Below are 57671 nucleotides of genomic sequence, written 5' to 3' on the forward strand. Positions count from 1 at the left end.
ACTTTGTAAGATGTCTTTAGCAATTACCCCTTTTGCATAGAGGTTAATTTCATCTGTGGAAGCGATCGCCTCGCCAACCTGTAAAGCTAGCGCTGCATTCAAAGCCACAACATCTTGCTGCGCCTGAGTGCCTTTTCCTTGAAGTACAGCTTTGAGAATTTCAGCATTTTCCTTGGCATTTCCACCTGCTAACTGAGCAGTTGCAGCAGGTTGTAATCCCAAATCTTCAGGATTCAAAGTTACCTGATGTAGTTGTTTGTCTGCCAACACAACCATGTCAGTCAAGTCTGCTAATCCTGCCTCATCCAGTTTTTCACGTCCATGAAGAACGATCGCTTGGCGAGTGCCTAGTTGATTTAACGCCTGAGCGATTGTGTTCATTAAGTTAGGATTATAAACTCCGATAACTTGCCCTGTAAGTGGTAAAGGATTGAGTAACGGGCCTAATAGGTTAAAGACAGTACGGATTTTCAACGTTTTACGCAGAGGTGACACCACCTTAAAAGCAGGATGCCATTTTGGTGCAAATAAAAACGTGATCCCAACTTCGTCAAGGGCTGCGATTACGCGATCGCTGCTGCTATAGAGATTCAAACCCAGCGTTTCTAGGACATCCGCCGATCCAGCTTGACTAGATGCTGAACGATTGCCATGCTTGGCAACTTTGATTCCTGCGGCTGCAACCACAAAAGCTACAGCTGTAGAAATATTGAAAGTTGAGGCTCCATCTCCACCAGTCCCACAAGTGTCAATCAAAGGATAGGATTTGACAGCATCACTAGTTCCTAATTGTAATGACTGCTGTCGCAAAACTTGTGATAGACCAACCAACTCTTCAGGAGCTACTCCCTTGGCTTGAATTGCTGCCAAAATTGCTCCTGATTGTACTACAGGGATGGCTTCTGTTAACCAACCTTGCATCAGATTTTTGGCTTGGAGTACAGAAAGGGACTGACGGTCTAGCAGTTGTTGCAGTAAGGTAGACCAATCTTCAAAATCAGAAGTTAATGCATTGTCTGCATTTACTGTGGGAATTGCAGCTATCATCTCAAATTTTCCCAAATTTTTACAACAGAGTTAATTTGAACGATTCAAAAACTGAATAACGGTATGCACATCTTTGTCTCCCCGTCCAGAGCAACTGAGGATAATTCGTGGACTTCCTTCTATTTCAGGGCAAAGAGTTTCGAGATATGCGATCGCATGGGCAGTTTCTAGAGCCGGAATTATTCCCTCTAACCGCGAAAGACGCTGGAATGCCTGTAAAGCCTCTTGATCGGTGACGCTGTGGTATTCAACCCGACCAATATCCTTCAAATAACTATGCTCAGGCCCCACACCAGGATAATCTAGCCCAGCACTAATCGAATGTGCCTCGATTATCTGACCATCGTCATCTTGTAGCAAATAGCTCATTGCACCATGCAAAACGCCAACTCGTCCGCGAGTGAGAGTAGCAGCATGTTTTTGGGAGTTAACGCCTTCACCTGCTGCTTCTACTCCAATTAGTCGCACACTTGGTTCATCAACAAACTCGTGGAAAAGTCCGATCGCATTGGAACCACCTCCTACACAAGCTAAGAGAATATCTGGTAGTCCTCCCCATTTATCCTGACACTGAGTGCGAGTTTCCTGTCCAATCACAGCCTGAAAATCACGCACCATCATCGGATAAGGATGAGGCCCAGCAACAGAACCGAGAATGTAATGAGTAGTTTCGACATTAGTTACCCAATCTCGAATTGCTTCGGAAGTAGCATCTTTTAAAGTTCCTGTTCCTGCTTCCACAGGACGAACTTCTGCCCCCATCAACTTCATCCGAAACACATTTAGAGCTTGCCGCTCCATATCATGGATACCCATATAGATTACGCAGTCTAAACCAAAGCGAGCGCAAACTGTGGCTGTAGCAACCCCGTGTTGACCTGCTCCTGTCTCTGCAATAATCCGTTTTTTGCCCATTCGTTTTGCTAATAACACCTGAGCTAGAGCATTATTAATTTTGTGAGCGCCTGTATGGTTTAAATCTTCACGTTTGAGGTAGATTTGTGGCCCTGTGCCATCAGGTTTGGCATAATGAGCAGTCAAACGTTCAGCAAAGTAAAGAGGGCTGGGTCGTCCTACATAGTCCTGCATGAGGTTTTGCAACTCACATTGGAAAGTAGGAACTGCACGATAGTGCTGGTAAGCTCTCTCTAGCTCACTGAGTGCTGACATTAAAGTTTCAGGAACGTACTGGCCTCCAAAGCGTCCAAATCGACCCAATATATCAGGTTGTTTGTTTGCTCTGGGAGCGAGAGCATAAATATCTTTTGTGATTACCACGATGAAATCCCCCTGATTAGTTATTTGATGCAGTAATTGCTGCTTTTAGACTTCGACAAAGTTTTTCAACTGCCAACAGTTTTTGAGTTGTTGTCCCATCAGCCAAACATTTCACAAAGGCACTACCCACGATCGCAGCATTTGCGCCCCACTCCATCACCTGACGAGCTTGTTCAGGTCTAGAAATGCCAAAGCCAACAGCAATAGGTTTGTCAGTGACACTATGCAAATCTGTGAGTAAATCTTTAACATTTAGTTGGAGTTCGGAGCGTATACCAGTGACACCAGTGACACTGACTAAATAAACGAAGCCCTGAGACTGACGAGCGATCGCTTCAATACGTTCAAATGAACTAGTAGGAGCTACCAACAAAATCACTTCAATACCATATTTGGTGGCTAGCTGTAATAAATTTTCTGCTTCCTCCAATGGTAAATCAGGTACTACTAAACCAGCGATGCCTGCTTGAGCTATTTGTTGCAAGAACTGCTCAACACCTCGGTTCAAAATAGGGTTGTAGTAAGTAAATAAAATTAGAGGTGTTTTGAGGCTAGGACTAACAGTCCGAACCATTTCCAGAACTTGATCTAAACGAATGCCCCGTTGCAGAGCGCGGGTTGCTGCTGCTTGAATTACAGGCCCATCTGCCAAAGGATCTGAGTAGGGAACACCCAACTCAATCAGATCAGCACCGTGACGATCCAAAACCCGTAAAGCTTCTGCTGTTATTTCTAAATCTGGATCGCCAGCCGTAATAAAGGGAATTAAGGCACACTGATTGCGATTCCGTAAAGTCTCGAAGCAATGAGAAATAGAGGTTGTTCTCATAGTTTGTCTAACAAAGTAAGTGAATGGCTAAGAATTTGTCCGAAGATCGAGTACAGCTTGGACTAAATCAGTTTGTTTGACTAAAGACTCTCCGACTAAAACAGCACTAGCACCAGCACCAGCCACAAGAGCTAAATCAGCTTTTGTGTGTATACCAGACTCACTAACAACAGTGATGTTTAAACTGTTTAACTTTTCTCGTCGTTGTGCCAATAAATGCTGTGTAGTTCCTAAATCAACCGTGAAATCTTCGAGATTACGGTTATTGATACCTACTAAACGCAAGTCTTTGAGCGTTAGTACTCGGTCTAGTTCTGCTAGAGTATGTACCTCTATCAGAGCATTCATGCCTAAACTGTGGGCAATTTGCAAAAATTCTTTGAGGTTTTGGTCTGACAGAATGGCTGCAATCAAAAGTACAGCATCAGCGCCAGCTACTCGTGCTAGATATATTTGATAAGGATCAATGATGAATTCTTTGCACAGCAGTGGTAGTGAAACATTTTGTCGAATCGCCTGCAAATAGTCAAAACTGCCTTGAAAGAATTTTTCATCAGTTAGCACTGATATACAAGTTGCGCCACCTTGTGAATAAGCCTGTGCAATTTTGACTGGTTCAAAGTTAGCTCGAATTACTCCTTTACTAGGTGAGGCTTTTTTGACTTCTGCAATTAAGCTGGGTTTGGTTGGGCTTTGTTGCAGCGCACTTAAAAAATCTCGCGTAGCGGGGGCAGTACTTACCTGATTTTGTAAATCTTCTAAACACAATTGCTGACTTCTAAGTGCAACTTCTTGCTTTTTTTGCCACACAATCTCTTCAAGGATATGGCGCGGCTTGGCATTAGTAGTAAATGAAGTTAAAGGATGCTGAGTCTGCATAGTCATCACTTGAATTTAAGAGAGAGACAATACGGCGCGATGGATGACATCTTTGTTGCCAGTAGTTTCTTCTAGCTGTGGATGTGAGAAACTGCACTCTCGTGTGTACATACGCACGATATTCTTAATAATTGATAGACCGACTTCGCCAGAAAGAGTCATTATCGATTCTGGGTGAAACTGAAGTGCAGCAATTGGAAGGGTTTTATGCTCAATGCCCATAATCACACCATCTTCTGAAATAGCTGTAACTTGCAATTCTTGAGGAAGGCGATCGGGTAGAGCAAATAACGAATGATATCTACCAACTTCAAAGGATTGGGGTAAGCCTTGAAACATCCCAGATTCCGGGGCTGTAACAACAACACGAGCCGATTTTCCATGTTGCGGATACTCAAGAATTCCTAATTCACCCCCAAAAGCTTCAACAATTCCTTGTAACCCCAAACAAACCCCAAAAATTGGGATTTTTCGACGGATGCAGCTTGCAACTGTTTTGGACACATTAAAGTCACTAGGTCTACCAGGGCCAGGAGATAGTACAACAATGTCTGGAGATTCAATATCTAGAATTTGTTCACAGAAGCCATGACGTAGTGTTTTAACTGTGGCACCAGAAGAGCGGATATAGTTAGCAAGTGTATGTACAAATGAGTCTTCATGGTCAATTAGTAAGACACGCTTGTTTGTTTCAGTTTTAGCTCGATTGTTAAGGTTTAAACTGCATGACAAGTTGGACTTTTGCTGAGTCTGGTAAAGCGTTTGAAACAAAGCTGCTGCTTTAGTTATAGTTTCTTGGGCTTCGGCTTCTGGAATTGAGTCATAAAGAACTGTCGCACCCGCACGCACTTCTGCAATTGAGTCTTTAAGCTGGATTGTTCGCAGAATCAGACCGGTGTTCAAGTCGCCTTTGAAGGTGAAGTAACCAACTGCTCCACCATACCAACGTCGAGGGCTACGCTCATGCTGTTCAATAAATTGCATTGCTGCTCTTTTGGGCGCTCCTGTGACTGTGACTGCCCATAGATGGGTGAGAAATGCATCCAAGGCATCAAATTCAGGTCTGATTAAACCTTCGACGTGATCCACTGTATGAATCAAATGACTATACAACTCTATTTGGCGGCGGCCAATGACTCGTACTGACCCAGGTTCGCAGATTCGGGACTTGTCGTTGCGGTCAACGTCAGTACACATCGTCAGTTCAGCTTCATCTTTGCGTGAGTTGAGCAGCTGAAGAATTTGTGTCGCATCCTCAATGGCATTTTTTCCCCGCTTGATAGTGCCACTGATTGGGCAAGTTTCAACCCGCTTACCTTCGACGCGTACAAACATTTCTGGAGATGCACCAATCAAATATTCTCCACCCAGATTGCAGATAAATCCATAGGGGCTAGGATTTATTTGCTGTAACTTTCGGAAAAGTTCTGCTGGGGATTTTTGGCAGCCTTGAAAGAAGTTTTGACTAGGAACTACTTCAAAGAAATCACCCCGACGGAAATAATCAAGTGCTTTCTCAACTTGAAGAGTATACTCGTCAGGTTCATGATCGCATGGTTGAGTGGGGGTATGGGATTTCCCTTTGTAATCAATGATTTCACCACTCTTTGGCAAACCTCTAGTACTACCATGCTTAGTCTCAAATTCATACTGCACCCTGAATGCACGTTGCTGGTAGTAGTCAACAATTAACAGTTCATCAGGTAGATATAACAACATATCTCGCTGATCAACAGAACGTTCAAGCTGCTTTGGCATTGGTTCAAATTGGAAAACCAAATCGTAGCCAAATGCACCATATAGTCCTAAATGTTGATCTTCTGGACTCTCAAAAGCAGATAAGATTTCCCGAACGATATTGAAGACAGATGGTTGTTTGCTGCGTTCTTCTTCGGAAAATAAATGTTCTGTTGGTCGAATTAATCCAGATAAATGCTTCGTTTCCCAGTTAACTATCTGGAGTTGCGATCGCCCAAACAAACGCTCTGCTAAATACTGCAATAGTACTACACCGCGATCGTTATGGGCTGTGAGTGTAAAAAAGTTGTCAGTAGTAACCAGTTCTAAGGGTGGATTAACAAAACCGATTGCCCATCTTTTATATCTTCCAGGATATTCGTAACTACTGGAAAATAAACCTCCACGTTGAGAATCAATACGTGATAAGACTTCATCAATCGCAGTTTCGATCAGTGTCTCAGTGATGGAGCGAGATATGCACACTCCACCTTTAGTTGTGTAGCAATGAGTATCAAACATTGGGGAATTCTCTCAACCTATTTAAAGAACACCATTCCAGAAATGCTTTGACTACAAACTTGTTTGTCTAGTTGGTTCATCGCATAAATGCACTGTAAAATAACGAACCACAAAGTACCCAAAATTTGCAAATAACGAGGAAAAAGAAAGAAGTTGAAAAGCTAATTTTCCTTGCAAAACTAATGTGATAAACTATTAGTCATCTATCCACGACTAAATAGCTTTTCTATTCGCTCTCTAATTGCTAACATACTTACTGGTATATCGTGGCTCAGAACGTGTTCTACTAATGCTCCTGGTAAGATTGGCTTTGGCCAAATCAAGAAGTTATATGAAAGCTCCACTCCATCTTGTTCTAGCGATAGATTCCAAGGTTTTAACTGCCAGTAACCAGAGAAGTTTTTAAAGTCTCCCTCAACTTGTTGATAATGAATTTTAGAGGGAAAGTTTTCTTCGATATCTACAACTAATTTGGTCGATACCTTCATCCCCATGAAACTTTTAGTGCGGACTTGTTCTAGACGAATGCCTCCAGTTGGATGAGCCAAGCGTCTACTTTCTGTAAAATTGGGCATGAACTCAGTAAAAGCTTCATAGTCTGTGAGAACCTGCCAAACTTGCTCTAATGAATAGGGAATTTGAATTTTGGCAAAAACACGCCGTTGTCGGTTCTCTAGCTTTTCAATTTTGATGTCTACAGCTTGTGGAAGAATCAAGTCAGTATTAGTGATCGGTTCTAAGTTTGTTAATTCTAGTTTTGCAGGGTTATATTCCTGGCTCATTTGTACCTCTTGTGCGTGGAAGTTGAACAGGGTTTTAAAATTAGTTGTGAGAAGTCATGAGAGTGATGGTACTATTACAAAGTTGTTTTGCAGATTGATAGTTTGGTGAAAGGGAAGATACTGTCGATGTGGTAAAATTTGGCTCCCAACGATTAACAGCTTGACCAATCACAGCCATCTCTTGCATTAACTTCTCATATTGATCTGGTGTTAGAGATTGAGGCCCATCAGAAAGAGCTTTTGATGGGTTAGGGTGAACCTCAATCATTAAAGCATCTGCGCCGGCGGCGATCGCAGCTAATGCCATTGCTGGTACATATTCTGATCTACCAGTACCGTGGCTAGGGTCAATCATAATCGGTAAGTGAGTTAGCGATCGCAACACAGGTATAGCACTCAAATCAAGCGTATTCCTGGCATACTGCCGATCAAAGCTCCGAATTCCTCGTTCGCACAAAATCACATTCGGATTGCCTGCTGCCAAAATGTATTCAGCTGCCATTAACCACTCTTCAATCGTGGCAGACATGCCTCGCTTGAGCAAAATAGGTTTGTCTATATTACCTACTTTCTTTAACAACGAGAAATTATGCATATTGCGAGCGCCGATTTGGACAATATCAGCAATCTGAGCCACTTTCTCAAGATCGGCTGTATCCATGACTTCTGTCACGATTCCCAAACCTGTTTCTTGGCGAGCGGTTGCTAACAAATTTAAAGCACTCTCACCATATCCTTGAAAAGCATAGGGAGATGTACGCGGTTTATATGCTCCTCCCCGCAAAAATTTAGCTCCACCAGCTTTAACTTGCCTAGCTGTTTGGACAATCATTTCTTCGTTCTCTACTGAGCAAGGCCCAGCTATTGTAACTATGGAATGATTTTCGCTAAAACTAACTGCTCCATTCGGTGTAGATACTAATACTTCAGTAGGTTCTCCATAGCGAAATTCTCGACTAACCCGTTTAAAAGGCTGTTTCACCCGCAATACTTCCTCAATAAAAGGACTGAGTTGTTGAATGTATTGAGGATTAATATCTGCCGTATCACCGATTAACGCAATTATAACTTTCTGGCTGCCTACAGTTTTTTCTGGTTTAATCTTCCATCTTTGTAATTCTTGACTAATTTGTTGAACTTCTAGCTCAGGAGTTCCTGTTTTCATGACTATAATCATTGGCTTAAACCCTCATTTTAGTTGAGTGAATATTTACTTGAGAGTAATTATTCTAGACCGACATTTCTAAAATCATATTTGCTTCGACAATCTTCTCAATTATTTCTTGGTGTTTGCGCTCCACTTTTAAAGCTTCTAAATATGGCATACAAGTGAAAGAAACATTGTAGTAAAGGGATGCATGTTCTGGATTATTTTCCTGTATTTTCCTCTCAATTTTATTGAGTTCCAAAAATTTGGGATCTCCTACCATTTTTCTTAAAACAGTAAAGTGTTCTACGCAAAGATCAGCGAGGGCATCCATATTTGGTTTACGCATAATCTCATATTCTCGAAAAATTGATTGCCAGTCTCCTAAGTGTTGCTGAATGCAATTAGTAAGTAACTGACAATCTTCAAATCCGGCGTTAGCTCCTTGACCGTATGAAGGGAAAATAGCATGGCAAGAATCACCAACTAGCATTACTTTATCCTGATAGCTCCAAGGAAAGCATTTAATAGTAATCATTGCTTCCACTGGCTTATCAATGTAATTTACTAAGTTGGGTTCTACTAGCGACCATATATCAGGAAAGTACTTTTTGAAAAGATGGCGCAGAGAATCGGGAGATGCAGAAGACTTATGAGAAATTTCACCTTCATAAGGCAAGTGTAATGATAAGGTAAAACTTTTATCTAGATTGGGAAACCCGATCAGCATGTAATCATCTCGTGGCCAAATATGTATGGCGTTTTTATCTAATGCCCAATCGCCATCACTGGAGGGAGGAATGATAATTTCTTTATATCCCTGCTCAAAATATTCTTGGGAATAATTGAAACGTTTCAATCGCTGCATCTTTTGCCTAACAGGAGAATAAGCTCCATCAGCAGCAAAAATTCTATCCGCATGAACTTGATTGACTTCTCCTGTTTTTGAGTTTTGGAATTTCAAGGTAGCGGTTGGTAAATCAATGTCACTACATTTTTGATTGAAATGAAATTCAACGTTTTTATGCTGTTGGGCAAACCAGACAAGCGCCTTACTTAAGTCTTCGCGTCCGATGGAATAAATAGCTTCTTTATTGTTACCGTAAGGCTGATAATTTAGCTCACCATTTTGGGCATGAATAATTCTGCCATAGACAGGAATGCAAAGACTGCGTACCATATCGCCTGCACCAACAGCATCTAGTGCGTGGAAACCCCGTTCAGACAAGGTTATATTGATAGATCGATCTGATTGCAGATTAACTTGGCGTGGATCTGAATTTCGTTCATATACACTAACTTTAAAGCCAGCGCGTGCTAGGTACACAGAGAGCAGAGAACCTACAAGCCCTGCTCCAACGATAATAATTTTTTCTTCCATTTCTACCTCTTCTATTCAAACCAGTCCTTGTTCAGCTTTATGTTTTGTACTAGGAAGAATCTTTTTCAAGAAAGTTCACAAGTTGCGTTTAAACCGAGAGTATTGATAACTCTGGCAATGTTTTTGATAAGTGATTATCTGGTTTAATAGGTTCAAGCTGGGCTGTGAACTGACGCAACAATTTAGGCGCGTAGTTCAGTTGATACCCAGGAATTTGATCGCGCCGTGCAGCAGTTTTACCAAATATTTCAGCCACATAGTCTAAATGACTTTGCGTATATACCCTTCTAGGAAGTGCCAAACGAACTAATTCCAATTTTGGATACACCGTTTTGTTGGTATCTGGATCAAGATGGCCAAAAGTCAATGAGCCTATTTCTACTGTCCGTATTCCACCTTCTAAATAGAGTTCTACTGTTAAGGCTTGAGCAGGAAATTGTTCTTGAGGAATATGAGACAATAACAATCCAGCATCCACATATACTGCATGTGCGCCTGGCGGCTCAATGATCGGAATCCCTAATTCTCGTAGACGCGCTGCTAGATAAGCTGTTTGCCCCAAACGATAGGCCAGATAGTCTTCTTGAAGTACTTCACGCAAGCCAATGGCCATAGCATCTAAATCTCGGCCAGCTAACCCGCCATAAGTGGGGAATCCCTCACGCATAATTAATTCATTACGTGCTTGTTCAAATAGGGCTTCATCTCTCATGGTTATAAAGCCACCAATATTGACCATGCCATCCTTTTTCGCACTCATGGTAATGCCATCGGCTAGAGCAAACATTTCTTGGCTAATTTCCAGAGGAGTTTTATCTGCATAACCAGGCTCTCGTAGCTTAATAAAATAAGCATTTTCTGCAAAGCGACAAGCATCAATGAAAAACGGTATACCAAACTCTTTATAAGTTTGGGAAACTCTTCGTAGATTTTCTAGAGAAACGGGTTGACCACCTCCAGCGTTATTCGTGACTGTGATCATACCAAAGGGAATTTTGTCTGCTCCTACTCTATTGATAAATTCACGCAGCTTTTCAATATCCATATTCCCTTTGAAGGGGTGATATGAACCAGTATGATGAGCCTCTTCAATAACTAGGTTAGTAGGAAGTCCTCCACGAGCGCGGATATTGGCATAGGTAGTATCAAAGTGCATGTTAGAAGGAACATACTGACCTGGTTTAACCAAACAAGCGCTCAAAATGTTTTCTGCTGCTCGACCTTGGTGAGTAGGTAAAAAGTAGGGAAAGCCGAATATGTCTTGAATGACTTCTGCTAATCGATAATACGAACGAGCGCCAGCATAAGCTTCATCACCTTCAAGCATTGCTGCCCACTGTGCTTGACTCATTGCACTAGTGCCAGAGTCTGTAAACAAATCAATGAATATTTCCTCTGAACGCAGACCAAATAGATTGTAATTAGCTCGGCGTATGGCTGCCTCACGGGTATCACGATCAAGTAGTTTGATCGGCTCAACCATCTTGATCCGAAATGGTTCTGGGGGATGAAGGGTCATAACTTACCTCTAAATATTGTTTGTTGTTTTTTGATTGTGATTTGCGAGTGCGATCGCTCTTAAGCTCTTAATTGAATGGCACAGGGTTGAGGAATATCGCATATTTGTTGTATTTATTACCTTCAACCTTTAAATTAGACTTAGTTTGTTGAACTCAAATCTAGAATCGCGGCTTGATGATAACTTGAAAACCCTCCGGCATTAAAATAGCTCCTGCTGTACCTTCAAAATTCAATTTTTCTCCTGGAACTTTTTCAAAGGTGCATTTCTGCATTAGACTAGCGATGAAAGTGAATAGCTCAAGCCGTCCTAAATACTCTCCGAAACAGCGACGTTTGCCAATTCCAAATGGGTAATATTTATCTAGCAAATCTTCTCTAACTTCTCCTGTGTCAGTGAGAAATCGGTATGGGTTGAATTTTTCCGGCTCATGCCAAAAACGTTCATCACGGGTCAAGCTATAAAGATTAACGAACACAGGCGTATCTTTGGGAATGAAGTGACCATTGATAGTGGTATCAATTGTAGTAGCGCTTGGGAGAGCCAGAGGAAAGGAATGAGCATGTCGTAGCATCTCATGAATGCAGGCTTCTGTAAATGGCAATTTTTTGCGATCGGCCATGCATACTTGTCGCTCTCTACCCACGACTGTATCTAGTTCTTGGTGGATTTTGGTCTGAATATCTGGGTCAGCAATCACATATAACATCGCCCAACGAATTAGCGGTGCAATGGGCAGTAATCCTGTACCCATCATTTCTTGCGGTGTTCCTTCCACAATCACCTTTTCGGTAAGTCCCAAGGTTTGCTTATCGAACTCGTTTAACTCATTAGTGCCTTTAATGAGCGCATCTACCATACCTCTGAGGTTTTCGGGATCGTATGAGTCCCGATATTCTTTTAACTTCTTTAAAATCAATTTTTCTAGATGAATCAGGGCGTTATACCACTTCGATAACCCTTGTCCAAAATTTTCAAAAAATATACGGGTCTGTGGTACAAAATCAGCTAATAAAGTCCCTGCCGTATTTTGCGGAAAATCCTTAGCAAATTTGACAAAGCCAATAAAATCTTGATCGTCACGGCTACATCTTTCTCCAAACAAAATCTGGAGCATAACATTTGCAACAGACAGATTTACCTCTATCTCCGGATCGAAAGGTTGACCTTGATAGCTCAGGAGAATATTTACTAATTCGGCTGCTTCCTCCATTACTTGCTGTTCAATGGAGCTTATTTTACTGGTAACGAATTTATGCAGAGCATTAGTAGTAATTTCCCGATGCCTTTTCCATAGCAAACCATAATCCCTACCACCAATAGCCCTACCTCTAACTGCATTTTTGAGAGTGTAAAAGTTTGGTCTACCAGCAAAATCGCCTTGTTGTTTTAGTAAAGCCTCTTTAATTGTCTCAAGTCCATTGAGTACAACAATAGTTTGAGAAAAAATACGTATTTGAAAGACGTTACCGTACTGTTTCGCTAGGTTAGTGAATGTTTGATATGGGTATTTACCCATGATTGGCAGGTTCCCAATGATGGGTAAACCACGCGGCCCTGGAAGTGGAGTATTTCTTGTTGGGGTAGAAGGTTTTGATTGCAATAGCATAGTAATCTCTTTTATTTATGTTGCTGTTGTCTCAATTCTCTAAAACACATTGCACATTATTTGTCCTCTTTGTAGTCTCTCCAATATCGGAGAGACTTTTCTAGCCCGTCTATACAGGTTGTGGTACTTTAATATCAAAAAACTCTTTAAGTAAAGCTAATGGAATATCGTCTGCACCCGAAGAAACCAATGGCTTGATTGGTTCTGGATATGCACGGAAATCAACGTGTCGTGCTTGAGGATTTCCCCAAGGGTAAACTGATTGCGGTAACATATCAGATTGCTTGAGAAGAGAGAGCATCTGATTAGCAGCTTCTTCTACAGGTATTTCTCCTGCATCAACTTTATCTAATAACACTTCGTAACTATCCAAGACAGTTTGGAAAGTCTCAGCGAAGGGAGCTTTAGCCATAGGATAAGGCTCTTCTTGATCAAGCTCTATAAAAGGTGATGAACTACTACTAGCTATAGATTTTAAGCAACTACGGAACAGATAGACATCACTAAGAATTAAGTAAGCTAACCAAAGTTGAGTCATTGCATTCCATAGTGGAAAGTGCGACATTGATCGGAAAGTGTTATAGAGTATCTGGTCGTTGTGATCAATTTTTGTTGCTAGCAATTTTTCTACATGGGTAAATCGCTCAACGCTGAAGTCATCATCTTTCAAAGCCTCTAATAATCGACCGGCTAGAGAATGAACAGTTTCAAAGGTGCTGATAAAACCTCTTGAGTATAGAGGATCAATAAAACCATAAGAATGACTCAACAGAGCATAACGATGTCCTACTGCATGTGTAGATGAGTATTGAATCCTATCGGTACTGACCCATTTACGTACTGGTTTCAGGTCTTTAAGATGTTTAGCAATACTTGGGAACTGCTCGATAATACTGTAGAATTCTTGTTCTGGATCGATGTCTTTTTTCGGATACTTATATCCATTGAGCATTAACCCAACACTGCACAAAGAGCTTTCTGAAAGACTGTGGTTGTCAAAGGGAATGACCCATATCCAGCCCCCATCAAATACATGATGTAATGTTCCTTCTTGCCATTTACAACTTTGTCCTGGCAAGTCTTCTTGCGGTATACAATCATCGTAGGCTGGTAAATTAGCTACATGGGTAAAGATACCGCGAGTGTTGGTTCTTAAACGAGTTGGTTTTTCGCGGAGATTGAATTTTTCAGCAACTAGAGAACGGAAACCGGAGCCATCGACTAAAAAGCGAGCAGAATATTCTTCTCCATCTTTGATACGTACTTGTACGCCATCTTCTTGAAAATCAATGTCCTGTACTTCAGTTAAGTCATGATATTCAACGCCATAATTGATGGCTACTTTCAACATATAATGGTCAACATCTGGGCGGAAGAGGTGGCTTTCAGATATCAAAGAGGAAGATGGCGAAATCAGTTGATGTGCTTCATCTGGATTTTGTTTCTCGCCTTCTTTATGGTAAACAAACCCAAGTAAACGTTTTACGCCGCAACCAGATGATACGTATTGCTGAATTGTTTCAACTTGAGTTAAATTCTTAAGTTCTGGTATACCAAAACGTTCTGCAACAATCCACATCCACAATGCACTTTCAGGCAACATGGCTTCACCAATTGCAAAGCGAGGATGAGTACCTTTTTCGAGTAGCAATACGCTAAAACCATTTTTAGCTAAAATACTAGCCAAGGTTGTTCCGGCAATTCCTGCTCCGAGAATGATAGTGTCAAAATGTTTGTTTTTTTGCATGATCTCTTGAGTTTTGAATTGATTAGATTGGTTGCGGATTGATATATTTTAATAAGAGCGTAAATTCCATTTTGGTGATGGCGATCGCTTGCAATTAAAAAGCAAAGCATCAAAAGTTATGCAGCAACTGCTTACGTCTTCAAGTGTGTTGTTCTAGAAGAAATTCAAGTGTTTTCTTTTCACAATTCAAGTTTATATTGTCTTAAAGGATAGTTGCAATCATCATTTTTTTGATTAACTGAACAATTATTTTGATTTTATTAAAAAAAATATTTTAAAATTTAAAGAATGTAAGTTCATATCTATGCTTTAAAAGCAATACGGTTCAGTTAGTTCCAAAAGCCTTGAAATGCGTAGGTTGGGTTGAGGAATGAAACCCAACATTTTCGGGGCTTTGTTGGGTTGCGCTTTGCTTAACCCAACCTACAATTTTCCTTAACTGAACCGTATTGGCTTTAAAAGCAAAAAATGGCTCAAACTAAACATTGCAGCCATTGTAAAAACTTAATTTTATACATTGCAATTCATAAAATATGGCTTATGCTTCTAAGCCTCTCTTGCTTAGATTGCCTGAAAGTTATAATGCAATAACCATTCTTTTGATTGAGATATTAATTGTTTAGCACTAATCGCTTTTGGACTAAGATAACGGCGGCATATCGTTCTCCAAACATGAGGAGTTTTGCCATTTATCTGGCGAAATTGACGACAGAAACTAGCTGTATTTTGATAACCCAAGCTTAGAGAGATTTGATTTAAGTTTTGGTCTGTTTCTAATAGCAAAAGATATGCTTCTGCCATCCGTCGATGAGTAATCCATCGGTAAAGACTTTTACCAGTTTGTAGTCGTACCAAGTTAGTCAAATAAGCTGGAGAGTAACCAACTACCTGTGCTACATCGTCAAGGGTAATTGGTTGATTATAATTTGCTTCAATAAAGTCAAAGACTTCTTTGAGCAAGAGAACAGACTGATAATTTGACTGCTGAGTTGTGGTGTTGACAGTATTAATAGGTAATGGCTCTAGAATTTGTTGAGCGTAAGCCTCAAAATTCTGTTTCAGGAGAGTCTGTTTTTCAAGTTTGGTAGCAATTAATGCCAATAATTTTCTTGAAGTACATGACTGAGATTGAGAATCATTTATTTCTAGATCAATACCTTTGCGAGTTTCAACATGAGCTACCTTAGTAGTGAAAAAAATGAAGGGGATAGTTGCTTTGAGAATATCTTGATAAAGCGTAGTCAAGACATGGAAATCATCAAGTTGTGCGATCATGATTTTAGAAGTTATTTAAAGTTACTTTTTTGTGAATGCTCTTCAACGGTGAGACATTTCAATATTTGACATCTGCGTTGAGTTATTTACCAGTTTGCCGTCTTCCATTTGGACAATGCGATCTGCAACATCCAAAATTCGGTTGTCGTGGGTAACAATGAGGATAGTACAGCTTTGTTCCTTTGCTAGCTGCTGCATCAGGTTAACGACATCTCGACCAGATTTACTATCGAGAGCAGCAGTTGGTTCGTCAGCCAGAACAATTTTAGGATGGCTTACCAAAGCACGGGCGATCGCAACTCGCTGCTTTTGTCCACCTGAAAGATCATCAGGATAGTAATTTATCCGATGCTCTAATCCCACCTGCTCCAGCATTTGTGCTGCTCGCCGTTGCATTCGTTTTGAAGAAATATTTTTGTGCAATTCTAAGCCCATTTTGACGTTCTGGAGTGCAGTTAGACTACCATGCAGATTGTGAGCTTGGAAAATATAGCCGTTGTTGCGTCGCACCTGTACCAATTCTGCTGGACTGGCATGACACAATTCTTTTCCTAAAACCTGTAGACTTCCTGACTGAGCAGAGCGCAATCCACCAGCTAAGGTGAGCAGTGTAGTTTTACCAGAACCGGAAGGCCCGGTCATAATCACAATTTCACCCGCATGAATTTCTAAATTGATGTCGAATAAGACTTGTTTGCGGAGTTGACCTTGACCAAAGAAGTGATCGAGATTGTGGATGGAAATGACTGGCTTATGAAACATGGTGTATACCTAAAACATATCAGCAGGGTCAGCAGATTGAAGTTTACGGGTGGCGATCGCTCCTGAAATAGTACACATAACTAATGTTAGTAACAGCACAAATACTCCTCTTAACAACGGCATAGATAATGGCAAGTTAGTAGCATTACGAACCAAATGATAAAGTCCTATGGCAATTGACGCACCAGGTAAAAATCCCAATACTGCCAGAATCAACGCCTCTTCAAATACGACTCCCAACAAGTAAAAAGTACGATAACCCATTGCTTTAAATGTTGCATATTCCTTGATGTGGGCATTTACATCAGTGGAAAGAACCTGATAAACAATCACAATACCAACTACAAACCCGACTACAGTACCAAGTCCAAAGATAAAACCAATCGGTCTATTTTTGGCTTCGTAATCCTTTGCAGAGTCAATAAATTCTTTAAGTGTTAGCACTTGAACATCTTCAGGCAAGTAAGCTTTTAATGCAGATGTAACTTGTACTGGATCATCACCTGGTTTGAACTGAATCAATCCCAAACTAACCGCCCCAGCCTGCCGTTGAGGAAAGAACCGCAAAAAGTTCTGATCGCTGGTAATTAAAGTGCCATCGGTAGAGAAGGAAGCGCCAATTTGAAACAGTCCACTAATAGTAACAGTACGTCGCTGAATTTCAGTCTTGATAGTTTTACCCTGTTCAATTTCGGCAATAATCTCTTTGTAGTCTCCTCTAGATGCTCGGTCAAATAAAACCGTATCTGACAACTTGATACTTTTTAAATTCTGGTTAACCTCTGGCAAATCAACAGTAATACGCTCTGGATTCATACCTACTACCAGCATAGAGGTCTTGCGCTGGGTTTGGGGATTCTTCCAATCTATAGAGTTGATATACAAAGGCTGGGTTGATTTCACCCCAGGCACATCCATTGCTTGATAGAGCCGCCGCCGGGGAATAGTTCCTATATTTGCTAAGTCACGGGCTTGGGGACTGATTAGTACAGCGTCAGCCTTTAATTGGCGGTGGAGCAAAACGCTAGTATCAAACAGCGCATTCATAAAACCGAGCTGCATGAACATCAGTATATCTGCAAAAGCAATGCCGGATAGTGCCACCAACAGACGGCTTTTTTCATGACTGAGTTGTAACCATCCTAGAGGTGTTCGCTGCCGTAATTGTTGGATTAAACCTTTCATATTTCAATTACCACCGTCACTTGAAGGTTTGTTAGCTGTGCTACTTTCTGACTTGATGCTGGATCGAGACGCACCCAAACCTCAATCACCCGAGCATCAGTGTTAGCAGCTGGGTCGGCATGAATCACGTTTTGGCGAACTACGCTTAAGCCAATCCGCTCTACCGTCCCTTGCAGTTGTTCTGGTAGAGAATCACTCATTGCTTTGGCTCGTTGACCTGCATGAACTTTGCTGATATCACTTTGGTAAACCTCAGCAACCGCATACATCTGTCCTGTTTTGCCGAACTCTATAATTCCTTTATCAGAAACCCGTTCACTTGGATAAGTGTGAATTTTAAGCACTCTTCCTGTCTGTAGCGCTTTTACGTAAGCCTGTTCTAAATCTGCCTGGGCTTTTTGAACTGCAACCTTAGCACTACTGACTTTTGCGGCTGCAACCTCGACATCTACTGGACGTACTTCAGCAATTTGTTTCAGCGTGGCTTTGGCTTCATTGAGTTGTTGTTTTTGTCCTGATTGGATGCGCTTTAAATTTGCTCTGGCTTCTTGCAATTGCTCTTGAGCAGTTTCAAAATTAAGACGTTTGCTATCCTTAAGTGATGCAGAGATAGCTCCTTCCTGGTTGAGCATCTGATAGCGCTGGTTTTCGACCTGAGCATTCCTGAATTCAGCTTCCAGTCGAGCCACTGTAGCAGTTTGGGCTTCTATGTTATTGCGGCGCTCGACTTCCAGGCGAGCGATTTGTGCGCGTTGTGCCTCAATTTCTCCAACTTTTGCCCCTGCTTTAATGCTAGCAAGTTCGGCTTGCGCTATTCGTACCTGCTGTTGGGCTTCTGCTAAAGCAGCTTGAAGGCGAGCGCGACTATCCAAAATGGCAATCACTTGACCTGTTTTTACCAAATCACCTTCTTTGACAAGTAATTGTTCAACTCGGCTACCTTCGGATGAAGTAGGAGCAGAAACTTGAATTACCTCACCGCCAGGATCTAAACGCCCCAAAGCAGTTACCGTCTTGACTTCGGGTATATTGTTGACTTCTACTGTTTGGGTAACACCAGCTTGAGATGACTGAAACCGCCAGAGCATATAAGTTGTAACTCCGCCAACTAAAAAAGTTGCAGCGATCGCCAGAATGGTCAATTGGTGAACCGGAGGTTTTGTAACAGAGGATTTTTTGACTATTGTATCTTTCACCATAAAGCATTATTTAATTTGAGTTGGGAGTAATCTCAAGTCTGTTTCAATATGGAGTAACAGGCTTTTAGGAGTTAAGTTTTGTTAATTTAGCTTGTTACTACTGGCAGCTTCAAGTATTGCCTAAATTAATTAACTGCACTCGATATGGCTAATAATGCGATCGCCGTAAGATAAAACTTGAGTGTGTTGTAGAAAACTGTCTTGATCACGGTTTTAATGAATTGAGGTCTGTAATATAGCAATCCTAAATGAGTCGTGAAAAATATAGATAAGGAAACGAACCGCCAAGAACGCCAAGGACACAAAGGGAAGAAAGAAGAAAGAGGTATAGAATTTTCACAAATGATTTAGGACTGCTATATTGAGTTTTCCAATTCTGAATAATTTTGTCCAATTAAAATCAGAAAGTTAAGGCTAAACTTAATTAGTCGCTGCTTTCGATAACAAAGGGTTAGGGAGTAATGGTAAGGCGAAACCCGGTCAGGGCAGGGCGTAGGGTGTAGAGTGTAGTGCTAACAGTACATTAATGTTGAGTGCGTACTAGAGGATTTTATTTTGTTTAATTCCCCATACCCTACTCCCAAAGCCAGTAATATCATGGATTTACGCTTATCTTAATGCCGTTCAGGACTAGGAGGAAGAAAGCGCGTGTTTTAAGCCACCTCTGCTACATCCGACAACTCAAAAGCAACCGCAGAGCAAACGCATCTAAATATTGACGAGCCGGAATCAAAGTAGAATTTAGCAAAACCCTAATCAAATAAGGCTTTACGAGAAGATGATTGTCGGATTAGGAAAGATAATGCCTCTCAGAATTGCAGTCAATCTTTTAACTCAAAAGAAGCGTGTTAAACGTAGAATAAAAAATAAACAGTTTCTTGCCGCGATGGATAATAACTCTTTAACAATAGTTTTAGCGTTAGCTAAAATTAATATATTAAAAAATGAATCGAATATTTTACGTGAAAGTTTGCGTTTATCTCCAGATAAACACACTTTTATTTACCAAATAAATTTTTAGAACTTACGCATTGACAAGAAATACCAAATATGGATCAAGCTTAAAAACCACATATTTCGTAAGGGCACAGCAATGCTCATTGGTGTCAACTTAAGCTCAAATGCTTATTCCACAGGCGTTTTACCCCCCTTAATCCCCCCTTGTCAAGGGGGGAAAAAAGAAATCTAGTTCCCTCCCCTTTATAAGGGGAGGGTTAGGGTGGGGTGACGCGGATAGTGATGGGAAGCCAGAGGACTGAACATCACGTTTTGACAAGGGTTTCACGTTAAGTTGACACGTATGAGCAATGCTGTGCCCCTACAGCATTTACGTAGTTTACCGCCGTAGGCATCGCAGGATAATTAAGAAAAGCCTGAAAACTCCCTATTTTAGGTAATGCATATCACGATGCATTTGTACAGTGCGTAAGATGTAACTCAACTTTACTAACTACGATGATTGGGTTGGGCTTAAATGTGTTGTCATCGTGGTTCGGGTAAGACATCTTTGGAATAAAATGACCCGTTAGCGATCGCCTAATTCATATTTTCACTCAGCAACGCCCAGTGATTCTTGGTGGGAGCGGGTTAAATATTACGCTCGGCTGGCGATTAAACGTGTAGAGGATCGGGTTGATGCGGTGTTATCGTTGCGATCGCTCTGTTAAAACTTGATAAAATAAGTATTTTTTGGTAGGATTTGGGCAGTTCCAGAATTTGTAGACAAATCATTAACATTACCTGTTTTAACTACTGCAAACTTATTATTAAATAGCAATATTTCACCATTTCCAGGTGTAAACCAAGCTTTGCGAGCCTTGAGATTATTCGGAAAAATTAAAAAACTTGCATCGCCACGGTAAGGTGAAATCGGTTTCCCTAAGAATGTTTGGCTATCTCTATTGGGAATTGCGTAACCAGCAACAGATCCAACAAAAATATCAGTGCCATCTGAGTAAATAGTTTTAGGGAAATTGCTATTGCCGTCTCCTAATCCTGCTGTTGAGGGAAGTCTTGTAAAACTAAGCTGTCCGCGTTCAACAGTGAATGACGTTAAATCAACAATTCCTGTGTAAACTTTTGTCTCATCACGAGTTTGGGCAGCATTAGTATATTTATCTGTGGTGATCAAAGTTTGCGTTAAGAGGTCTTTACCATTCCACCTATAGATTGAATTACCCCCATAGACCGAACCAAGTACGTAGAGTTTATTCCCAGAAATGTATAATCTGTTGAGTCGGGTATCTGCCATGTCGTGAGCAAGACTGGCAGCATTGTAACCCCAAAGCTTACCTTGATTATCCCCTGGCAAATTTGGCAGTTTAAATATACTTGTGCCATTAAAACCGTTTCGGTAAAGAAAAGCTATTTGGACTGGAACGCCTAACCGCTTTTGTTGTTGAAAGCCACTAATGTAGAGATAATTATCTTTGTATTCAAAATCTGTTACTTCAGTTACCTTGTAATCCTGTTTGTCTTTGAAGTTAAGATTTGAATCGTAAATTGATAGAGTATTTACAGATTGATGAATAATCCATTTACCCTCTAAAAATTTAACTCTTGTTATTGATTTAGCAACACTGTTAACTATTGTTTGAGAGGTTCCATCAGTTTTTATTTTTACTAATCCTGTTGGAACAGCTAGCACATAGGTTTTACCATCAATAGCTGCACAGTCACGAGCATCATGGTAAGAATTTGGAATTAGTTTTTTCTTGCCATTAGCTTCTACTTCCCATATACCCTCAGCATTAATAACCGCGACTTTGCTGCCGTTGACACAAGCCGCTCTTGGAGAAGCAATATTAAGATACGTAGCGATTGCGGGGCTAGAATAAGTGAACATTGTTATACCTCTATATTTCTATTGTTTTTTTGATTTAACCTCACATCACTAGACATCTTGCAAAAGTTTCTTTTGTGAGATGATGGGGTGCATATTTGCATGTTAAAGGGTGAGAAGAAATTACATTCTTCTCTACAATCTTTACAACTCCATTCCTCACTTTTGTAAGAAGTCTAATTATTTCACGAAGATGTTTGCAATCCTAAGTGAGCAGCTAAATCAACTGCTTACTTAGGTAATTAAATGCCATCGGAATTTTTGCCCTTTCAATAGCCGAGATAGTTTTGGTCGGTTTGTCTCTCTCCAAAATCGGGGTGTTGATCTTACTTTTAAACTTGCAAGTCCTTAATCTATCTAATATTGACTATGTTTCATTGCCAGAATAGCTTCATAAAATCCGAACGACTTGAGTAGAAATACGGTTAAATTTAGATTTTTTAGATGGAATTACCGAGTGTGCGCGATCGCCGAACCGTTGGCAAGTTATTCTGGCACGAAATGTAAGCCTATGATCTCTGCTATATACTTATCTCAACACATTAAGTAGTGGCAAACTGTACATTATCAAGTAGGAGGCTATAATACCATAGGGCGTAATCCGTAATTAGTAATTACCATTGCGTAAGGGTTTTAAACATTTCAAATGAGTAGTTTATTTCCTGCCGTGCTGTACTAGTATGATCGGGGGAACACTTCATGCTTGGGCTTGACTCTACAAAAAGTGTTTCCTTATTAATAAGTAACCACGCAAAATTAATTACAGTCATTGCGAGCGAAGCAAAGCAATCCCAGCCCTTGCGATTGCTATCTCTACGAGACGCTACGCGAACATTTCGCTTCACTGCATTCGCAATGACATTGTGTAATTAACTTTGTTTATCTACTTATCAGGTTCGGTTAAACACTTCTAATATCTGTAGGTTGGGTTGAGGAACGAAACCCAACATAGATAGATTTTATTAATAAGTAATTACCCGAACTTGATATAATATCTCTAAGTTCCTAAATTATGGCGATCGCATTCTCCTAATCATTTAGGATTTGTTGTTGCACTTACAATACATATCACAAGTCATTTTTCGAGCATGATATAACCCATAGAACAAATCTAATGAGCGACAGCACTACCAGTTGCTTTCACCTTTTTGAAGAATAAAATAGCAAGACCACTTAGTAATAAAGCAATGCCAATAAAGTAGAAACAATCGTTAAAAGCCATCACGAATGCTTCTTGGCGGACTATGTTAGATATGGATGCGATCGCTTGATTTTGTGCTGTACTTAAATCTGCTCCCCGACTGACAAAATACTGTGTCATTTGGTCAATTCGCTGTTGAGTTTCTGGGTTATATAAAGATACTGCATCACCCAATCTATTCGAGTGAAATTGCTCTCTATTAGTTAATAAAGTTGCTAATGATGCAATTCCTATAGAACCGCCCAGATTCCGCATCATATTAAATAAACCACTCGCCGATCCTGCTTCTTGTGGACTCAATCCAGCAGTGGCGATAGAAGTCAGTGGAACCATAATTAGGGGTTGTCCCATTGCACGCACAAATTGCGACCATCGTAACTGATCTAATCCAGTTTGATTAGTCATTCCTGAGTTCATGAATGCACTGATAGAAAACAAAGCCACACCAACAGCCACCATTAAACGCACATCAATGCGTTGCATCAATTTGGGGATGAGGGGAATAATAAACAGTTGGGGAATACCAGCCCAAATCAACACTTCACCAATTTGCAGCGCATTGTATTTTTGAATTTGGGCAAGATACAACGGTAAAATATAAATTGAACCATATAACCCTATCCCTAGTGACACATTGACAATACTCGCTAAACCAAAGTTACGTTTAAACACAAGTCGTAAATTAATAAATGGTTGCTTACGAGTTAATTCAATATAGAAAAATATTGCCAAAAAAATCACCGCGACCACACTTAAGCGGACAATCAAAGCTGAACTAAACCAATCTTTACGGCTACCTTCTTCTAAAACAACTTGTAGTGAAGCTAATCCAATAGCCATTGCAATAATTCCCCACCAATCACCTTGTTTCAGTAAATTAATTTGGGGTCGTTCTTGCTTAATTCCATACCAAACACCAGCGAGCATTAATGCCCCTGGAATTACATTTATATAAAAGTTGTATTCCCAACCAAAATTTTCTGTTAACCAACCTCCCAATGTTGGGCCAATTGAAGGCGCAAAAACTGCACTAAAACCAAATGCAGCCAGTCCAACTGATTGTTTAGATTGGGGTAAAGTCGTTAATACAACTGTCATGGCGGTGGGAATTAATACTCCTCCGCTAAAACCTTGTAAGGCGCGAAATAAAATCATGGAATTTAGATCCCACGACCAAGCACAGCATATAGAAAAGCAAATAAATAGTGCAGTATTTACTATCAAATAACGTCGGAGAGAAAACACCCGTGATAACCATCCGGTTAAAGGAATTACCACAATTTCTGCGACTAGATACGCTGTAGAAATCCAAGAACCTTCTTCTAAGGTTGCTCCTAAACTTGCTTGAATATCTTGCAGTGAAGCATTAGTTATTTGAATATCTAATACCGCCATAAATGCACCAAGCATACTAGCTAATACACCAATCCAGGTTTTTAGCGGTACACGTTCTGGTGGTGATTGCTGACGAATTACACTTGTATTAGCCATAGTGTTGTTCCAGTTTTAAGGTTAAGCAACAGAATTTAGAATTATTTTTGTACAAATAATTATTCTATGATGATTTTTATACTAACTATTTATTTGCGTTTTGCCTAAGCTTTATTACTCATTAAAATGCCCTTTTCCTCATAAATGGGACGCATTATTTTCCTTAAAGCAGGCAACTGTCTGCTAAAAAAGATAGAGCCTAAAATACAAGCTATACCATCAATAATTAAAGTGTTAGGTGCGCCAATACGACTGGCTAAGATACCTCCCAACAAATTACCAATGGGAATCATCCCTAAAAATGACATTGTGTATAAGCTCATCAATCGACCGCGTTTGTCATCTTCAACAATTGTTTGTAAAAACGTGTTACTAGCAGCAATTTGCAGAATTGTACCTAAGCCAACAAATAACATCGTAAATAAAGAAAGTGGTAAAAATCGAGATAAAGAAAAGCCTATTAAACCCATTCCTAAAATTGCTGGAGCTAAAGCAATCAATTTACCAATTCCTAAGATTGTTTGGCGTGTAGCTAGATAAATACCACCAGTTAAAGCTCCAACTCCAGAAGCCGCCATCAAAAAACCCAAACTTTCTGCACCACCTTTAAGAACTTGTTCTGCAATAACTGGTACTAAAATAGTATTTTGCAGCCCCATAAGGCTGACTAAAGCTGATAGCAATAAGATGGCTCGGATGGGCGGAAAACTAAAGGCATATACAAATCCTTCTTTGACTTTTTGTAAAGGATTACCGTCAGTCACGACATTTTTCCAAGGCTTGACTTTCATTGCCAATAAAGCGGCGAGTACAGCAATGTAGCTTAAACCATCTATTAAGAAACAATAGCCAGTTCCAATTCTGGCAATTAGTAAACCTCCGATCGCAGGGCCAATTAATCTAGCACCGTTGAACATTGTAGAGTTAATGGCGATCGCATTGGCTAAATCTTCTCTGCGTTCAACCAGTTCTGGCACAAATGCTTGACGGGCTGGCGCATCTAAGGCGTTAATAAATCCTTGAAACAAGCTCAAGGCGATGATGTGCCATACCTGAATCACACCAGTCAGCGCCAGCGCTGCTAATGTTAATGATTGAATCATCGCCAAAACTTGTGTAGCAATTAAGGTATGATACCGAGAAAACCGATCTACAAATACTCCGCCAAAAGGAGCTAAAAAAAAGCTAGGAATTTGACTTGAAAATCCCACAATTCCCAGCATTAATGGGGAATTTGTCAAGTCATAAACTAGCCAAATTGTTGCAAGTTGTGTCATCCACGTCCCAATTAGGGAAATACCTTGTCCAGCAAAAAATAGCTGGTAGTTTTTTGACCTTAAAGCAGGTAGTAATAACGGTTTTTTCATGTCAGCTTTGTTTTATACCAATCTGCTCTCACAAATATCATTTCGCCTCATCTTTATACGCCTCTCTAGAGATGTAGGAGAATCTGATAACAAGAAAGAGGTTTGCAGGCAATTTGGCATTACTTAACTTCCACAGCTACTTCCGCAGACATCCCCGGAGTAATCCGCGATTCGTACCCTTGAATGCTCTTTTGCTCAAAAACTACTTTGACTGGAATGCGTTGGACAACTTTGGTAAAGTTACCTGTAGCGTTATCCGGTGGTAGTAAGGCAAACTGAGCGCCGGAAGCTGGCGAAAGACTTTCAACACGACCAACAAAGGTATGATGAGGGAAGGCATCGAGCTTGATTTCTGCTGTCTCACCTGGGCGCATCTTTTCTAATTGGGTTTCCTTGAAGTTCGCAATTACCCAATACTGATTATCCACGATCGCCATTAATGGTGTTCCTACTGCAACTCGGTTGCCAACTTGCACGCTTTTTCTACCGACTCGTCCGGCACTGGGGGCGGTAACATTGGCGTAGGATAGTTGCAATTGCGCGTCTTTGAGTGCTGCTTCCGATTGCGCGATCGCAGCTTTTGCCGCTTCGTATTGACTACGTTTTACTGCTGTATCTTGTCCGCCTGCGGTAGCTTGTTGCAATCCTCCCCTGGATGCTGCCAATTTAGCTTGGGCGTTAGTGACATTTTCTTGCGCCTGTGCTAACTGAGACTGGGCTTTGGCAACACCAACTCTCGCAGAGGCTAACTTGGCTTGGGCTTGTTCTACTCCTTGAATAGCGGCGTTTCTTTGTGCCGTCGCTACATTAAAAGCGGCCTTGGCTGCGTCTAATTGCTGGCGAGCGATCGCACCGTTTTTATACAATTCGTTGTAACGATTGTAATCTGCTTGGGCATTTTCCAAATTCGCATTTGTTTGCGCTACCTGCGCTTGGGCGGCGGGAATCCCTGCTTCGGCTAGTCTGACTTCAGCTTGGGCGGCTGGTATCCCTGCTTGGGCTTCTTGTACTGCTGCTTGGGCTGTGGAAATTGCTGCTACCGCGCCGCTAACATCCCCCTGCGCTTGAGTTGTCTTACCAGTGGTGGTTTGTGAAGTTAAGGCAATATTTGCTTGGGCGGCTTGGGCTTGTCCACGTGCATTTTCTAAGGCTGCTTGTGCCTGTTGCACCTTACTTTCATAGTCCCGTGGATCTAATTTCACTAACAACTGTCCCGGTTGCACCAGTTGGTTATCATTCACTAGCACTTGACTTACAGTTCCCGGAATCCGGCTACTAACTTGGTGAATGTTTCCTGCAACGGTGGCGTTGTCTGTTTCTTGATGAGTGGAGGCATATTGCCAGTAGTTATAACCAAAACCACCTGCGGCGATCGCACCCACACCCAAGGCTGCCAAAATCAAACCAGTCGGTTTTTTCCGTTTCGGTGGAACTTCTTTCTCGATCTCAGGTGCTTCTGGGGTTACAGCTTCTAAAATCTCTGAATCACTAATCAATTCTTTTTCTATAACTGGGGTTTTGTTTTGGTTGCGTCCGTTAAAAGTATTCGCTTTCATGATTCTTAACTCGCTTGGTCGATGATTTGATTAATAGTCGTTTATTTAGAACGCGTAATATTTTCTGAAAAAAATCTTATTTCCTTAGTATGCGTAGTATTATCTCAAAATAAATTTTTACGGCACTTCCCCCGGTCGGGTGATTGTGGGACTATCTTTAGGAGAGGTTAGCGATCGCCCGATTCAAGATTTGGGAAAACAGTTCGCGATCGGCAAAAGAAACACCATCCATCGCTTCATCCCGAACTGCGGCGGCGATTGGCGGTAAGATAGTTTCTAGTTCCTTACCTGCATCCGTGAGCCAAATTCGCCAGATGCGGCGATCGTGAGTGTCGCGTTCTCGACGCACTAAACCGCGTTCTTCCATGCGATCTAATACGCCTGTTAAAGTCCCTCCCACTTGTTTGAGTTTGTCTCCAATACTAGAAGTAGGTAAACCATCTTCTTGCCACAAACAGCACAACACCAGCCAGTGAAATGGTGTAAGTCCAAAAGGTTCTAACCTCTCAGTAAACTTGCGTCCGAGCAGTTGCGAGACTAATTTGATTCTGTAGCCCAAATTGTATGGTGCGAGATTTTGCTGCCACGAATCTAAAGCTGGGGAATGATTAGATGTAGAAACCATTTAGCACAATACTTAGTGTACGTACTATTATCATAACGAAATTAGTCTTTTTTAGCAATAGTTTTTTTGCATCTGTCTTAGGGAATAAATTGAATAAAGAATTTTTGATAGTGCCAAGAATGTGGTAATAGTAAGCACTAGTACTCAATCAACTATAGCAATTCGCTTTGATTTACGAATTTATTTGCGTAATACCAATTTAATGTGAAGCTGCACTAAATGAGTAACTCTCTATTCTTGGCGTACTTGGTGAACCAGCGCTGTAGGCGGGTTTCCCACCGTAGGCGACTGGTTTTCCCGTTGGGCGGTTCGTTTAATCGTTATGGTGTATATGATAAATTGCTGTCTTAAATTTTCTTATTAGTTTATTCAGAGATAGATGTGCCCAATGCTAATTCCACAATTACAAAAACTTTTAACAACACCTATTACTCAAACAAACAGACAAAATAAATCTAGATTTAGTGTTATCTTTTGGTACAGTTTAAGTCTAACTTTTGCTGTTGGTTATATTCTTATGGGGCTGCGAAAAGCTTTCATCAGCCAATATATCGTTAGCGACGATGCACGGGAATATATTTCTTGGATGTATCGTTACATTAACCCAGATTTATTTCCTGGGGATTTAATTGCTGATTATTTCCAGTCGGTAACACCAATTGGATATGGGATTTTTTATAAAATAATTGCGGCTTTAAATATTGATTTAATTTTATTCAGCAAAATTTTTCCAATAGTACTGGGAATAATTACAACTAGCTATTGCTTTGCAGTCTGTATGGAGATATTGCCAGTACCAATGATGGGGTTTATTGCCTCCTTACTTTTAAATCAAAGTCTTTGCCTCCAGGATGATTTATTTTCTGCTACCCCTAGAGATTTTATTTATCCTCTATTCTTGGCTTTTTTATATTATTTAATACGGTCTTCGAGGTTTGGTATATTAATTGTAATTTTACTCCAAGCCTCAATATATCCTTTAATAGCTTTTATTGAGTTATTAATTTTATTTATAAGATTATTTAGTTGGCAAAATAGGCAGATAAATATTTCTCGAAACCGAAAAGATTTTATTTTATTTGCAGCCAGCACAATAATTGCTGGGATTGTGATTTTAACTTTTGCTATTCAATCATCACAATTTGGCCCTACAATTACTGCTGCTGTTGCGAGAACGATGCCAGAGTACTGGGATGGAGGAAGGTTTAGATATTTTAGCCATAATATTATTAGTTATTGGTTTGATGGTAGAGATAGCGGTTTTTTTGCTTTAATTTCGCCTCCGCAATTATTGTTGGGCTTATTCTTGCCAGTTATCCTGAAATTTCAATCTCGCTTTTTCCTCGCAAAGCAATTAAATGATGAAGTCAAATTATTACTACAGGTAGTAATAGCTAGTTTGATAATGTTTTTTACTGCCCATCTATTAGCTTTTAAACTGCACTGGCCTAGCCGTTACACCCATCATACTTTTAAGATGGTACTTGCTATTGCAGCAGCAATTTCTATTACCTTGATTTTAGATGCTATATTGCGATGGTCAAGACAAAATGAGAGACAAATTTTTATATTGGGTACTATTGTTATCCTTGGTGCAGGACTAGTTTTTTACCCTAGCAGCTTAAAAACTTTTCCCAAAACCCCTTATGTAGAGGGTCAAGTCCCAGCATTATATGAGTTTTTGCAAAAGCAACCACAAAATATTGTCATAGCCTCTACCTCAGAAGAAGCAGATAACATACCTATCTTTGCTAAAAGAACAATTTTGGTAGGTAAAGAATATGCTTTACCAATCCATACAAAATATTATGCTCAGTTTAGCAGGCGGATGCTTGATCTTATCAATGCCCAATATAGTGAAGATATTAATCAGATTAAAGACTTTATCCAAAAATACCAGGTAACTTTTTGGTTATTAGAACGTTCTGCATTCACTCCAGAATATATAACTAAAAATACTTGGCTACAACAATATCAGCCAGTAGCGCAACAAGCCAGCGCTAAGTTACAGAATAATTCTCTACCTGTTTTAGCGACGTTAATTAACTCTTGTCGAGTTGTTGAGACCGATAATTTAGTGCTTCTCAAAACAGAATGTATTAAAGCAATTAAGAGTTAAAATAATACGCTTGGGTTAAGTGCTAAATGTACAAAAACGTGAGTTTTGGAGATGCGATAAATCGCCGTCTCTACAAGTTTTTTAGTCTTATATTTAGCGACAGTGGCTTTTCATGTCTCTTCGGAAAGGATTTGAATAAACAAATACTTTTCGCCTGTACCGAGAATGCGGTAAGGTCGAGATAATGTAGAGGACTGGCCAGCATAGATTAAAGCATAGCTCAAAGCTGGTAATTGGGAGATAGAAGCTACCTGTTGGGGACGACTAGAAAGATAGAAATTAAGCAGTACCTTGGTTTTAGCGTCTATTTCTACAAAGTAAACAGGATTAGTTTGGATAATTGAAGCGATCGCAGGTTGTTGTAAAAAAGTTCTCAAAGCAGGATTATAATCACTCAACAGACCGATACTACCTATCGCCGCCAAAGCTAGCCAACAGGGAATTAACCAACCTGCAATCCAGTAACGAGTTGTGAGAAACTTTTGGCCAAAGTGGTAACGACCAATCCACACCACAGGCAAAATTAACCAACCCAAACCCATAGCCAAGCCAATAGTTGCATACTTGCGGATGTCTGAACCATCCCAACTCAAAACCACAATACTAGCTATTATAAGTAAAACGCCTAATCCACCAAAGCTATAGCTGAGACTCCGGGGAAGATTCTTCTTTGCAAAAATATTTAATAGATTTATTCTATCCTTTTTAAGAGGTAATTGTGAGTGCATTTCTGTTTGGTAAATATTGCCCAACCAGTTCAAACCCACAGATGCAAATAAAGCTATAAATGGGTAAAGACAAAGACTATAGTGAGATAAACGAGTAGTAAAAAAACTAAGTTCTATAAATAAGACAAGTGGAAAGCCAACTAATATCAAATGGTAACGAGGAATAGGACGGTGAACAGTTAACAAGAAACCTAAAATTCCGAAAAAAGCCCAAGGAAATGCTTTTAAAAGAATATTCCATACATAGAAAAATGGCCCATTATCATAATGATCGTTAGAACCTTGCTGCACAACAAACTTTAATAATTCCTCAAAACTCTGATTTCCGTAGTGCAGCCAGCTTAACCACAGCCAAATACAGGTAGGTATTAAACCTACAAAAAAACCTAAATACAAAATTGGGTTAGTAAGATGACGATGACGGCGATGTTCCCAAATTAAATAAGGCAATAAAGCTATAATTGGCAAAAAAATCATAAAGCTTCTGATTAAAAAGCCTAAACCTAAACTTAAACCAGCGATAAAACTCCAAAAATACTGATATCTAGGATGTAGTTCCGTTTTTATTAAAGACCAAATAGCTAAAAGAACTAAAAAAACCATTGGGATATCAGGTGTACTTAGGCGGCAGTATTGCAGCCAGAGAAATTCCAGGCTTAAAATTACAGTAGCTAGCCAAGCTAATTTTTTGCCTAGCATAATTTTGCCAATTTCATACACAAGCAATAAGCTAAAAATCCCAGCAATCATACTAGGAAGACGCGCAGTAGTATCACTGATACCAAAAAGTTTGTAGAAACTGGCAATTAACCAATAAGGGCCAGGAGTTTTATGATGTGCTTTATCCCAAGGAGCTATCCAATTGCCAGAATCAAACATCAGCCGTGCGCGTGATGCGTAAAGTCCTTCATCATGTGCTATCAGACTATTGTGCCCAGAAGTAAATAATAATAAGGGCAGTATTAAAACTAACAAACTAAAATAGGGTAACGATCCCACTAGGCGGATTTGTCGCCAAATATGCTGAAAGAAGTGTAGTTTATAAAACATTTACTAATTCGTAATTCGTAATGACGTGGTGTTGACTTATTTATCTACACGAGTACACGGAATCGCTAATGGGATGAAAAAATTAGTAAAAACAAAAGCCCTCTCTCTATAATTCGCTCCATTATGGATGGTGATTTAGACCCAGATGCATAACGTAATTACGAATTACAAATTGTTATGTGTCCTGTTGTTATTAAAATATCTTACATAGGGATTGTTGAAAAGTACCTACAATTGCCGTATTTTTCCGAAGAAGTTCTCCAAAACAGAGATTTATGCAGTTAAAACCCAATCAACGCCTGAAGTTAGATGATACAGACGATAAGCTATTTTATGCCTATCCCCGCTTCGTCACCCATGTCGATGAAGGATTTATTCAACAGCTAACAGATTTATATAGCGATCGCCTGAAACCCAACACCCGCATTTTTGATATGATGAGCAGTTGGGTGTCCCATCTGCCACAAGAGATGCAGTTTGAGCATGTGGAAGGACACGGGCTTAACGCTGAGGAATTGGCGCGAAATCCCCGCTTAAATCATTACTTTGTCCAAAACCTTAACGAAAATCCGCAGCTACCTTTCCCAGATGAAGATTTCGATGCTGTTCTCAATTGCGTATCTGTGCAGTATATGCAATATCCAGAAGCAATATTTTCCGAAATTTACCGCATATTGAAACCTGGTGGTGTTGCAATTTTCAGCTTTTCTAATCGGATGTTTTTTGAAAAAGCAATTCAAGCTTGGCGGGAGGCTTCTGAAGCACAGCGAGTCGAATTAGTCAAAGCCTATTTCGCCTCAGTTCCAGGATTTACAACCCCAGAAGTTATAGCTCATAAGTCAACATTACCCAATTTATTACAGTGGTTAGGAGCAACTGGAGGAGATCCATTTTATGCCGTTATAGCTTACCGCAGTTAAGTCAAATAGTCATTATTACAACTTGACACAAATCCAGCTATTCTTTCAGACAAGGGGTTTAATACCCTTGTTTGAAAACCATTGTTATTTGTATATTCATAACGTGTATAGATGAATTATTGGCTAATGAAATCAGAACCAGAAGCCTATAGTATTGCTGACCTTCAACAGCAAAATCAGACTATCTGGGACGGTGTTCGCAATTATCAAGCTCGCAACTTTTTACGTCAAATGCATGAAGGAGATTTAGCCTTTTTCTATCATTCAAACACCAATATTCCTGGGATTGCTGGGTTAATGCGTGTGGTAAAAAAAGATATTGCTGACCCAACACAGTTTGAGCCAGAAAGTAAATACTACGATCCAAAATCAAGTTCTGAATCTCCTCGGTGGCAAACAGTTGTAGTAGAATTTGTTGAGACTTTTTCTAACCCAATCTTACTATCAATACTCAAGGAAAAGTTTAGCGCTGAAGAGTTAATGTTAGTAAGGCAAGGAAATCGGTTATCAGTAATGCCTGTCTCTGAAGCAGTGGCTTTGAAGATTCTAGAGATGAGAACCTTCTAATTAAGCAGGTGTGAATCATTCTCATATTACGTCCGGTCAAATAATTGTCATTGCGTACCGCCAACGTTGCACTCGCAATGACATATCACAGGTAATTTGCCAGCAGCATCCTCAAAGAAGTCGGGGATCTTGTTGTTCACGAATAATTTAGGATTGCTATATAATCCTGCAAAAAATGTAGAGACGCAAAATTTTGCGTCTCTCTACAGAATTTATCGATTATGTAAAATGATTTTATTCGGGTGTATTAAGTTGCTTGAACCTTATTTAACAAGCAATGCAGGTTCTTTTGCTGATGGCTCCAATAATTGGGTGTAAAGTTCACTCAACTGAGTTGCGACACCATGCCAGCTAAATTTGCTTTCAACGCGCTTTCTGCCAGCTTTACCCAATTGTTCTCGCCACTCTGGATCTAAGAGAATTCGGTCAATGGCAGATGCAAAAGCACCTACATCTTGTGGTGGCGCTAATAAACCAGTTTCTTCATTGACTACAGTAAATTGAAGTCCGCCGACATCGCTAGCTACAACTGGTGTACCGCTTGCCATCGCTTCGATCGCCACCAGCCCAAAGGGTTCGTAATGACTAGGAACAACGCAGACATCGGCAGCTGCATAATAAGTTGGTAAAATATCTTGACTGAGACGACCTGGAAAGATGGTTAAGTCACTCATTCCTAAGTCGTGGACAATTTGCTCAATGCGATCGCGCTCAATGCCGTCGCTATTACCTGGAGTACTACCACCACCAATAATTAGCTGGAGCTTATTAGAATCGCGTAGCCCAGACTCATTTACCGCACGCACCAAGGTTTCTATACCTTTGCGTTGGTCAAAACGCCCTACATACAATACAACTTGGGTATCTTTGGCAATTCCCAGTTCTGCCCTGGCTGCTTCTCGCCCAACGGAACCAAAGCGCTGAATATCTGTACCGCAGGGAATGATATCGATATTGCCTTCAGTGGAAACTAGCGATCGCATGTGTTGCTGTTCTTGCGGACTTGTCGCCACAATTCGCTCTGCTGTTTCCAACGCCTGTTTTTCCACAGCTAATCGTTGACTGGCAATCAGAGGAATATTTTCTATAGTGTTGTACTTGACTGCTCCTAGTGAGTGGTAAGTGTGAACCTGTTTAATCTCTTGGATTTTCTTTATCTCCATTCCCACCCAACTAGAGAGCCAGTAGTTAGTGTGAACTAACTGGTATGCAATATCATTTTTTACTTGAAATTTGAGGAAATTATCCACAAATTCCGGTAGATATTCAAAAATCTCATCTCGCGGCACAAACTCAAGGGGCCCAGCTTTTAAACGAATAGTTCGACAATTACCGCTATGTTCAACAATCAAGTCTTGTTCCAGACTTGCTTTGCGCGTAAACATATCAACTTGCCATCCCAGGTGCGCTAGTGCTTCACCCACCTGGCGCACATAAACATTCTGTCCCCCAGCTTCTTCTTTCCCTATTTCAATCGCCGGGTCTCCGTGGACGGAAATCAAGGCGATACGTTGTTCGGTGATAGAGTTCATAGTTTGTGTGTTGCTGATTTTAACAAAGCTTTAGGCCGTTCCAAGTTCGTGTGTAACACACTTACCCAAATTGTTTAGGAACTTTGATTAATATTTATTTTAATTTAATATATCTAATATTTTTTTACATCTTCTGCCAGAAGTATAATTTTACGTTAAGCATTAAGCTTTAGATTTCTTTAGATAGAGGAAAATCTATACTTAACTTATATCTCATCCTTCTGATAGATAAAAGTTATACTTTTTCACCTTTTTATGCATATCTAATTAATTAAATAGATAAATCAACGTGAGTTGGGCAGATTAACACTAGAAATTAGGAGCCAGAAGTTATATTGGCCATGCAAAAAATCCCACCCACAAGGGGATAAAATTTTTGATTTTCTGCCAAATGTAAGGAACCAGCTCACTAAAAAATAGACCCCAAGTTTAAGTACTATCCAATATAAAAGTATTAAAATTTACAAGGCAAGGGGCTGGGGGATCTAAAACTACGGTAAATTGAGTGTTTGAGTTTAAGTTGACACGTGTGACAGATTTGCTACCCTACGATAAAATATTTTTTTAGCTGAAGTCCTTGAGTTCACTCCGCTAAACTCAAGTTGTATTAAGTAGTAAGAATAACTGTTAAATATTGATGCAAAATCGGGTAATTTGTTGAATTTGCTTCGTAAAGTTTCAGATTATATCTTCAATCATTAATAAATTTCAGGAGCAAATCAGGTGTTTACTTCAACCTTACTCGCTGCTGCAACTACACCCTTGCAATGGAGTCCGACAGTTGCAGTGATTATCATTATTGCTAATATCGCTGCCATTGCCTTTGGCAAATCTACCATCAAGTATCCTAACGCAGAACCAGGACTACCTTCAGCTAATCTCTTTGGCGGTTTTGGTTTACCAGCCCTTTTAGCAACCACCGCCTTTGGTCACATCTTAGGAGTGGGCATTGTTTTAGGGCTGCATAACCTGGGAAGAATTTAGGTTCTTACCCAAGTTAACTTTGATTTGATGATTCTTTTGTCTCCAGCCTTGAGTCAGAGAACTAACTCTCTGGCTCTTTTTTAGGGAAAATACAGCAGTTTGCTTTTTAAGTAATGTACAAAATGCAGTATTCACGCATTAAGCTACGTAAGTTGTTACGCAAATAAGATTGCACCTTTACTTTTAATAAAATCTTTTTACTTTCAATCCTAAAATCGTGCATGTCTAAAAAATTTGGCAGAAGATGTGATATGCCAGATTAGCTAAGAGGTTGTTTGAAAAGTATTTTGCTGTGACTTTAGGCACTTTTAGATCCGCCCTACTACCTTAAAAAAGGGAGGGGAAACCCAGATAAAAGTCTCCCTTTTTAAGGGAGATTTAGAAGGATCTAAAACTTTTTATACCGACAAGAGAACTTTTCAAGCATCCTCTAAGAGATAGAATAAAATGAGCAATTATTTTTATAACAAAGCTCTAAAGTTCAATAATATTAATACTTTTTAAATCCAATTTAATCAGGAGCAAATATGAATTTATCTCAAAATGAAAAAGGTGTCATTTTAATAGTTGATGACACTCCTATTAATTTAGAAATATTATTTAGTTTTTTAGAGGATCACGGCTTTAAAGTTTTAGTATCTGAAAATGGGACGAACGCCGTCGAAATTGCAGAAACTACTTTACCCGATCTGATTTTATTGGATGTATTAATGCCAGAAGTCGGCGGTTTTGAAACTTGCAGACTTTTGAAACTAAATTCAACCACTCAAGATATTCCCGTAATCTTTATAACTGCCATAACTGATAAGATGCATCAAGTCAAAGGCTTGAATCTTGGCGCAGTAGATTACATCACCAAACCTCTTGAGTATAAAGAGGTGTTAGCTAGGATAAATATCCACTTACGTTTACGAAACCTCACTAAAAAACTCACCGAGCAAAATAAGCGTTTAGAGATGGAAATCTTTGAGCGCCAGCAGGTAGAAAAAAAACTGCGATGTCATTCAGCTGAATTAGATGAATGGAACAATCGCTATGAAGCAATAATTCAAGCGAGTGGTCAGATTATCTACGATTGGCATTTACATACCAACGATATTAAATATGGAGGCAATGTAGAGCAAATATTAGGTTACTCTATGCCTGAGATGTTAGGAGGTTTGAACCGTTGGCTAGAGTTGGTTCATCCTGATGATAGAAACTTTTTGAACGGAGAGATTAAGCGCGTCTTATCTACAAAAGATCGATTCCATCTTGAATTTCGCGTATGTTGCAAAGATGGCACTTACATCACAGTTGAGAATAACGGATATATCTTTTTAGACTCCACAGGCAAAGTCTCTCGAATGACGGGTTTTATAATTGATATTACCGAACAGCAAGCTGCGCTACGCGGGAGCAAAAATGCGGAACAGAAAATCCGTGAGCAAGCCGCTTTGCTTGATACCACCACAGACGCAATTCTCGTTCAAGATTTAGTTAACAAAATTCAATTTTGGAACAAAGGGGCTGAACATCTCTACGGCTGGATAGCAGAAGAAGCACTCGGCAAGAATGCCAATCAGCTTTTGTATCGCAACCGAAAATTTGACCAACTAAACAACATCCAGAAAACTCTAGTTGAACATGGTTCATGGCAAGGTGAGTTGCATCAAGTTACCAAAGAAGGCAAAGAAATTATCGTTGCTAGCAGATGGACATTGGTAAATGATGAAGGACAGGCTAAATCCATTCTAATTGTTAACTCCGATATTACAGAAAAAAAACAACTCGAAGCTCAATTTCTCCGCGCCCAGCGAATGGAAAGTCTTGGCACTTTGGCAAGCGGTATCGCCCACGACCTCAACAATGCACTCACACCCATGTTGATGACAGTGCAACTTTTAGAGGCAAAACTTCCAGATCAAAAAAGTCAGCAATGGCTAACAATTATGGAAAAAAATGTTAACCGTGCGGCAGATTTAGTTAAACAAGTGCTGTGGTTTTCACGCGGGTCTGTAGGTAATTTTAAAACCTTACAGGTGAAACATTTAATTTCAGAAATTGAAAGTATTGTTAAGCAAACATTTTCCAAAGCTATTGAAATCCGCATTGATGTTCCTGGGCACAACCTGTGGAATATATTTGGCGATGCTACTCAGCTGCATCAAGTGCTGATGAACCTCTGTCTTAATGCCAGTGATGCCATGCCTCATGGCGGCATATTAAAAATTTCTGCGAAGAATTTCTGGGTTGATAGTAACTATGCTCGGATGAATATTGATGCAAAAGTGGGTTCTTACGTGATGATTAGCGTCTGTGACACGGGCATAGGAATCAAGAAAGAAATTGTAGATAGAATTTTTGAGCCATTTTTCACAACAAAAGAAGTTGGTCAAGGCACAGGGCTTGGTCTTTCAACAGTGCTTGGCATTATCAAAAGTCACTGTGGTTTTGTGAATGTAGTTACCGAAGTTGGCAAAGGCTCAGAATTTCAAGTTTGCTTACCCGTCACCCAGACAATGGAGATAGATAATAAATTAGCTGGAGAGCATGAATTACCCGCAGGGCATGGAGAATTGATTCTTGTTGTGGATGATGAAGATTCAATTCTAGAGGTTACTCAAACCTGGTTAGAAAAAAATGCCTATAAAGTGATTGTAGCTAGTGATGGGATTGATGCGATCGCACTATATACAAAATATCAACAAGAAATTAGTGTAGTTTTGGTTGATATGATGATGCCAGGCATGGATGGGCCAACAACTATCAATGTGTTAAGAAAAATTAATCCAAATATCAAAATTATTGGGGTTAGTGGATTAGCCTGCAATCACGAAATGATTAAAATCCTTGGCAATAGTGTCAAAATCCTTTTATCCAAACCTTACACGCCAAGCGACTTGTTAAGAAATTTACACATGGTGATTAATACAAAGTAGAGTTTGTCATTGGTTATTGGTTATTTCCCGCATTTCTCACTCTTCTCAAGGCGTTTGATGAAGCAGAGGAGAAGTAATGAGTAACGAGTAATGAGTAATAAGTAAAAACTTCTTACTTCTTAGGACTTACGCACGAGCTACGGAATAAGGAACCGCAGAGGCGCAGAGGACACAGAGAAATGAGAGTTTGGAAGGTATTTTGCGTAAGTCCTACTTCTTACTTATTACTCATTACTTATTACTCATTACTTATTACTCTCCCCTGCACAAGCGCAGGCTTTAAGAGGTGTGGTGAGAAATCCGGGATTTCTACCTCATTCCGCACCCAGTACCTAGTGCCCAGTCACTAATCTCCAATTCTCAGTCCCAATGAGTGGTAATATATTCTTATGGCTGCTCTAATCCTTGCTATTAATGAACAAACTACTGGATGAAACGCTGTCAATCACAACTGCTGAACGGATAAACAGCAGAGCTAGTACTCCGTTTGATAATGCCTACAAAGCAGCATTGTCTACCGAAGGAGCAAAATATGTTCAAGGATTTTTAACTTTTGCGGGAAAGCCATACAGACCGATTGAACATAGTTGGATTGAGCTAGGCGATGCCTCTGAGGTACGCATTATCGATCCCACACTACCGCACCTGAACAAAAATCCCCGAGAACTTTGGTATTTTGCGGCACAAAAACTGACGGTTAAAAAACTGAAAGCCATCATTGAAGAATCAAAAGAAGATTATCCAGAAGATGAACCATTGCCAATTTATGGCGATCCGCCTTATGAATATTACGGTGATGTGATGCTGGGTGGTCAAGACTATTTGGCAGCATATCAAGCCGCAGAAGCTAAATGCAAAGAAATCAACCAACTCAACCCTGAAAGGAACTAAATAATTCGTAATTCGTAATTACGAGTTACGAATTATTTAATACGATTTTCCATCACTACCAAAGTATTCCCGATAGCTACAAATTTTGTCTCCACGCACATCAAAAGAAACTGCTATCCGATTTTTGTAAAGCTGTCCGAACAGAAGCCCCTACTCTCGAAACTCAAAGACAGCCGTTGTTTCATTACTTGTAACACGGTCTAAAGCACTTAAGTTTAAACCAGGATTAAAAGATTCAAAAACGTACTCAAAAAATTCTCTAGCTCGCTCTTTTCCAACGTGTTTAACCGAACCTGATATTACTTAAAACCTCACAACTCCTTTGCCACAATTTTGACCACTGAGGAGATATTTTACAGCTTCGGGTATTGATTCTATGCCGTTAAAATGGGTTGGGTCAACGGCAACTTTAAGTTTGTCTGTGTAGAACAGATTTAAAAGGCGATCGCGTGCCTCTGCCATATATTCTTTATAATGAGGCATCAAAAAGCCTCTCACATTACTCTGTCCAGAGGAATAATTAAACCCTTATCGTATTGGAGATTGGTTGAAAAAAAATAGAACGATTGATAAGAAAAGTTTTATGGGACAGAATCAAGTTGATGTTCCCGGCTATGGCGTAATATCCGAACTAGAAAAAGGAGCAGGGTTTTCTGTTTCTATTCTTTTAAATTGCCAAAGTAATAATAAACTTCGTCCCCTGTCCAGAAATTGACGAACATTGGATTTGTCCATTGTGTTTATCGATAATAATTTGGTAACTGATAGCTAATCCTAAACCAGTTCCCTTACCCACAGCCTTAGTTGTAAAAGATGGTTCAAAAATTTTAGCTTGCACTTCAGGAGGCATACCAAAAGCGTTATCTTCGATGCAAATTGAAACAGTTTTTTGCTGATGATCGATTGACGTAGCGATCGCGATCGTGTGAGGTGTAGCAGCAGCAATCTTCTGATCTGAGCCGTCTTGATAGAGGTCATCAAATGCATCAATAGCATTAGCAATAATATTCATAAATACCTGGTTCAGTTGTCCGGGATAGCAAGTGATTGGAGGTAAATTACCATATTCTTTGATCACCTCGATTTTCGGGCGGCTTCCTTGGTCTTGCAATCGGTGTTTTAAGAGCATTAAGGTACTATCAATTCCTTCGTGAATCTGAAACTCTACCATAGATGAGATATCAGATCGAGCAAAGGTTCTGAGAGAAAGGCTAATATCCTTAAGACGGCTAATTCCCTGGTGCATTGATCCCAAAATTTTTGGTAAATCTTCAACCAAATACTCTAAATCAATATCTTCAACAAGTTCTGCAATTTCTGGGTCTGAATCTGATAGTTTTTGCTGTTGGAGATTTACCAAACGCAGGAGATCATTGACATATTCCTCAATATGAGAGCAATTTCCACTCATAAAACCAATTGGATTATTAATTTCATGACCTATCCCTGCAATCAGTTGTCCAAGGGTAGACATTTTCTCACTCTGGATTAGTTGTAGTTGAGTGTTTTGTAACTCTTGTAAAGATTTGGTTAATTCTATAGTGCGTTCTTGGACTCTTTGTTCGAGGGTACGAGTCAGATGAGAGATTTTCAGATGTAACTTTAATCGAGCAATGACTTCTTCTTGTTGGAAAGGTTTGGTAATATAGTCGACTGCACCAATTTCTAATCCTTTCACTTTATCTGTAGCATCAGCCAAGGCAGTCATAAAAATGACTGGAATATTCTGAGTGATGGAATTAGCTTTCAACCTGCGGCAAGTTTCAAACCCATCAATACCCGGCATCATGATATCCAGAAGAATAAGATCGGGAAGAGCGTATTCTATTTGTTCGATAGCGGATTCTCCATCGGTTGCCATAAGCGTTTTCCAGCCACATCCCTGAATCGCTTCTGATAGCACTTTCAGATTATTGGGATTGTCATCTACCAAAAGAATATGCATTGGCTTCAAGAGAGGTTCGATCATCATTGACGTGACTCAGTTATTACAAAAGATTTAAGGAACTTACGGATTTTTCCAGTTTGAAAGTTGGCAGTAAATTGGCTCAACTCATTTGCGAAAGGAGTTAGCTGACTGTCTTGCTTGATTAACTCTTTTATAATTCCCTCAATTGCCTGAATATCTCCCATCATTGCCAAATGATAAAGCTGTTGTAAAATATCTTGTGATGGCAAAATCAATTCAGTATCAGCTTTCTGGTCAGGCTGGTAAGATGATTTTTGAGATGTGGATTGAGTATAAATCCACTCTACTTTTAGCAGCGATCGCAGTGCATTGAATAGTTCATCGATTTGCAGAGGTTTCGGTAAGAATGCTGTGGCCCCTGCTTGAAAACTCCGTTGCCGATTTTCCTCAAAGACGCTGGCACTAGAGACAATAACTGGAATAGAGCGAGTTTGGGGATTTTCTTGTAAGTGAAACATTAACTCAAAGCCATCCATATTAGGCATAGCTAAATCAAGGAGAATCACATCCGGGTGATGTTCAGTTACCATTTGGAGGGCATGTTTGCCGTCGCTTGCTTGTAGGGTTCCACAGCCAATTTCTTGGAGCAAACTGCTTAACATAGAACAGTGGTTAGCATCATCATCAACAATGAGAATTTGAGGTGCGCTACCTTGACCTTGAATCCCGGTGATTTTCTGATGGGTTGGGGCTGCTGCTACCTGCATCGTAGGTATCGTTTCTATCTGCCAATCATGGGAAACTGGTACTGGTACGATCAAATCTAGCCAAAAGACACTACCTTCACCCAAATGACTCTGTACTTGAATTTGGCTGCCCATCAATGCCGCAATTCTTTGACTGATTGCTAATCCCAAACCAGTACCTTCAGATTTTCGCCCTGCTTCACCTACCTGCTCAAAAGCCAAAAAGATTTTCTCTAGTTGGTCTGGTGACATCCCAATACCTGTATCTTCAATCTGGAAGCGAATCTTCTGATTGGTCATTTGTCCATTGTTATTTGTCATTTGTTCTAACTCTTGACCAATAACCAATGACGAATGACTAATGACTTCGACTTTGAGAGTGACGCTACCGTTGTCTGTGAATTTAATAGCATTACCGAGTAAGTTGATCAAAACTTGCCTTAGTCGCTTTTCATCCACTTCAATGGCAACTGGTAGGCGATCGCTGATTAAAATATTAAATGCAATCCCTTTTTGTTTGGCTCGGATACTGCAAATCTCGGTTACACCATGTAAAAAACTGGTCAGATGTACATTAGTCGCAACCAATTCTAATTTTCGAGCTTCAATTTTTGAAAGGTCGAGAATGTCATTGATTAGCATCAGGGGGTGTGTTCCACATTGGTAAATAATGCTGACACCTTCGAGATTTTTCTCTGTCATGTTTGGCGATACTTCTAGCACCTGAGCAAAACCAAGGATGCCATTAAGCGGTGTGCGTAGTTCGTGGCTCATATTTGCCAAAAACTCGCTCTTTGCTTCGTTAGCAGCATCAGCAGCTTGCTTGGCCTCAAGCAGTTCATGAGTCCGTTCTTCAACTTTGAACTCCAGAGTTTTGGAATAATCCAATAGTTGAGCGTTGGCTATTGCTAGTTGCTGATTTGCTTCTTCTAACCGCCTTTGTTTATAAGCATTTGTTGTTGCAATCACACTGCTGATGAATGCGCCTAAAGCGGGTGTGACTGGAATCAGAATGCCAGATAAAAACATCCCATAGCCACCTCCCACAAATACGCCACTAATGCCTACGGTTGCCCAGAGAATTTTGCCACCAGGAATCCGCAACTTGCGACTGGATAAGAACCAACTACCACCAGAACCGATCGCAGACCATAAAATAATCCAGAGTGACGCAGCTATGCCAGAAACGCCTTGCAGGTTTGTCTTCCCTGTTTTTGCCCCTTGCACCAGTTGAAGGGCAATATTGGCATGGACAACAACCCCAGGCATCGGTTTTTGGGCTGACATCCCAGAGGAACTGAAGGGTGTGTTGAAGAAGTCATTGGTACTAGCGGCGGTTGATCCGATAAACACCATGCGATCGCGCATTAGATTGGCTGGAATTCGCCCTGCTAAAACATCGCGCATGGCAACTGTCCGAAATGCCGTATCTGTTCCATGCCAATTGAGCAAAATTTGATAGCCGCCTAAATCAGCATCAGAATAGCCTGCTTCTTGGTTGTTTAGTGGTAAGTAAATTGCCTTACCCAACTTAAACTTTTGCTGCTTGGGGTCAATACTTTCTAAACTAATCTTGTCGGCTTCTAAGTACTTGAGCGCTACAACAGTTGCCAGCCCAGCTTTGAGCGTGTCTTGCTCTTTAGCATCAGTTGCCGTCAGGAGGGCACGACGGACAAAGCGATCGCCATCCAAAACCAAATCTGCTAATCCGACTTGATCGAGTTTCTTCAATTCTGGTGGCGGATTGACACGCTCACCGGTGATTTTCTCAACGCCGATCAAATTGGGAGTGCTGCGGAAGATTTTTACAAGTTCTTCATGTCCGCTTCCCTCCGGTAAATCTCGATAGAGATCCAAGCCAATAGCTCTAGGTTGTTGCGCCCGAATCTTTTCTAGTAATTTTGCTAATGCCCAATCTGGAATTGGCCATTTCCGTACCGATTGGATATCGCGCTCATCGATTGTGACAATCACAATTTCATCAGCGATCGTCGGATGCGATCGCTGACGAACCCATTCATCACGAATTTTCCATTCAAGTAAATTGAAAAATCCCAACGATTGCCCGACAATGACAGTCAAAGCAACAGTGGGAGTAATAATCAAAACGCTACGAGTTTGTTGGATGAAAGTCTGGAATCTTCGCCACATGGTGACTGGGGATTAAGGACTGGGAGATTAGGGGGCAGGGGGCAGGGAGCAAGGGGACAAGAGGTGAGAACTTGAAACAAGTCTTTCCCCTTGTCCCTAAGTCCTCTTCCCAATTCCCAAATTAATTAGTTTGCAGATACTAATAACGGAACTGTGACAATTTCCTTTAAGCTAACTGAAGAGAGGAGTTCTTCCCATTGTTTGCTAAGAGTCACATTGGTAGGTTGAGCGCTGTGTAGGGCTGCAAGTGTTTCCACACAGTCATACCAAACGCCATGTTTACCAAAAGCCGTCGCCAGCTTCAGAGCATCTTTTTGCTGCATTGCTGTCGCAAGTTCAGCATTAGGTTGGATACGTTGAACCCAACCATCGACATAAGGTGTATTTGGACTTAGCTGGCCATCAAGTTTGAGAGCTAAGAACCAATGGTAGTTTTTCCCGACTGCTAAAGCGGGTGCATCAGCTGGTAATTTTACAGCCATTACCCCAGCTTTAAGAGCAACAGGAATGGTCATTTGATACTGTGTATTACCAGCTTCATCCTTGAGGCTAAATACAGCTTCTTCTGCATTAGAAGCCGGGAGATATACCAGAATTGTGGGACGTTCAGACACTGTTGTGCCAAAGAAGTTTTGAGGTAGGAGTGCGATAATGGCTGCCGGGCCTGTTGCACCGACAGTTAAAGGATTTAAGTCATAACTACCAACCCGAGAAGCTCCCCCACTTGCCTGTTGAGGAGCGCTTTTGCCTGCGCTAGGTGTAAAGAGATCGCCTCTAGAAGCTCCTCCAGTTGCTTGCCTGGGAGCGCTTTTACCTGCACTAGGTGTAAACAGGTTGCCTCTAGAAGCTCCTCCCGTTGCTTGCCTGGGAGCGCTTTTACCTGCGCTAGGTGTAAACAGGTTGCCTCTAGAAGCTCCTCCAGTTGCTTGTCTAGGAGCGCTTTTGGCTGCGCTAGGTGTAAAGAGGCTACCACGGGAAGCTCCCCCAGTGGCTTGGCTGGGAGCGCCATTGTTGATGGGTGGGGTAAATGTAACAGCATGGGCACTGTTCAATGTATTACTGGTGAGCAGAGCGATAACGCTCAATGCACTAGCCAAATATCGACGTTTCATAAAGTAGCACCTCATTTGAGAAAAGTAATACTAAATACATTGATTCTGATTGTGGGAAAAAGCTGGATAAATCTTTTCAGCTAAGAGTTAAAAGCTTCAAGACATACTAGAAATATAAACGAAGGCTGACTTTAATGCTGTAAAATTTATGCAAATCACAAAAGCTTTGTCGAGTGAAATTACGTAGTCTGAAAGAGGCTGGGAAAATAGAGCAGAGCTTACGGTTTAAATCTCTCAGCAAATTTCCTTCCTCCTGCATTCTTCACAGCCAGTTACCAACTAAAACGAAGGCAGACCAAAAGAAAGGATCGTGGAAATCAGTTTGGCGAATTAGGTTAATTTGGGCTTGCCGCAATGCCTCAGCTTTAGTAATTTTGGGCTGTCGCAGTTGGTCATAGAAGCGCGTCATTAACATCTCGGCTGCTTTATCTTTGACAGGCCAGAGAGTGGCAATGGTGGAGCGGGCACCAGATTTAACAGCCAAGCCTGCTAGTCCAAGAACGGCGCGATCGTCGCCTGTTGCCGTATCACAGGCACTCAGTACTAGTAACTCGATTGCTTTCGATGACTCGCTACCTCGATTTTTGAGGAGTTCTGACAATTCCTTAACGTTGACTTTTCCATCCCAAGTCAGTAGGAAGGTATCTTCAAGACGGGAGCTAAATTGTCCGTGGGTTGCCAGATGGACAACATCAGCGTTACTAGATTTGACGCGATTGGCAAGGGCTTGACTAGTAAATTGCTGGTTGAGCAACATCGAAGATCGGACTGCCTTCGAGATTTGCTTAACTTCTAATTCTACAGCAGGCAAAGCACTGAAGCCATTACGAGATTGGCTGATACCGCCGACGATCGCATTAATTTTGTTTTGCTTTAGCGATCGCGCAGCCATCAATTGCATTCCCGGTGAGAGCGCAACAGCATACTTCTCGATCAGATATTGCTTACCGTCATACAAAGCTGCTATCGGAATATTACGTAATCGACCATCTAAAACAAATACTAGTGTTTGGGTATCTTTGAAAGCTTGATCTATTTCGGCAGGACGAATTAACCAATTATAAATTTCTTGAGACAAGCGATCGCGCTCTTTAGAATCGGAGACAGGATTGAAGCCAATTAATAATTTTTCTAGAGTTTGTTCGATGTCGGCTTGAGATTTTTTTGTCACATAGTAACGCAACGGTTGTCCGGTTTTGGAAAGGATTACTGCCAGGCGATCTGGCAAAATAATTGGATAAACAACGGTTGCATTGGGGTCAATTTGGTCAATCTGCTGAGATGTATCTAAACAAGCTTCTCGAAAAAAGTTATCGAGTTCTGCAACTTGCAGTGCCTCAATCAAGTCACGAGCTTCCATTAGTTCTGCTTGACTAGGTTCTTGATCTAGAAGTAAACCTACAAGTTCTCGGTAGACAGGCTCCACACTTTCACGGAAGGAGAACTGAACATCGGGGTTGACGGAAACTAAATCTCCCCTGATTGACTTTAAAGATTTGACTGCTTCAGTATAAGCAGCGATCGCTTCTGAGCGATCGCCCTGTTCTTTATACAACTGTCCCACCTGCCAAGCTGATTGAGCAATGATATCCTCAGCTTGGAGTTGACGCGCAATTTTAAGGGATTTCTGAGTTAACTCCTGTGCTTGTGATAACTGCTGCGTTTGACGATAGAGTTTTCCCCACTGATGCAGTGCGTAAGCTTCTGCTTGAGCATCTTGGATTTGTTGGGCAGACTTGACTGTGACTGCCATGAGTTGCGCTAGGTCTTTGAGTGGTAGGATTTGGTTAGAATTTGACTGCCGATTCAGTGAGGCAACAAAATTGATCGCTGCGTAGAGAGAAGTGTGACTTGGGGGTAGTTCTTTAAGTTGTTGTAGTAGTTGAGGTGCAAGTGGGGTAGCCAACTCAGCCTTGTCGTAGTCGATAAAAAGCTTAAATTTGGCTAAACGTGCCTGTAAGCGATCGCTTGGATTTGTAGTTAACTGTTCTGCTTCTTCAAAGTAATCTAATGCCGCCTCTGGATCTTTTAAGTCTACGGCAGTTTTTCCCAAGCTTAGTAGGATCGAACTCAATTGAGGTGTAGTTTCAATTTTGCGAGCGATCGCCAAACTTTGCTCTAATACCTGTTGACTCTTGCCAGAGTCGCCAATCATCAGCAGGGCTAAACCAAGCGATCGCAGCCCACTAACTTTGATTTCCGAATCTGGCATTGCTCCTAAATTTTGAGTCAGCGTCTCCAACTGCTGTTTAGAACGACGATAAAATCCCAAACTTTGTAAAGCTTGTGCCTGGTTAATTTGACTACCCAAGCTACCCATTTTGTCGCCTGCTTGCTCATAATATTTTTGAGCTTGTTGCCAATTTTCGAGGGCAATTTCGGCTTTGCCATTGTGCAATTGCAAATTTGCTTGGGTATTAAGTACCTGCGCCCAGAGAATTGCATCAGCAGAGGGAATAGTTTGCAACAGCTTCAAGCTTTGCTCAATCGACTCTTCGGCTGCTTTCCATTGGTTAAGTTCCTGTTGTGCCAGTGAAAGGTAACTTAAGCTAAGGGCTTCGTTCAGGCGATCGCCTTGAGTATGGTACTGTTGTGCTGCTGTTTGCCAAACCATCACGGCTTCTGCAAAGCGTCCTGAACGATATAGATTTCGTCCCTGTTCTATCTGAGTGGATACTGAAGCACCCACATTCAGGGTAGATGCCGATACTTGCACAGATGCTCTAGCAGGTGTAATAGTTACTGCCAAACATAAACTCAAGATACTCAGATTGATATATAGCCATCGACGTTGTTTGATTAGGAAAGCCATAAATTAATTAAGGAGAGTCACACCACTCACTTAAATATTGCCCAACTAATCATGTGATCTATCAGTCTGAGCTTCTACTGCTCAATATTTGTTGAGCGATCGCTTTGGGGAAGGTAGGGGCACAGCAGTACCGTGCCCTTGAGATCATCTGTACTTCACCAAGATTGCAATCGGCTGTATCTATTTTCAACGAACAGAATTCAGGAGTCAGGAGCCAGAATTCAGAATTGAATTCTGTGCGAGTGGCGGATGAATAAACGGGTTTAAGTCCCCCACTCATTCATTCTGACTCCTGAATTCTGAATTCTGACTTCTGAATTCTTCTTCAATATCTCTACAGCGATCGCTGTAAATGATCAAAATCACAACGCAGACATGATCTAATATCATGTTCGGCAAATCACTTATAATATGTCATTGCGAATGCAACGAAGTGGAATGTTCGCGTAGCGTCTCGTAGAGATAGCAATCGCAAAGGTTTGGGATTGCCGCGCAACGCTTGCAATGACATAAGTATTAAGTCGAACCTGATATAACTCAGCCAAAAGGTGTTGATGAATCAAGAGATCATTCAGCAATACCTCTTTTGTTTAACATTTATTGCATTGATCAATAAAATATAAGGTGCTATTTTTAGCACCTTATATTTTGTCGGTAGGGGCAACACCCTTCGGAAAGCCGTTCGCTTCTCTATAAGACGGTTTGCGAATGTGTCTATATGAATTGCCCCTACACCGTGTAGTTTTGCGTGACTCCTAAATTTATTTTTTGGAAATCCCTAATTAAAATTAAACAACCACAAAATTATTGTTGGTTACTGACAATCCAGCAGATAGTTGAGCAAGTTGTACCTGACTAAACCCAGCCGCACTGCCATCTTGGTCAAAGTACAGCCCACCTGTAGAATTATCATAAATGAATCGTTGAGCGATCGTGGTTGCAGATGTGCCGATAGTAAATTGACTTGTCTGAAGTAAACCTGTTGATAACCCGCCACCAAAACCAGCAGCCGATACCTGAATCAGGTCATTAGTGGCATTGAAATCATAAATACTATCAACGTCTTCAGTGTAACTATTGAAAGCAAAGGTATCAGTACCGTTCCCTCCTGTGAGAATGTCATTACCATTGCCACCATAAAGAGTGTTATTACCTAATGCGTTAGATGCAGAAAGAGTATCATTACCATCACCTCCAAAGAGTAAGTTATTGCCTGTTGAATAATCAACAACCAACTTATCTGCACCAGCACCACCATTGAGAGTATTATTGCCTAACGTTCTGCGATAGATTCCTTCGCCATAGCCGTCGTAGTCGCCATACTCGTCGTACTCATAGCCAGAGGCGGAAAGATAATCATCGCCATTGTCTCCATTCAACAAATTATCACCTGATGAATAGTCAACATTCAAGTTATCATCACCTTCACCACCGTTAAGGGTGTTATTTCCAGTAGTCTTATACAATGTTCCTCCGAAACCGCGGCCGTAGCTAGAACCGGAGAGAGAATCATTGCCATCGCCACCAGAAAGTAGGTTATCGCCTCGTGAATAGCTTACATCTAGGTAATCGTCACCAGCGCCACCTTTAAGGGTGTTATTACCTGATGTGTTATCAAATCTGTAGCCTTCAAAGTTAGAGGCAAAGAGAGAATCATTGCCATCACCACCAGAGAGCAGATTATTACCTGTTGAAATGTTAGCGCTCAGGAAATCGTCACCAGTGCCACCTTTAAGAGTATTATTACCGTTGGCAAGATTGACGGAAAGATGATCGTTGTCATCGCCACCATCCAGTAAGTTATCACCTTCTGAAAAGTAAGCACTTAATGTATCGTTACCAGCACCGCCTTTGAGGGTGTTATTCCCAGTCACCCTTGGGTCGTAGTAGCCACCAGATACAGAGAGAGAATCATTGCCATCGCCACCAGAAAGTAGGTTATCGCCAGGTGAACCGTCGGCACTCAAGGTATCGTTACCAGCACCACCCTTGAGAGTGTTATTACCAGTGACCACATTGCCCACGTAGTCACCTAATGCCGAGAGAAAATCATTGCCATCGCCACCAGAAAGTAGGTTATTGCCTGGTGTACCGTCAACATTTAAGTAATCGTCACCAGTACCACCGTTGAGGGTATCATTACCTGCACCACCAATGAGAGTATCATTCCCCCTACCACCATCCAGTAGGTTATTGCCTGTTGAACCGCTAGCATTCAAGTAATCATCACCAGCACCACCATTGAGGGTGTTCTTGCCAGACGAGCGAGAGTCGTATGTGATGGAGACGTCTCGGGGTTCGTGGGGGTCTTCGTTGGGAGTGTACTTGTAGTAGCCAGAGATGGAGAGAGTATCATTGCCGTCGCCGCCATCAAGTAGGTTGTCGCCTTTTGAACCACTAGCGCTCAAGTTATCGTTACCAGCGCCACCGTTGAGGGTGTTATTGCCTTCTGAGCGAGAGTCATCATTAGAGTAGAAATGTCCTTGGTAATAGCCAGAGACGGAGAGATAATCATTACCATCGCCCCCAGAGAGCAGATTATTGCCTGTTGAACCGCTAGCACTCAAGTTATCGTCACCAGCGCCACCATTGAGGGTATTCTTGCCAGACGAGCGAAGGTCGTCACCGTCTGGGTAGTTCATGTATCGGTAGCCAGAGACATCAAGAGAATCATTGCCATCATCTCCAGAAAGTAGATTATCCCCTGTTGAACTGCTAGCACTCAAGCTATCGTCACCTGTACCACCGTTGAGAGTATTATTGCCCGCACCACCAATAAGAGTATCCTTCCCCGCACCACCTCTTAAAAGGTCGTTACCACTTTTGCCGTCAATTTTGTCATTACCGCCCTGACCATTAATGACATCATTTGAATCGTCTAAACCTGTAATGTTATTGTCGAGGTCATTGAGGAAAGTCACTGTGTTCTTGATACCCAGACTAGTATCGGTGGAGTCGGCGTTTAAGACATTAAAACTGTCAGTGATACTAGTTTGTCCATCAAACAGGATATTGCCAATAGCTGGTCTTGTTCCAGAAGCGTTCAGGTTCTCCAAGTTTTCTAAGTTGAAGTTTTTCAGGATAATTTTGCTATTGGCCACTCCATCAAAGGTAATTTCCAGATTGTTGCCATTCTGGGTAAGCAAGAGATTTTTGGCAGTGAAACCAGCACCCTGGAATTTGAGCGTATCCACTTCAGCCATGACTGCTGGTGTGGGGTTTGTTCCTTTACCGATGCCACCAAAATCAGTAATCGTATCAGTACCATCACCCAAATTGTAAATAAATTTATCATTGCCACCACCACCAGTCAGAGTGTCGTTACCGGCTTTACCCTTAATCCTGTCAGCACCATTGCTGCCAAGTAGATTATCATCACTCTTGCTTCCAATGATATTTGTCATAACTTTTATCCTTCCTTAATGAATTTTTTCTCAATAACTTTAAAGTTCTCAGCCTGGAGTTAGTACTGTTTTAGAACATAAGAACTCGCCGAGAGTTTACACTTTCGGTATATTTTTATGTCACCCTTGAGGGACAGTAATTTTCTTGAAATTCTACTCTGTTAATCGGCTTGATAATACGCGGGTATTAGCACATTAAAGTCTCACACGCTGTACAAATTAATGACTGTGTAGATAGACTGAAATAGTTCATTTCAGGCTTTTTACAATCATCGTCGGTTTAATAGCGTAGGTAGAAATCACTGAAAAAGCATGGTGAAATCGAGCTTAAACGCCCGAAAACCACATCTCATACTTTAATTTTTCGTCAATGCGTAAATTCTAGTGTTTGAAAATAGGCAACAATTAACTCTTAATAGAAGAGGTGATTTTAATACCCTTGTTGTGGGCTATTGCCTGTGGGTGTCTAGCTTAAAAATAGGGAACATTTAAATAACCTGATATTAACTAAATACTGAATATTTACTTAGATGTCCATACTTAATGGGACATCTTCGCATACTCTTTACATTATCTGTTGAAATACATATATGCTAAGAAATTCTCTTAGTGTGTTCTTCACATTTTAAGAAGTTATAGTTAATATTTTGCAAACAGCAGCAGTCAAAAGGAACCTGAAACAAAGGTTTTGAAAGGAAGAAACTTTCAAGATGCTCAATGATAAAAAAATACATATTTTTCTTTTTGAACGCTGTAATGGCTGTGGAGGGCTACGCATACTTATGGTAATATTCGTTACTATAAAATACTTACCGCAAGTTACAAAAACTACAGAGGGAACATAAACGAACTTTGCCAAGAAGACTTAATATTTCTTTCTTCCTGGCTTTTTTTGTAGAAGCAGCTGCTGAGTTTGTAGTGAAACGCACAGAGACGCGATAAATCGCCGTCTCTACAAGTGAGTGTTTTGGACTATACGCGCTTGATTGCTTATTAAAGGTTCGCTGCGATCGCTATGATGAAAATAAAATTCAGTGATTGCAAAATTATAAATGCAGAGATGATTCAAATTAGCCAAGAACACTTGCAAACTATCCGCACCCATGCCGAAAGCACCTATCCAGATGAGTGTTGCGGTATAATTTTGGGCTATCTGGCTAATGAGGGTAGAACTGTGGTACAAGTCGTGCCAACAGAAAATGCTTGGAACACAGAAGCGGCGGCTGAGTTCCCAGGGGAACGCACAGCAGAAAGTAAAAGACGGCAATATGCGATCGCACCCGAAGTTATGCTAAAAATGCAAAAGGAAGCACGCGATCGCTTACTGAGCATTATCGGCATTTTTCACTCCCACCCAGATCATCCTGCTATCCCTTCAGAATGCGATCGCCTATATGCTTGGCAAGGATACTCGTATATAATAGTTACCGTCCAAAACGGTAAAGCTGGAGAACTTCAAAGCTGGAGCCTTGATGATCATCATCAGTTCCAAACAGAGACAATTGAAAATATAAAATAACTGGCTTAGTTTAAAGACAGTCACTCGTAGCGGTTTTAGCCGCCAACACGGATATAAAATTCATCTTCCCCACTAGACATCTCCATAAGAGATACAGTTTTTCGATAGGATAATATTCCGCTCTCCCAGATCATAACTGCTATGCTCAACCCCAATCTGGATGAAATCCAGTTGACCAAAGACGATTACGAACGCTACTCCCGACACCTGATTTTACCGGAAGTAGGACTAGAAGGACAAAAGCGCCTGAAAGCCGCTAGTGTACAGTGTATCGGTACAGGTGGACTAGGTTCACCACTACTTTTATATCTGGCGGCGGCGGGTATTGGACGCATCGGAATTGTGGATTTCGATGTTGTTGATACTTCCAATCTGCAACGCCAAGTCATCCACGGGACATCTTGGGTGGGTAAACCCAAGATTGAATCGGCAAAAAACCGCATTCACGAGATTAACCCCTATTGTCAGGTTGATTTATACGAAACTCGCCTGACTTCCGAAAACGCCCTAGAAATCCTGCAACCTTACGATATCGTCGTGGATGGTACTGATAACTTCCCCACTAGATATCTAGTTAACGATGCCTGCGTATTATTGAATAAGCCAAACGTCTACGGTTCAATTTTACGCTTTGAAGGGCAAGCTACTGTATTTAACTACCAAGGTGGGCCAAATTATCGTGACCTTTTCCCAGAACCACCACCACCAGGAATGGTTCCCTCTTGTGCAGAAGGTGGCGTACTGGGGATTTTGCCAGGAATTATTGGTTTAATCCAAGCAACGGAAACTGTCAAAATCATTTTGGGACAAGGTAATACTTTAAGTGGACGATTGCTGCTATATAATGCCTTAGATATGAAATTTCGGGAGTTGAAACTGCGTCCTAACCCAATTCGCCCAGTGATTGAAAAGCTGGTAGACTACGAAGAATTTTGCGGAATTCCACAAGCTAAGGCAGAAGAGGCAAAACAGCAGATGGAAAGTCAAGAAATGACTGTTAAGGATTTGAAGGAATTGCTAGATAGTGGTGCGAAAGATTTTGTGCTGCTAGATGTCCGCAACCCTAATGAGTACGATATTGCCAAGATTCCTGGTTCGGTGTTAGTGCCTTTACCAGACATTGAAAATGGCAATGGCGTTGCTAAAGTGAAGGAAATATTAAACGGCCACCGTTTAATTGCTCATTGTAAGATGGGCGGGCGATCGGCAAAAGCCCTCGCCATCCTCAAAGAAGCCGGGATTGTCGGGACGAATGTCAAAGGCGGAATTACCGCTTGGAGTCGAGAAATCGATCCTTCAGTTCCAGAATATTAAAAAGAGAGGCAGAAGGCAGGAGGAATACTAGCCTCTGTTTTCTGCCTTGAGCAAAGCGAGTTTGCGGTTTAAGTCGCCACTTCTCATTTGCTGATGACCTTTTTGGAATTAAAAGTTAAAAATTATTCTATTTTTAATTAATTAATTTTGCTACAGAGCTAACAATGATAGATAGCGCAGTGTTAGCGAGACCACGTACTGCTGCAAAGAAGCAAGTTAGGCGCAGGGTCTCCTAAAAAGCGTTTTGAAATTTTTAATTAATAATTTTTAATTTTTAATTGGAGCGAAGCGACTTGACTACCTCAAAATCTCATTTCAATATTTTATGGGTGCAAGTTTGGGTATTGGCAATGGTGCAGGGAGCAATTACTCTCACCTGGTTAATTTATAATATATATCTGCCACAACTTCTGACTCAGTTTGGTTTTCCCGCTTCACTGGCAGTTGCCTTGGTGCTAGTCGAGAATGCCCTGGGTGCGGTGCTGGAACCATTGATGGGCGGACTTTCAGACCAAGCTAGACGCTGGGTAGGGACTCGGTTTCCCTTCATCTCAGTAGGGATGATTTTGGCATCGGCTTTGTTTATTGCCATACCTTGCGTTGTGAGTTTGATTCCGGCTACTACCGTGATGCGATCGCTCTTACCTATAGTATTGGTAGCCTGGGCATTAGCAATGACAATATTTCGTTCTCCAGCGATGTGCCTATTGGGAATGTATTCTACACCAGCCCAGTTACCTTTAGCAGTAAGTGTTGTCACTTTAGCAGGCGGTTTGATTGGGGCTTTTAGACCGATAAGCCACAAGTTTATTCTCAGCTTAGGGCCAGTTTATACCTTTGCGATTGGTTCTTTCGTCATGCTGGGGGCGGCGGCTGTGTTGCGGTTAGTCAATCCTCCAGAAGCACCAGTGGATAGACACCAAATAGAAATAGTAAAGTTGCCGTTACAAAAATTGGCGTTGATTTTAGTAACTGGTTTTGGTGTAGCGTGGGGTATCCGATTTCTCTTTGATGTCTTGGGTAAAGTTCTAAAGACCCAACTCAATACTGATAATGTTGATCTGCTTATGGTGTGGATTGGATTAGCGATCGCAATTGCCAGCATACCAGCAGGAATATTTGCCGTCAAAATTGGTAATAGTCAAGCAATGCTTTGTGGGATCTGTGCGATCGTTCCCTCGTTACTGATAATGATATCTGTGGGCGCACAAATTCCGATAATTCTATTAATAGTTGCTGGCTTTAGTTTAATTGTCAATGGGGCAATTCCTTTTGCTTTAGGACTAGTACCGCAGCGATGGGTGGGATTAGGAATTGGGATGTATTTTGGTGGCTTCGCGTTAGCCATGAGTTTGTTTGGTGTCATATTTCCCCAACCGCAAGCAATAACACCTTTGATTGGTGCAGTTGGCGGTGCATTGGCATTTCTATTAGCTGGTGTTTGTATTATTGTGAGTGGCATTTCTGAAACGCAAAGGAACGCAGAGGTTTAACGCAGAGGGACGCAAAGTTGTCCTCTGCGTCCCTCAATGTACGAATTACGAATTACGAATTACGAATTAGTTACGGGTTTAACCTGACTCAAGAAACTGTGTAGTTTTTCCCCTTCAATGACTTCTGTTTCTAAGAGTTGAGTTGCGATCGCTTCTAGCAAGTCTCGATTCTGTCTAAGAATCTCTAGGGCTTGTTCGTGGGCTGTTTCCACGATTTCCTTGACTTCGCTATCAATAGCTTTGGATGTGTCTTCACTCACCGCCCGTCGGGGATTAGCCCCACCATTACCCAAAAACATCGATTGTTGTCCTTGTTGGTAAGCTAATGGCCCTAAGACTTTGCTCATACCATAAGATGTTACCATCCGTTCTGCCAAGTCAGTTGCTCGTTGCAAATCGTTGGAAGCACCTGTTGTAATACTGTTAAACACAACCTCTTCGGCGGAACGTCCACCTAATAGAGTTGCAATCTGACCCCGCAATTCCTCTTCATTCATCAAAAAGCGGTCTTCAGTTGGTAATTGCAGGGTGTAGCCCAAAGCTGCCATCCCACGGGGAATAATCGAAATCTTTTCTACACGTCCGTTTCCTGTGGTTAGCGCCCCGACCATTGCATGGCCAACTTCATGGTATGCAACAATCTTTTTCTCAGTCTCATTCATCACGCGACTCTTTTTCTCTAAGCCGGCGACTACCCGCTCAATTGCTTCGGCGAAGTCTTCTTGAGCCACACTTTCACGCATATTGCGAGCAGCCAATAATGCGGCCTCATTTACCAAGTTTGCTAAATCTGCACCAGCAAAACCAGGGGTACGAGTAGCGATCGCTCTTAAGTCTACATCATTTCCTAATTTTACCTTTTGAGCGTGAATTTTGAGAATTGCTTCCCGACCAGATAAATCAGGACGGTCTACCAACACTTGGCGGTCAAAGCGACCTGGACGCAGCAATGCAGAATCAAGGCTTTCGGGGCGGTTGGTAGCTGCTAAGACAATCACTGTTGCATCACCAGCTGCAAACCCGTCCATTTCTGTTAGTAATTGGTTGAGGGTTTGTTCTCGCTCATCGTTACCACCGTAGAAGCCGTTACTGCTACGAGACTTACCAATTGCATCTAATTCATCAATGAATACAATACAGGGAGCCTGTTTTTTAGCTTGCTCAAACAAGTCCCGCACTCTGGAAGAACCTACACCGACAAACAATTCTACAAACTCGGAACCAGATATGCTAAAAAATGGAACTCCAGCTTCTCCGGCTACGGCTTTCGCTAAAAGTGTCTTACCAGTCCCAGGAGGGCCAACTAACAACACACCTTTGGGAATTCTCGCGCCAATTTGGGTAAAGCGTGCCGGAGTCTTGAGGAAATCTACAATTTCTACTAACTCAGTTTTTGCTTCTTCTACACCAGCCACATCTGCAAAGGTAATTTTAGCTGATTCGCCTTCAACGTAAACCTTAGCTTTGCTCTTACCGATGGAAAGCGCACCTTGAGGGCCACCGCCGCCGCCACGTGACA

The 57671-nt window shown here is 41.1% G+C and carries 38 protein-coding genes and 2 pseudogenes (2 of these 40 cut by a window edge); 10 read left to right on the forward strand and 30 right to left on the reverse strand.

Translation table 11 applies throughout. The features are described 5' to 3' along the window. From trpD to VB732_RS11025, 15 genes are all read right to left on the reverse strand, one after another. A protein-coding gene (gene trpD, locus VB732_RS10955; protein WP_323230863.1) for an anthranilate phosphoribosyltransferase crosses the window boundary here: on the reverse strand, window positions 1–1047 show its 5' portion. 48 nt of this gene lie to the left of the window's left edge; the window shows 1047 of its 1095 coding nt (coding positions 1–1047); its start codon is at window positions 1045–1047; its stop codon lies beyond the left edge, outside the window. A 30-nt stretch (window positions 1048–1077) separates the two neighbouring features. Then, window positions 1078–2319 (reverse strand): tryptophan synthase subunit beta, encoded by a 1242-nt coding sequence (gene trpB / locus VB732_RS10960; RefSeq protein ID WP_323230912.1) that lies wholly within the window; start codon window positions 2317–2319, stop codon window positions 1078–1080. Between the two features lie 22 nt (window positions 2320–2341). Continuing rightward, the gene (gene trpA / locus VB732_RS10965) at window positions 2342–3154 is read right to left on the reverse strand and encodes a tryptophan synthase subunit alpha (protein WP_323230864.1); all 813 of its coding nucleotides are present in this window, start codon (window positions 3152–3154) and stop codon (window positions 2342–2344) included. Between the two features lie 27 nt (window positions 3155–3181). Then, window positions 3182–4033: an indole-3-glycerol phosphate synthase TrpC gene (gene trpC / locus VB732_RS10970; protein ID WP_323230865.1), complete on the reverse strand. Its 852-nt coding sequence runs from the start codon at window positions 4031–4033 to the stop codon at window positions 3182–3184. A 15-nt stretch (window positions 4034–4048) separates the two neighbouring features. Then, on the reverse strand, window positions 4049–6292 hold the full coding sequence (locus VB732_RS10975) for an anthranilate synthase (RefSeq protein ID WP_323230866.1): 2244 nt from the start codon (window positions 6290–6292) through the stop codon (window positions 4049–4051). A gap of 203 nt (window positions 6293–6495) precedes the next feature. Then, on the reverse strand, window positions 6496–7074 hold the full coding sequence (locus tag VB732_RS10980) for an SRPBCC family protein (RefSeq protein WP_323230867.1): 579 nt from the start codon (window positions 7072–7074) through the stop codon (window positions 6496–6498). A gap of 40 nt (window positions 7075–7114) precedes the next feature. Next, complete coding sequence (gene aroF / locus VB732_RS10985) at window positions 7115–8251, reverse strand: 3-deoxy-7-phosphoheptulonate synthase (RefSeq protein WP_323230868.1); 1137 nt, start codon at window positions 8249–8251, stop codon at window positions 7115–7117. Window positions 8252–8303: 52 nt separating this feature from the next. Beyond that, window positions 8304–9602, reverse strand: coding sequence for an NAD(P)/FAD-dependent oxidoreductase (locus VB732_RS10990; RefSeq protein ID WP_323230870.1), 1299 nt, complete (start codon window positions 9600–9602; stop codon window positions 8304–8306). An 88-nt stretch (window positions 9603–9690) separates the two neighbouring features. Continuing rightward, the gene (locus VB732_RS10995; protein ID WP_323230871.1) at window positions 9691–11121 is read right to left on the reverse strand and encodes a tryptophanase; all 1431 of its coding nucleotides are present in this window, start codon (window positions 11119–11121) and stop codon (window positions 9691–9693) included. A 160-nt stretch (window positions 11122–11281) separates the two neighbouring features. Next, entirely contained in the window at window positions 11282–12730 is a 1449-nt protein-coding gene (locus VB732_RS11000) for a cytochrome P450 (protein ID WP_323230872.1), read from the reverse strand. 109 nt (window positions 12731–12839) lie between these two features. Then, window positions 12840–14477 (reverse strand): NAD(P)/FAD-dependent oxidoreductase, encoded by a 1638-nt coding sequence (locus VB732_RS11005; RefSeq protein WP_323230873.1) that lies wholly within the window; start codon window positions 14475–14477, stop codon window positions 12840–12842. A gap of 561 nt (window positions 14478–15038) precedes the next feature. Then, on the reverse strand, window positions 15039–15752 hold the full coding sequence (locus tag VB732_RS11010; protein WP_323230874.1) for an AraC family transcriptional regulator: 714 nt from the start codon (window positions 15750–15752) through the stop codon (window positions 15039–15041). 42 nt (window positions 15753–15794) lie between these two features. Beyond that, window positions 15795–16514: a DevA family ABC transporter ATP-binding protein gene (locus VB732_RS11015; protein ID WP_323230875.1), complete on the reverse strand. Its 720-nt coding sequence runs from the start codon at window positions 16512–16514 to the stop codon at window positions 15795–15797. 9 nt (window positions 16515–16523) lie between these two features. Beyond that, complete coding sequence (devC, locus tag VB732_RS11020) at window positions 16524–17699, reverse strand: ABC transporter permease DevC (RefSeq protein WP_323230876.1); 1176 nt, start codon at window positions 17697–17699, stop codon at window positions 16524–16526. Continuing rightward, complete coding sequence (locus VB732_RS11025; RefSeq protein WP_323230878.1) at window positions 17696–18898, reverse strand: ABC exporter membrane fusion protein; 1203 nt, start codon at window positions 18896–18898, stop codon at window positions 17696–17698. Before VB732_RS11025 ends, devC begins: the two co-directional genes overlap by 4 nt. Before the next feature lie 778 nt (window positions 18899–19676). Between VB732_RS11025 and VB732_RS35960 the strand changes: the two genes are divergently transcribed. Continuing rightward, the gene (locus VB732_RS35960; protein ID WP_416235736.1) at window positions 19677–19919 is read left to right on the forward strand and encodes a hypothetical protein; all 243 of its coding nucleotides are present in this window, start codon (window positions 19677–19679) and stop codon (window positions 19917–19919) included. Between the two features lie 642 nt (window positions 19920–20561). Here the strand turns inward: VB732_RS35960 and VB732_RS11035 are convergent. The 5 genes from VB732_RS11035 to VB732_RS11055 form a co-directional block, all read right to left on the reverse strand. Continuing rightward, window positions 20562–21743: a hypothetical protein gene (locus VB732_RS11035; RefSeq protein WP_323230879.1), complete on the reverse strand. Its 1182-nt coding sequence runs from the start codon at window positions 21741–21743 to the stop codon at window positions 20562–20564. 1108 nt (window positions 21744–22851) lie between these two features. After that, window positions 22852–24432: a DHA2 family efflux MFS transporter permease subunit gene (locus VB732_RS11040; RefSeq protein WP_323230880.1), complete on the reverse strand. Its 1581-nt coding sequence runs from the start codon at window positions 24430–24432 to the stop codon at window positions 22852–22854. 104 nt (window positions 24433–24536) lie between these two features. Next, window positions 24537–25799, reverse strand: a complete 1263-nt coding sequence (locus VB732_RS11045) for an MFS transporter (RefSeq protein ID WP_323230881.1) — start codon at window positions 25797–25799, stop codon at window positions 24537–24539. A gap of 119 nt (window positions 25800–25918) precedes the next feature. Next, window positions 25919–27355, reverse strand: a complete 1437-nt coding sequence (locus tag VB732_RS11050; protein WP_323230882.1) for an HlyD family secretion protein — start codon at window positions 27353–27355, stop codon at window positions 25919–25921. Window positions 27356–27512: 157 nt separating this feature from the next. After that, complete coding sequence (locus tag VB732_RS11055; protein WP_323230883.1) at window positions 27513–27980, reverse strand: MarR family transcriptional regulator; 468 nt, start codon at window positions 27978–27980, stop codon at window positions 27513–27515. Window positions 27981–28368: 388 nt separating this feature from the next. Here VB732_RS11055 and VB732_RS11060 point away from each other — a divergent pair, with 388 nt between their 5' ends. Then, window positions 28369–30099, forward strand: a complete 1731-nt coding sequence (locus VB732_RS11060; protein WP_323230884.1) for a hypothetical protein — start codon at window positions 28369–28371, stop codon at window positions 30097–30099. A gap of 110 nt (window positions 30100–30209) precedes the next feature. Here the strand turns inward: VB732_RS11060 and VB732_RS11065 are convergent, their stop codons facing one another. Further along, window positions 30210–31877, reverse strand: a complete 1668-nt coding sequence (locus VB732_RS11065; RefSeq protein WP_323230885.1) for a glycosyltransferase family 39 protein — start codon at window positions 31875–31877, stop codon at window positions 30210–30212. Between the two features lie 275 nt (window positions 31878–32152). Between VB732_RS11065 and VB732_RS11070 the strand changes: the two genes are divergently transcribed. After that, window positions 32153–32797, forward strand: a complete 645-nt coding sequence (locus VB732_RS11070; protein WP_323230886.1) for a class I SAM-dependent methyltransferase — start codon at window positions 32153–32155, stop codon at window positions 32795–32797. A gap of 111 nt (window positions 32798–32908) precedes the next feature. Further along, window positions 32909–33364, forward strand: a complete 456-nt coding sequence (locus tag VB732_RS11075; protein WP_323230887.1) for an EVE domain-containing protein — start codon at window positions 32909–32911, stop codon at window positions 33362–33364. A 263-nt stretch (window positions 33365–33627) separates the two neighbouring features. Here VB732_RS11075 and VB732_RS11080 read toward each other — a convergent pair whose 3' ends face one another. After that, on the reverse strand, window positions 33628–34896 hold the full coding sequence (locus VB732_RS11080) for a glycosyltransferase family 1 protein (protein WP_323230888.1): 1269 nt from the start codon (window positions 34894–34896) through the stop codon (window positions 33628–33630). Window positions 34897–35619: 723 nt separating this feature from the next. Here VB732_RS11080 and psaK point away from each other — a divergent pair. The 3 genes from psaK (at window position 35620) to VB732_RS11095 (ending at window position 39692) form a co-directional block, all read left to right on the forward strand. Continuing rightward, a complete protein-coding gene (gene psaK / locus VB732_RS11085) occupies window positions 35620–35880 on the forward strand; it encodes a photosystem I reaction center subunit PsaK (protein ID WP_323230889.1) in 261 nt (86 codons plus the stop codon). Window positions 35881–36407: 527 nt separating this feature from the next. Further along, window positions 36408–38801 (forward strand): response regulator, encoded by a 2394-nt coding sequence (locus tag VB732_RS11090; protein ID WP_323230890.1) that lies wholly within the window; start codon window positions 36408–36410, stop codon window positions 38799–38801. Between the two features lie 414 nt (window positions 38802–39215). Continuing rightward, window positions 39216–39692 (forward strand): hypothetical protein, encoded by a 477-nt coding sequence (locus VB732_RS11095; RefSeq protein ID WP_323230891.1) that lies wholly within the window; start codon window positions 39216–39218, stop codon window positions 39690–39692. Between the two features lie 36 nt (window positions 39693–39728). Here the strand turns inward: VB732_RS11095 and VB732_RS11100 are convergent. The 7 genes and pseudogenes from VB732_RS11100 to VB732_RS11130 all read right to left on the reverse strand — a co-directional run. Continuing rightward, window positions 39729–39974 (reverse strand): annotated as a pseudogene (locus tag VB732_RS11100) (nuclear transport factor 2 family protein); the annotation flags it as partial. Between the two features lie 21 nt (window positions 39975–39995). Next, a pseudogene (locus VB732_RS11105) lies at window positions 39996–40196 on the reverse strand (alcohol dehydrogenase); the annotation flags it as partial. 163 nt (window positions 40197–40359) lie between these two features. Next, on the reverse strand, window positions 40360–41664 hold the full coding sequence (locus VB732_RS11110) for a response regulator (protein ID WP_323230892.1): 1305 nt from the start codon (window positions 41662–41664) through the stop codon (window positions 40360–40362). Further along, on the reverse strand, window positions 41661–44498 hold the full coding sequence (locus tag VB732_RS11115) for a CHASE2 domain-containing protein (protein WP_323230893.1): 2838 nt from the start codon (window positions 44496–44498) through the stop codon (window positions 41661–41663). The genes VB732_RS11110 and VB732_RS11115 overlap by 4 nt, the downstream gene beginning before the upstream one ends. 125 nt (window positions 44499–44623) lie before the next feature. Continuing rightward, window positions 44624–45610 (reverse strand): DUF928 domain-containing protein, encoded by a 987-nt coding sequence (locus VB732_RS11120; RefSeq protein ID WP_323230894.1) that lies wholly within the window; start codon window positions 45608–45610, stop codon window positions 44624–44626. A 262-nt stretch (window positions 45611–45872) separates the two neighbouring features. Beyond that, window positions 45873–48422 (reverse strand): CHAT domain-containing protein, encoded by a 2550-nt coding sequence (locus tag VB732_RS11125; RefSeq protein WP_323230895.1) that lies wholly within the window; start codon window positions 48420–48422, stop codon window positions 45873–45875. Between the two features lie 788 nt (window positions 48423–49210). Continuing rightward, complete coding sequence (locus VB732_RS11130; RefSeq protein WP_323230896.1) at window positions 49211–51826, reverse strand: calcium-binding protein; 2616 nt, start codon at window positions 51824–51826, stop codon at window positions 49211–49213. Between the two features lie 1060 nt (window positions 51827–52886). On the opposite strand from VB732_RS11130, the gene VB732_RS11135 reads away from it, so the two are divergent. From VB732_RS11135 to VB732_RS11145, 3 genes are all read left to right on the forward strand, one after another. After that, window positions 52887–53345, forward strand: a complete 459-nt coding sequence (locus tag VB732_RS11135) for a M67 family metallopeptidase (protein ID WP_323230897.1) — start codon at window positions 52887–52889, stop codon at window positions 53343–53345. 141 nt (window positions 53346–53486) lie between these two features. Next, the gene (moeB, locus tag VB732_RS11140; protein WP_100897118.1) at window positions 53487–54659 is read left to right on the forward strand and encodes a molybdopterin-synthase adenylyltransferase MoeB; all 1173 of its coding nucleotides are present in this window, start codon (window positions 53487–53489) and stop codon (window positions 54657–54659) included. 293 nt (window positions 54660–54952) lie between these two features. Beyond that, a complete protein-coding gene (locus VB732_RS11145; RefSeq protein ID WP_323230898.1) occupies window positions 54953–56152 on the forward strand; it encodes an MFS transporter in 1200 nt (399 codons plus the stop codon). A 59-nt stretch (window positions 56153–56211) separates the two neighbouring features. Here the strand turns inward: VB732_RS11145 and ftsH4 are convergent, their stop codons facing one another. Continuing rightward, window positions 56212–57671 carry the 3' portion of an ATP-dependent zinc metalloprotease FtsH4 gene (ftsH4, locus tag VB732_RS11150; RefSeq protein ID WP_323230900.1) on the reverse strand. It continues 406 nt past the right edge of the window, so only the last 1460 of its 1866 coding nucleotides appear in the window; the start codon falls outside the window, past its right edge; its stop codon occupies window positions 56212–56214.

The sequence above is a fragment of the Nostoc sp. UHCC 0252 genome (assembly GCF_034931145.1).
In the GTDB taxonomy this organism is placed as follows: Bacteria; Cyanobacteriota; Cyanobacteriia; order Cyanobacteriales; family Nostocaceae; genus Nostoc.

Excerpts from the sequence above, each read along its gene's own strand:
- VB732_RS11065 (WP_323230885.1), bottom strand. The coding sequence starts at position 31,877 with ATGTTTTATAAACTACACTTCTTTCAGCATATTTGGCGACAAATCCGC.
- devC (WP_323230876.1), bottom strand. The coding sequence starts at position 17,699 with ATGAAAGGTTTAATCCAACAATTACGGCAGCGAACACCTCTAGGATGG.
- VB732_RS11010 (WP_323230874.1), bottom strand. The coding sequence starts at position 15,752 with ATGATCGCACAACTTGATGATTTCCATGTCTTGACTACGCTTTATCAA.
- VB732_RS11115 (WP_323230893.1), bottom strand. The coding sequence starts at position 44,498 with ATGTGGCGAAGATTCCAGACTTTCATCCAACAAACTCGTAGCGTTTTG.
- VB732_RS35960 (WP_416235736.1), top strand. The coding sequence starts at position 19,677 with ATGATTGTCGGATTAGGAAAGATAATGCCTCTCAGAATTGCAGTCAAT.
- VB732_RS11110 (WP_323230892.1), bottom strand. The coding sequence starts at position 41,664 with ATGATGATCGAACCTCTCTTGAAGCCAATGCATATTCTTTTGGTAGAT.
- VB732_RS11125 (WP_323230895.1), bottom strand. The coding sequence starts at position 48,422 with ATGGCTTTCCTAATCAAACAACGTCGATGGCTATATATCAATCTGAGT.
- VB732_RS11095 (WP_323230891.1), top strand. The coding sequence starts at position 39,216 with ATGAACAAACTACTGGATGAAACGCTGTCAATCACAACTGCTGAACGG.
- VB732_RS11060 (WP_323230884.1), top strand. The coding sequence starts at position 28,369 with ATGCTAATTCCACAATTACAAAAACTTTTAACAACACCTATTACTCAA.
- VB732_RS11015 (WP_323230875.1), bottom strand. The coding sequence starts at position 16,514 with ATGTTTCATAAGCCAGTCATTTCCATCCACAATCTCGATCACTTCTTT.
- VB732_RS11050 (WP_323230882.1), bottom strand. The coding sequence starts at position 27,355 with ATGAAAGCGAATACTTTTAACGGACGCAACCAAAACAAAACCCCAGTT.
- VB732_RS11035 (WP_323230879.1), bottom strand. The coding sequence starts at position 21,743 with ATGTTCACTTATTCTAGCCCCGCAATCGCTACGTATCTTAATATTGCT.
- aroF (WP_323230868.1), bottom strand. The coding sequence starts at position 8,251 with ATGATTATAGTCATGAAAACAGGAACTCCTGAGCTAGAAGTTCAACAA.
- VB732_RS11070 (WP_323230886.1), top strand. The coding sequence starts at position 32,153 with ATGCAGTTAAAACCCAATCAACGCCTGAAGTTAGATGATACAGACGAT.
- trpC (WP_323230865.1), bottom strand. The coding sequence starts at position 4,033 with ATGCAGACTCAGCATCCTTTAACTTCATTTACTACTAATGCCAAGCCG.
- VB732_RS11005 (WP_323230873.1), bottom strand. The coding sequence starts at position 14,477 with ATGCAAAAAAACAAACATTTTGACACTATCATTCTCGGAGCAGGAATT.
- VB732_RS10990 (WP_323230870.1), bottom strand. The coding sequence starts at position 9,602 with ATGGAAGAAAAAATTATTATCGTTGGAGCAGGGCTTGTAGGTTCTCTG.
- VB732_RS11135 (WP_323230897.1), top strand. The coding sequence starts at position 52,887 with ATGATTCAAATTAGCCAAGAACACTTGCAAACTATCCGCACCCATGCC.
- VB732_RS10975 (WP_323230866.1), bottom strand. The coding sequence starts at position 6,292 with ATGTTTGATACTCATTGCTACACAACTAAAGGTGGAGTGTGCATATCT.
- VB732_RS11040 (WP_323230880.1), bottom strand. The coding sequence starts at position 24,432 with ATGGCTAATACAAGTGTAATTCGTCAGCAATCACCACCAGAACGTGTA.
- VB732_RS11075 (WP_323230887.1), top strand. The coding sequence starts at position 32,909 with ATGAATTATTGGCTAATGAAATCAGAACCAGAAGCCTATAGTATTGCT.
- VB732_RS10980 (WP_323230867.1), bottom strand. The coding sequence starts at position 7,074 with ATGAGCCAGGAATATAACCCTGCAAAACTAGAATTAACAAACTTAGAA.
- VB732_RS10995 (WP_323230871.1), bottom strand. The coding sequence starts at position 11,121 with ATGACCCTTCATCCCCCAGAACCATTTCGGATCAAGATGGTTGAGCCG.
- VB732_RS11120 (WP_323230894.1), bottom strand. The coding sequence starts at position 45,610 with ATGAAACGTCGATATTTGGCTAGTGCATTGAGCGTTATCGCTCTGCTC.
- VB732_RS11090 (WP_323230890.1), top strand. The coding sequence starts at position 36,408 with ATGAATTTATCTCAAAATGAAAAAGGTGTCATTTTAATAGTTGATGAC.
- VB732_RS11130 (WP_323230896.1), bottom strand. The coding sequence starts at position 51,826 with ATGACAAATATCATTGGAAGCAAGAGTGATGATAATCTACTTGGCAGC.
- trpA (WP_323230864.1), bottom strand. The coding sequence starts at position 3,154 with ATGAGAACAACCTCTATTTCTCATTGCTTCGAGACTTTACGGAATCGC.
- VB732_RS11025 (WP_323230878.1), bottom strand. The coding sequence starts at position 18,898 with ATGGTGAAAGATACAATAGTCAAAAAATCCTCTGTTACAAAACCTCCG.
- moeB (WP_100897118.1), top strand. The coding sequence starts at position 53,487 with ATGCTCAACCCCAATCTGGATGAAATCCAGTTGACCAAAGACGATTAC.
- VB732_RS11080 (WP_323230888.1), bottom strand. The coding sequence starts at position 34,896 with ATGAACTCTATCACCGAACAACGTATCGCCTTGATTTCCGTCCACGGA.
- VB732_RS11000 (WP_323230872.1), bottom strand. The coding sequence starts at position 12,730 with ATGCTATTGCAATCAAAACCTTCTACCCCAACAAGAAATACTCCACTT.
- VB732_RS11045 (WP_323230881.1), bottom strand. The coding sequence starts at position 25,799 with ATGAAAAAACCGTTATTACTACCTGCTTTAAGGTCAAAAAACTACCAG.
- VB732_RS11055 (WP_323230883.1), bottom strand. The coding sequence starts at position 27,980 with ATGGTTTCTACATCTAATCATTCCCCAGCTTTAGATTCGTGGCAGCAA.